Here is a 57,671-nt window from a genome sequence, read left to right as displayed (position 1 = left end):
ACTAACGGTCGCATCTATCGCCGATGTCAGAAAAATAGCTGCCGACACCGTGTCCGACATTATTCGCGCAAACCTGCAGACGCTCCTCAAAACCTGAGCGATCCTCTCACTCGGGCTCCTTTGTTGCCGCAAGATCGGAACCACTTGTCTGGTGGTCGAACGAACGCAATCGCGCGGCGAATTTTGTCAACCCCGCTCTGAGCTCGAGGTCGGCAACGTCCCAGGAAGGCAAGCTCTTCGTAAGGTTGGCCGCCGCCTCTCGTGTTGCGGCTTCGATAAAGCCCGGTGCTTCGTCGAATAGCTCAACGAGAAAACGTCCGGCGACAACACTCGGACGCCGAGCTTTGCGAGCTCGCTTGCATCGAAATCATTGAGGTTGTTTGTGATCAGTGCACAGGCTTGCACCGCGACGGCTGCACCGGCTACGTGGCGGGCTTTGGGATCCGTACTTCCGATAGCTTGGTCGGCGTCGAAATCGCAAATGATCGCATCCGGAAAGTGCTTGCGAATGAGCGGCAGGGTTCGCTGCGAAACCCGATCTCTCGTCCGATCCTCGAGATTGCGGAGCCACTCATCTTCGATGCGATCCGTCCACCGCGCCTCGAACGCGTCATTCAACGCAAGCTGAAGCAGGAGATTGCGAAGTGCGTTTGAGTATAGAACGTTTGCATCAAGGAGTCCGGTTACCGGTCTCGGCATAGTTCGCCTCGAGATCCTCGGTATCGGCAGCTATTTCAGCCGCAGCCTTCCGTCGCTGCTCCTCATGCTGCTTCAGGCGCGCGACATCTGCGACACGGATTCGTCTATGGGTGCCTACCTGCCGGAACGGCAGTTTCCCCGCATCCATGCGCTTGTACACGACGGGACGAGAGATGCCCAACATCTCGGCTGCCGTCTCTGGGGAAACCTCATGCTCCGCCTTGAAGACCAAGGTTTCGCCCGGCTGCGAGATGGCGTCGAGAAAATCGTGCACCGCTCGCAAGAGCGATGCAGGCATCTCTGTCAGGATCGGCTTCCCGGAGGGATCTGTGAAGAACAGGCCGCCAGGCGCTGCAAGCCCGCCAAGCAGGCCCGCGCCCTTCTTTGCCTCTTCCCGATCACGATCATCGATCTTGAGCTTGGTGACCACGTCAGTCATGGCCCATACCTCCGCGCAACTGTAATAAGTGTAATGATTGTCAGATGACATTTCAAGACAGGTATAATTGTCCCAGTAATAACACAGACTTAGATTATCAGAAGGCGTTGTGCATCGATCACCAAGCCTCTTTTGGTCCCCGGCGAGACTCGCGTCGATCGATCGCCGTCGGTAACGTTCCGAAAAATTTTCGCAAAGCCTTCCCGGAAAGGCCACCTGCAGCGCAACACGCATTGGAGGCCTGGTCGGCAATCAATGGACTATGAGGCGACGCATCTTTCCCTCGGCGAGGTTCGCCGCATCATCGGCCGCTTGCGCGGGCCCGACCTCGTGCGCCTGTCGTTGTTAGCCCGCGCCTGGGCAGCCGGCCTACGCTACCATGATACGGATGATCTCCTCTACGAGGCGCTCGACCGCATCTTGTCGGGGCGGCGGCTGTGGCCCAGCGAAGTCCCGCTTCCAGCATTCCTTTCACAGGTGATGCGCAGCATCGCGAGCCAGTGGCGCCAGGAAGATCGTCGCGAACCTCTGAGGGAAGACGAAACCGACCAGATGTTCGAGGACGAGACACAGGATCCGTCAACCAGATACGAAATGGACGACCTCATCTCACGAATGCGTTGCGCCCTTGCTTCGGATCCGATCGCTTTAGGCATCTTCTATGACCATACATTGCATGGATTTCAATGAGAAAACTTTCGAATAGTCAGTTTTGATACTTATACTCCAGACCATGACGAAGCTCGATACCCTCAAAAGGCACTGAAGCCCGGCCAAGCCTATCGGCGCGCGGATCTGGCGCGCTGGTCGACCTCTGTCGATCGGCATCTCAAGCAGCTGGTTGAGAGCGGTACCCTCAAGAAGCTTTCGGGCGGGCTCTAGGCGCTACGCCTATCCGAAGGAAACGGTGTTTGGGCCGGCTCCCGCTGCTGACAAAGAAGTCGTTAGCGCTTTTCTCAAGGACGATACATTTCTCCTGGCTTCGCCGAATGCCTACAACAGTCTGGGAGTGGGCACGACGTAGCTTTCCGACAAGACCGTCGTCTACAACCACAAACGCCACGGGGAGTTTCAGTTAGGCAGCCGCAAGTTTGCGTTTCGCGTGAAGCCGCGCTTTCCAAAGTCGCTTACAAAGGAATTTCTCCTTGTTGACCTCGTCAACAACGTTGATCAGCTCGCGGAAGCCAAGGACGAGGTTCTCAAGCGGGTAATGCAACGCGCCGCGTCGGCCGACCGGCGGCGCTTGCGTCGCGCCGTCCGCGAGTATGGGAACGAGCGAACAAAGAAATTCTTCGAGCGTGCGCTAAGGGCGAGCGAATTGCATGCGGGGTGATATCCTCCACAATCATCCTCAGTTTGCTGACCTGATCCGGATTGTGGCGGAAGGAAGGGCATTGATCCAGCTCTCGTCGAAAAGGACTACTGGATCATGCATTGCCGCTACGGGCTGCAGCAGTCGGCTTCACATTCCAGCTGAAGGGTGGAACTTCCCTTTCGAAAGGACATCAGATCATCAATCGGTTTTCGGAGGACATCGATATTCATCGAAACTCCGGCCGACCGGGATGTGAAGACCGGCAAGAACCACAACAAGCCGCCGCATATTCAATCCAGAAAGGACTTCTTCGACTGGCTGGCCCAAACGATCAAGATCGACGGCATCACGAAGGTGGAGCGCGATACCGCGTTTGATGATGTGCCCGATTATCGGAACGCAGGAATCCGTCTGATTTACACGAGCATCGCTGAACCGATGGAAGGACTGAGGGACGGCGCCCTGCTCGAGGCCGGCTTTGACAAGGTCGCGCCAAACACACCCGAGGATATCAGTTCCTGGCTTTATGACCGGGCCGTCGCCAGCAACGTCGACATCATCGATAACCGCGCCAACGCGGTGCCTTGCTACGATCCTAGCTACACATTCGTGGAAAAGCTGCAGACGATCTCGACCAAGTTTCGCAATCAGCAATCCGATGTCGGCGATCCGGTCGGGTTCCTGCGGCACTACTATGATGTCTACGAACTGCTCCAACGTCCGGAGGTTCAGGAATTCATCGGCACGGAAGAATACAAGCAGCACAAACAAAAGCGATTTCGTCAGGGCGACAACCAGAACATCGCTGAGAACGAAGCTTTTCTTCTGAGCGACGCCGAAACGACGGCCCTGTATGCGAACGCCTATGACCGCAGTCGCGCTCTCTATTATGATGACCCACCCAGTTTCGAAGAAATAAAGACTGAGATCCCGGAGTGGATCGATAAGCTTTAGGCGGGAAATCAATCAAAAGAGACGGTTCGGGTTGTCGCATGAACTCAACGCGTGAGACGACACGAGAGTTGATTTACGGACCAGCTTTTTCAACTGTTCAATGAGGCGATAGACCGAAGCCAGTGCAGCTAATGCTGTAGCTTCGCTACATGCTTCGCCCGAGCGCAGTGCTCTACCGGGATGAATGAGGTTCCGCGCATCCTTCGCAAGGTCCGCTTGGTGCTCGGTCCGGCGTCGATCACACCATTTGAGACCGCAAGATTGATCAAATCAGCGAGATGTAGCTGGTCCAGCGGTCGCTTCGGCGCAGTCATAAGTGACACCTGCTTCAAGGCCCATAGGTGTGCGTGAATGAAGTCGATGGTCGGCGTTGCCTCTGCTGTTTAATCAAGCGAGACTCCGAGGGGATGCGCCCTGGCCGCAGAGTGAGACAACACTCAGCCAGACGATCCGATACAGTTCGTCGCAGCTCTCGCCCACGCGCGCCTTGGTCAGCGAGCCTCGTTTCGAACACCCTTCACTCCAATGTTGGCATTGACGCGCATCTCTCCATGCGCGATCAACGCTTTGCGCTGTGCACATTTGATCATGATTTCCAAGTCTACAACCTGACGCGGCGTGAGTTTCAAGCTCTTTCTTCCGAGTGAGTGTTGCGCTGCCGTTACAGCAATCCCCGATGACGTTGCTAAGACGCGCACGGCTTGGGGGCCATCTAAAGGAAAGAAACTGGAAATGAAGAACTTGTTGCTTGTGACTTGCAGCATCGTCGCGCTTGGCGCGGCCGCACCCGCATTCGGCGCGGATCTCGCTGCGCAGCCCGTCTATAACGCGCCGCCGCCACCGCCTCAGGTCGCGGCCGCGATCTACGACTGGAGCGGTTTGTACATCGGCATCAACGGCGGTTGGGGCTTCAGCGATGCAACCGGTAGCACCGTGGGTGGCCAGATCGGCTATCGCCAGCAGATGGGCCAGGCGGTGTTTGGTATCGAAGGTCAGGGCAACTGGGCTGATTTCAGCGGCTCCAATGTCAGCACCACCTTCCCCCTCAATACTAACCGCAGCACGACCGACGCGTTCGGCCTGATCACCGGCCTGATCGGCTACACCTCCAACAACGTTCTGCTTTACGCCAAGGGCGGTGCTGCGGTGACGAGCAACACCCATCAGGTCACCTCAACCCTGACCGGCGCGCAGCTGGCGAGCACCGACAATACGCGTTTGGGCGCCGCGGTCGGCGCGGGTGTGGAAGTCGGCTTTGCGCCGAACTGGTCGGTCGGCGTCGAGTACGACCACCTGTTCATGCCGGACGCCAACGTGAGCTTCACCACGGCCGCTGGTGTGGTAGCGACCGATCGCATCCGCCAGGATTTCGATCTCCTGACCCTGCGGCTCAATTACAAGTTTAGCCCGCCGGTTCTCAAATACTGATCTCTTCGCGTCAAACGGCGGATCGAAAGCCCCGGCCCTCGGGCCGGGGCTTTTTTCGCGCTATTCATCTGCCGCGGAACGTACTTCCGCGGACATTCGACCCGAGACCTACTTCCATTCTGCGGTCCGCAACGCACTGTTCAGCTTACGCATCTCACGTTTGGAAGCGCCGGATCGGCTTTCAGCCCGCTCACACGGCTAGATTGCTAAGAGTATGGTACTGCTTGTGCTCGACGTCTGGGCATTCTGCGGCTGCCGGTTGTGCAGAACGCTTGGTTCAATTGTCATTCCCCCTTGACCTTGTGCTCAACGCGCGGATACACGGCAAGAGAAACCGGTTTGTGTCTGTTGACGATTCAGGCCCAACCCGAGCCACTGTTTGCCTACATCAACAGCCAGGTCATTTGCGTCACCCTTTTTGGTCTTCTGGACTTGGTGCTATCAGACGCTTGGGCATAGCTGCGCTTTCATCGGGCAGCTGATCGGGCACTTGGTTTCGTGTCCTGCTCCCATCCTGCTCCGCCTTTGCGATTCATGCATCGCAGACGCCCGAATGCCTGCGCCGCGTTCCTTTACATTCAAGGAACGCGCAATGCCCACTACGGTGGAAGAAGCATACTATCTGCCTAAAGAGGGCGGCGGCGTCGGGTCGGTACGCGTGGGCAATTTCGGATACTCAATCTTAGGCGGCTGCCCAGTCAGCGAATTCAGAAACGCAACAATATCGTTCTTTTCCTTATCGCTAAGCTCGATGCCGAGCTGGGTTTCACCCATCACGCCAACCGCTTGCTTAAGGCTCCAAACCTGGCCTGAATGGAAGTATGAGGCCCGCAACGCGACGTTGCGCAACGGCGCGGCGCGGAAAACGTATTCGTCGCTGGCCGCCTTGGTGACCGCGTATCGGCCCTTGTCGGAGGCCGGAAGCAGGGTTGCGCCCGGCCTTTCGATCACGCCGAACGGGAAGTAATCCTGTCCACCGACGTTGATTCCGTTGTGACAAGAGGAGCACCCGTTTGCATGAAGAGCTTCAATCCTGCCTTCTGCTGATCATTGAGAGCAGTCGTATCGCCTTCAAGGTACTGATCGAAAGGAGCACCGGGTGTAATCAGAGTCGCTTCAAAGGCCTCGATCGCCTTCGCGAAGTTGTCAAAGGTGACCGGCGACGCCTCGTTCGGGAACGCCTTCTTGAACATGACCACATAGTCACTCATCGAATTCAACGCATTGAGCACATGATCTGGGGTCGCGTTCATTTCGACACGCGCCTGCACGGGTCCCTTAGCTTGTGCCTTGAGGTCTGCGGCACGTCCATCCCAGAACTGCGCCACATTGAATACCGCGTTATAGACGGTTGGCGCCCGACGTGGACCCTGCTGCCAGCCGTGCCCGACCGAGGTCGGACCGGCATCGACTCCGCCGGTACCAAGATTATGGCAGCTATTGCAGCTGATAATCTCGCTGGCTGACAGCCGCGGATCGAAGTACAGCATCTTGCCGAGTTCGACCTTCTCGTGGGTGACCGGATTGTCCTTCACTGCAGGCATGATCGAGGGGATCGGTTTGAAAATCTGCCTAGCAGCTCTCATCAAATCATCATCGGCGCTAGTCTGTGTGAGGCCAACATCGCAACGGCCGCAACGGATAGCTTGCGTACGAGGTGAAGCTCCCATATCGCTGACTGCTTCACAATACCTCTCATCGGCACCAGGGCATCGTCCCTGTTTATGTCACGCACTGACGCTTGTCCCAGTGATGGCTGCATAGCAACCGCCGTGCCAGTGGCGCTCGCAAGAGCTAAGCTGCTGATTTAGCCTTCAAAGCAACTGCGATCCCGCGGAGAATGTTAGGTGTCTTGAACCTGACAGAAGCCGTGCGGTGTCAGAAACGCGACAGCCACGAACTAGCGGCGGCCGATTCGTGGGTGGCCGGCGCAGGCCTTTTGTGATTATATCGATGCGGCATCCAACTCGCTGCTGTTCTCAACGAGATTAGATCGTCATGCCATGGAGAATCCTGCGAGCGGACGCCACACGCTCAGGTCAGTTAGCATCCAGTCGCCAGCGCTGGTGCCGCCGAGAATTCAATGAGATTGAGGCGAATCGCCTTTACGATGGCCTGGGTGCGGTTCGTCGTACCCAGCTTGCGCATCACGTTCCTAATATGAAAATTGACTGTATTGTCGCTGACCTTCAGGATCTTCCCAATTTCCCAAGACGATTTTCCCTCTGCCACCCAGCGCAGGCAGTCTTTTTCGCGCTTAGACAGGATAAGTTTCCTGTCGCAGCTGCTATCCGAGGGCCGCGCGATCTCCGCAAACGCGATATGAAAGTGCCAGGCCAGTGTGTTGAGGTGACTCATACGATACTGAGGATCGGCGTCGTCGAACGGAGATGCAAAGGATACCACAGATACTCGGCCCAATGCCCCAAACAATGGCACGCTCATACCGTGCTTCAGACCTGCCTCTCTGGCCTCGTCCAGTACGCGCTGCTCGCCGGATTGCAGTTGATATTGCTTGGCGAGTTCGTCCCAGAGAAACGGCCCCGGAAGCATTGGTGTCCGCCGGACCACCGGGTCGATGACACGGTAGTTACGTTCAAAATAACGGTGGCACCAGTCAGGCGGGAAGTTCACGGTCACCGCGGGCGGTAGATACTCCGGTAGACGAGGCGGCTCCGCGAAGGTGAGTGCTCCGTAAGCGACTTCACTGAAGCCCTCCTCGCTCGCACAGCTCACAAGAAGATCGAACAGCGCTTTAGTAGAGCGCGTTTGCTTCGCGCATTCGATGAAGCTGAATAAGTCCATGTGGCGCCTCACGAGGGCAGCCAAGAGGCCGCTATTGCGCCGTTCGATTGAGTGTTTTAGGCGGAGTCTAGCTTTATTCCGCTCAGCGAAGCCCTTGCTCCGCTCTTCATCTAGTCTGAACGCTCGTGCGCTGCGGCAAATGCTATTCCCGAATTCGTTGACCTCTCCCAGCAGGCGCCCAGAAGGGACAGGTCAATCGAAACCGTGGGCACGCCAATCAAGCACCGCAGCTGCAGCGCCACTCTCACTTAAGCTCGAACAGCCCACCATAACCGTGGCACTGGTAGCTCCACTTCATGTCGCCAGAGGGCTCGCCAACGACGCGGTGGGTATCGCCTTCGATGCAGCCGTCGAGGGTGATCTCCACGTCGCACTTGGCCTTCGGCTCGAAGCGACGCGCGGGGCCGATTTTCACAAGCGAAAGCAGCTGCGGCGACGGCATCGTGCGCGCGCACCCCGATATGGGAACGACCGAGATCGATGTGATAGCGGTTGTAGAACAGCTTCTCTTCGAGGCACACTGAGGGCTCGACATTCATGTTTCAATCTCCGTAGTTGGCATCCACGATTAGAGAAGGCTTCAGTCTCTTGTTTGTGCATGATCTTTTTCGAAAACCGGCGGCCACTTTTCCGGATCGTGCAGCGGCACTGGGCGCGGGCGAATATTCGCCGCGCTTGGCCGCAGCGCCTTCATGTCGAACTTGGCCATAGGTAACGCGGAGGCATGCCGGCTATCCCGGAGCCGACCACGATGGCGTCGACCCTTACCTTGATCGTGACAGCCTCCTCTAGCTCGCGATCTGAACGCACGAATGCGGCCGCAGACGCGCACGAAGGCAGCATCGGCGCCGCCAGCAGCCGGTTCGCGTCACTGCCAATATGGGCGAATTCGAAGATCGGCGCGTTCTTCCCGTTGCTAATGGCGACGATCAGGTCGGTGCCCTTGACGCCGCCCCGATGCAGGATCGCGCCGGAAAGGCCGGCCGCGATATAGAGAGCTTTGGCCGCATGATCTTGCCGGTGTGACCGATCTGCCGGGCGGAGGTGACCCAGCCCTTCTGCGCCAGCGGATCCGAGCAGCCATATTTGGCGCTGAGGACAGCGGCGAGCTGGCCCAGAATTTGAAAACTTTCAGCCGATCGGAACTCAAGAGCCTCGGCGACCACGACATCGGCATACGCGAGATTGACGTTTGCGGAATCGCAGTCCGGCACGAATGGAGTCCTGCCCCGGATCCGGGGCCCCCGTCTTGGCGACGTAGGTGAGCTGCAGCAGGCCGGGCCGCTTGGCAATGCCGGGCTCGACCTTAGCGGTGTCGCCGTCGATCGTCTGCTTGCCAGTGAAGATGACATCAGCCGGGCAATACTCCCTCCCAGTCTTGCGGATTGCGGTCGCCAACGCATAGCTGCTCGCCAGTGTGCCGTCCTGGCGAATACGCAATCAATGACCGCACGATGTGGTCGACGCCGAAGGTCAGTGCCTTGCGTAGGGCTCGGCGGCCATCGATGAGCACGGTTATCTTGCCGCCGCACTCGTCGCTTAGCTCCGGCACAGCTCGCAGCGCGAACAGATCGTAGCTGTTGATAATGGTCGGCGTCGGCATCCCGATGGCGCATGGAGTTGTTGGCCACGGGGCGCACGCGGATCTGAGCGAAGTTGAAAACCTGCTTGATGCAGACGATACCGTGCATGCGGTACTCCACAAGTTCCGAGAACCTGGGATGAGAACAGCAAAGCTCGTACCAGTTGCGGCGCTCGCGAGAATCAGGCGTTAAGACAAATGCTTGAGAGAATTGGCGATCGATTGGGCACGAGAGGCGATCGACGCAATTGCGACATGGTCAGAAATCCGACATCGCCGTTTGCAGCAGCCGCGACATTAGTTGATGTAGATCAAGAAGAGCGCAGCGTAAGACGGATATGTTCTCTCCTCATCTGCGGTGAGAGCGGGGGCGCGTAACACACAAGGTGAGCGGCCACAGCGTTCACGAGGACGAAGAACCAAACCCCCTTTCGCCTTGGACAACGCTTCGCATCGCCAGGAGCAGGACGAGATTTCGGATCGTACTCGAGTTCGAGCAGAGCAAGAAGTGCTGAGCTGATGAGGTTTGCCCATTGTCGAAAGGGTGCACTTTGAATTTCCGCCACCAACGATCGAACATCTTGTGATTGTTAGGGCTTAGCCCCGGACTCCCGCGGCATCCTATTGCGACTCGCAACACGTTGCGACCCAGTCAACTACCAACGCTAGCAATTGATTGAAATGACAGAAGCATGTCACCTACGGTTGGGCTGCGGGATTGCCCGCGTGGCTTGCCTCGATCAAGGACTTGACGAAGCACGCCCCGAATGTCCGGCCGGTCGAATGCACCTGCAAGGAGTGGCATGCAAGATCAATCACAATCTTTTCTCGCCAACGGCCCTGATCGATGCGCTAACTCCTCACTTGCAGAAATGCTGCGCGTTGAGATTTGCTGCAACCGCGAGCTCTCCTTCCTCATGGAAGCTCATGATGGGCTCTCGGGCGCGATCGCCAAGCGCGCAGGCTTCAAAGGTCTGTGGGCGTCGGGCCTGTCAATTGCCTGCTCTCTCGGCTACCGCGATGCCAACGAAGCATCATGGAGCCAAATCGTCGATGTGGTCGAGCGCATAGTAGACTCGACCGAGCTGCCCGTGCTCGTTGACGGCGATGGCGGCTTCGGCAATTTCAACAATGCGCGCCTCTTAGCGCGCAAACTCCGTCAGCGTGGCGCTGCCGGGATTGCGCTGGAGGACAGCTGTTTTCCGAAGATGAACTCGTTTGTGGGCGATCGACATCCCCTAGCCGATATCGACGAATTCTCCGGCCGTCTGCGGGCAGTGAAGGATACAGTCGCGGACGACTTGGTTCTTGTAGCCCGGATCGAAGCGCTGATCGCCGGCCATGGAATGGACGAAGCAATTTTACGCGCTAGCGCGTACGCCGCCGCGGGCGCCGACGCGATCCTTATTCACTCGCGCAAGAGCACCGCGGACGAGATCCTCTCGTTTGCGAGTACCTGGCAGAACTGCCTGCCTGTCGTAATCGTTCCAACGAAATATTATCGAACACCAATCTCTGCATATCGTGATGCCGGCATCTCCACAGTGATTTGGGCCAACCACTCCATGCGAGCTGCAATAGCGGCAATGCGGCACGTCTGCGGCCGCATTATCGCCGAGGACGGCATTGCCGGCATTGAGCCTGATATCGCGACGCTCGACGAGGTCTTCGATTTGTTGAGATACGACGAATTGGCCCGTGCGGAAGCGCGCTATCTCCACGCCCCTGACCCAACGCAATAGCTTGTCATCCACACAACAACATACTCATTCGCGAAGGACTGCTGCGATGCAACCGCCTGCCCTATCGTCACGCTCCACCTGCAATCTATCGAGGAATTTTTTGCCTCGCAACTATTGGAATGTCGTCAAATGGCGTAACAGACCTTGCGCGGCCGCACTGTGTAGTCCTGCCCTTTCTTGGCTCGATCTGTTCATCTATCCCGATGACCAGGCACCGAAGAACAGCCACGAGCTCATTTCTTTCTCAGAACGACCGACGAACACCCTGATTTATGTCCTTTGAACCGTAGGCTCGCATTTCCAAGGACTGCGGCAGCCTTCACGCCACCGCAGCAACCATAAGAGACGGCCTGAAGTTGCTCTACGACTCGTCAGCGCCTGGAATGACTTGGCAGGAATCTCGCGACGATGGAAGGGAATGAAATGACTATCGATGCTCCCAAGAAAGCCGTCATTCTCGCGGCCGGCTTGGGCTCCCGCCTGCGTCCCCTAACCGATCTGCGCCCGAAGCCGCTGGTCAAAGTCACCGGAACTCCCATCCTTCACAACGCTCTGCGCAATCTGGAAGCCGTCGGCGTGGAAGAGGTGACGATCGTCGTCGGTTACCGGAAGGACGCAATTCAATATGCCTGCGGCAGCCGCTTTGGCCAGCTCGAGATCAAGTATGTCGAGTCGACCGTGTTCGACCGTACCGGCAGCGCCTATTCCCTGTGGCTGGCGCGCGACGCGCTTCTTTCCGGAGACTGCTTTCTTCTCGAGGGCGACGTCTTTTTCGAGGAGAACGTGTTGCGCTACCTGATGATCGGAGAGGCGACCGATGTGGCTGCAGTAGCTCCCTTCAATGAATGGATGGAAGGGTCGGCAGTTCTGTTGTCGGATAGCGGGTTGATCTCAGGTTTCCGCATGAAGCAAACCGCAGCAAACCTTGTTGGGGATGGTCCTAGACTATTCAAGACGATGAACCTGCTACGATTCTCGGCGCGGACTCTCAGGGCAACGATTGTTCCAGGGCTGGACGATATCATCGGCTCCGGAGCTACTCAGGCCTACACCGAGGAGCTTCTTGCATATCTGGTGGAAAGGCGCGGCCTAAAGCTCGCAGCGGCGCGTTGCGACGCTCTCAGGTGGTACGAGATCGACAGCCCCGAAGATCTGCGCATCGCAGAGCGCATTTTGGCAAGATGAATGCCTTCGGCGGGCCATCATTCTTCTTTCGCACGTATTCCTTCTCTTCCAGGGACCTGGGCTGGCCGCAGCGGCGGCCCTTTGGGCTGTCCTATTCGATCCCTCGACGGGATTGCAGCTCGCACGATGAATTTCGTTGCAATGAAAACTGCATATAGGCGCATTGACTAGGCGAACGCGTGCGTTCTTCTGCATTCGTGACAGCAACGGTCAAACCATCTCCTACTGGCGCCTAGCAGCACTGCCGCCTCAATTCTATAGCGACATGCAGTTGGCGCCCGGCCAACTACAAACGTTGGTAATTGATCTAGGTGATAGAAGCATGCCACCTATCGGTTGATGAACGCCGGGCTGGTCAACCGCACCTGCAAGGAGTTCGGCATGAGTTCTCCGAAGATGAATTCGTTTGTTGGCGATCGGCATCCCCTCGCCAAGATCGGTGAATTCTCCGGCAGACTGCGAGCAGCCGGGGTCCGACTCTCCTGCGGCATCAATCTCGAATGCGCCCGCATTCAATCGGAAGAAGGCTTTGCCGGTATTGAGAAAGGAGTCTCCGGTCTCGATGAACTCTTCGCCTCCTCGGCTGCGATGGGCTTGCCCAGGCGGAAGAGCGGTATCTGCCGAAAGCAGATCGCATACCGACGGCCACGCGGCGCGGATCACCTCCACAAAATCGACAATCAACTCAGGAGGAGCGCACATGTTGGCGCACCGGATTTCTTTGGTTTCAAGTTCGGGCACTGCCGCCGCCCGTGAGGCAGCCAAGAGAGCTTCCGCGGCCGGCCATCAGATCATCGACTTGGCGGCCGGCGAAGTCATCACGGAGCCACCATCATCCGTGCGCGAAGGAGCGATTGCCGCCATCAATGCGGGGACGAACCGATACACCGATTCCATCGGCCTAACGCCGCTTCGCACGGCAGTCGCCGAAAAGCTGTCGGCGGAAACAGGGATCCGTTGGAATACGGATGACATCGTAATCACTGCGGGTGCAAAGCAAGGACTGCTCGACGCTGCCTTGGCCGTACTCGATCCAGGTGACGAGGTCATCATTATTCGCCCCTGCTGGCCGACATTCCCGTGTCAGGCTCTTCTCGCCGGCGCAACGCCCGTGTTCGTTGATGCTGGCCCCCCGACATATATTCCCGATATCGGCGCAATCCGCGCCGCCGTCACGCCGCACACCAAAGCCATTATCATCAACTCGCCAAACAATCCTACCGGCGCAGTCTATGATCGAACGACTCTTCAAGCTATCGGCGATCTCGCAATCAACTATCAGCTCTGGATCGTTTCCGACGAATGTTACTCTAGCTTCGTATTCACCGGTTCGCGTCATGAGTCGATCGTCATGGCGCATCCGGGCGTACGTTCACGGACGATCCTGGTTAACGCCTTCTCCAAAGAGCTGGCGATCACGGGTTGGCGACTGGGTTATTTCGCGGCACCGCCGGAGATCATTTCTGCGGCCAAGAAGCTGCAGAGCCATACGACCTCGAATGCCAACGTGATCGCGCAGTACGCGATCCTGCACCACCTTGAAGTCAGCGACGGCAGCTTTGAACGGGAGATGCATCAGCGCCTGGTACGGGCTCGTAACGCTGGTCTTCTCATTCTCTCCGGTCTGCACGACGTGGCCACGCCGGAAGCGAAGGGCTCATTCTTCTTCTATCTTGATTTGAGTAGGCTTGTCTCCGCTCTGCCGGCTCGAGGCCCCATTCGATCAACCCACGACATTGCACGAGTGCTCCTGGAGGAAACCGATGTGGCATCCGTTGCCGGTAGCACCTTTGGCGACGTGAACGGCCTGCGTCTCTCCTTCGGCGCTCCACCAGACCTGCTGGAGTGCGGGCTGAGACGGGTCGTTGACACCCTGAACAGCCTGAAGACCAAGTACGCAGCGGCCTAACCAGAAGGAAATGTTGGATGCTCAATGGTACACGGGCCGTGATTCTTGCTGCAGGGATCGCCTCAAGGCTGCGCCCCTACACGGAATCCCTCCCAAAACCATTGGTGGAGCTGAACGGAAGCGCGATGCTGCACAACGCGCGGCATCAGCTCTCGGCACTCGGAATCGTGAAGCAACCATCGTCGTGGGTCATCGCAAGTAAGCCCTCGAGCAGTCCTGTGGCCACCATTTCGCGAATGTCGCCATCGAATATGTCCATAATCCCATGTTCGATATCGGACCGGCAGCGGCTATTTTCTATGGCTAGCGCGACTCCAATGCTTGCCGGCGACACCGTCTTTCTCGAAGGCGATGTGTTCTTCGAACGCGAAGTTTTCGAAAGAACGCTTCAAACCGTGTCGCCAACCATGCAGAGCGCGGCAGCTGTCGCATCTTTCAAGGCATCCATGACTGGCTCGGTCGTCGAGCTGGCTGAAGATGGCTCCGTCGCCACCTTCTTCATGCACCAGACGCCCATTGAACCGCAAGCCAGAGGTCTCTTCAAGGGGATCGATCCGACGTGCTTCTGCGGCGTTGGATTACGCGAACATCTGGCGCCGCCGCTCCAGGGGGCGGTCGAGAGTGGTCATCGGACGGCCTATGTTGATCCTGGCGTTCCTTGTGGAAAGCCGAGGACCCCAGCTTTCGACGACCGATTACAGCGATACACGCTGTTCGAATTCGACAGCGAAGATGACCTTCACCTGGCGGAAAGGATGTTCGCGCCGCCCGGCGACCTTATACTTCCCGCGGCAACTTTGATCTCGCTGGCAGCAGGAGCACGACGATGATCGGATATCTTCGTGACTATGCTAATGCCATTACCGCCCTCGCCTACCTGTCTGCGGTCATCGGGCTTTTCCTTGCCTTCAACGGCAAGATTGAGCTCGGCGTTGCAGCGATGCTCTGGACTTGGTTCCTCGACCATTGGGACGGTCACGTTGCACGCAAGACGAGCCATCTTCGTCGTCCAGGCGTGGCAGAGTTCGGAAAGAGCTTTGATGGATTTGCCGACCTCATTCATGGGGTGGTCTTTCCCGCCGCGATCATCATCCTTGTTGGTCAAGGTACGGCCCTGTCGCTCCTAGCAAGCTCGTTGCTGGTTTTGGCAGGTGCGATCAGGCTCAGCTATTTCGAGAATGTCGGATTGACCGACGACGCTTGCTTTATCGGCATTCCGGTCTCGTACGACACGCCACTACTGGCTGTCCTGCTCCTCGGTCGCCCTTTGTTACCGGATAGTATCTTTCCGACGGTCGTGGCGATCGCCTTTATGATACTGGCACCGCTTCATGTGACGACTTCGATCCGCGTTCCGGCTATTCGGGGGACCGCAGTGCCGATCGCCACCGGCTTCGCGATCGCGGCATCTATTGCTCTGGTGATGATCTCCCAACCCGGCTTCCAACCATAGGATCAGTGGCAAATCATAAGATTGTGGCTAGGAAGAACGAAATGAACGATGTGAGCGAGATTACTCAAGCGCAGCCGGTGTCACCCAAAGCGATGCCGATCGATTTTGGGCGGAATTTTCCACCTCCCAGCCCCGTGGTTCAACGCGCTCTAACGAACACATTGGCCGACCTTGGACGTACAAATATTGCCGATGCCATTCGCTTTCCGCGCTTCATGGGAACGGTGGGCGATCGAGAGGCGGGAGCAAGCTGGATTGGTCAACGGCTGGGTCAGAAGCCGGACATGGAGCGTGTCGTACTTGCAAACGGCTCACAGAGTATCCTAGCGATGTTAATGGCTCGGTTCGTCAAACCCGGCGGTGTCCTTCTAACGGAGGAGCTGACCTATCCAGCGATCAAGCCACTTTCGGCCCTGTTTGGGATCGAGCTCCGCGCTGTATCGATGGATGCTGAGGGCATTGATCCGGCAAGTCTTGATAGAACCTGCGTCGAGCTCGGCGACAATGCTCGGGCCCTCTATTGCATGCCCACACTGCATAACCCAACGTCCGCAACAATGTCTGAGGCACGGCGCGCGGACATTGCGACAGTGGCTCGCCGATACGACCTTTGGCTCTTTGAAGACGATATATACGGCGTCCTGCCGGAAGAGGCCCCTCCCCCACTTGCTCTCTATGCGCCCGAGCGCAGCTGGTACATTTTGGGACTGAGCAAATCTCTCGCTGCGCAGCTTCGGGTGGCGTATGTCGTCGGACCCAATCCGGACATCTCGCGAGATGCTTTTTGGCCTGGAGTGCGGACCACGAATTGGATGGTGGCACCGCTGGTGGCGGAGGTCGCATCGCGTTGGCTCGCAAATGGGATCGCCTCGGAAATACTGCGATCGGTGCGAGCAGAAACGTTGAGACGCCGGGCTCTTGCTGCGTCGATTCTGCCCTACATTCAGACTTCCCCAAGCGCGTTCAACTATCATCTTTGGATCGAGTTGCCGAAAGCATGGCGGCTCGACGCGTTTGTCAAGGCGGCCCTTGATGCTGGAGTGGTTGTTGGATCCGGCGATTCATTCGCCGTTAACAGTCAACAGGGCGACCGCAAGTTTCGCATCGGCTTGGGCGTACCGCCGGATCAAGATGAACTTATTCGCGGGTTGAAGACAATTGCATCTTTTCTTGATGCAGGCCGCGGATCCGGGGTTGGACCGATGAAGGGCCAGTCGCTGCGTAGTGCAGCAATAGATCAGTCCCCGCCCAGCGATACCGACTTACGCGTTTGTTTCATTTCCGAAAAAGCAGGCCTTGACCTTCGCACTTCGGAATTGGCACCCGCACCTGCGAAACCAGTTCCGGCCTATCCTTACGCCAAAGTCTTATTTCACGTTGGCGCCTACTGCGGATCGATCCTGGCGTCCGTGGCAACGTTTATCCTCGAAGATATGGAGCCGGATCAAGAAAGTCAGTCATCAGGGCGCAGTTGGCGAGTTCGTGGAATGGCAACGGCCAAAGATTTCCGCCACCTTGGTTTCGCCAGTGCCGTACTCCACCATGGTCTCCGTGAAATCCGTAGGCGTGGTGGGCTTGTGGTGTGGTGTAACGGGCGAAAAACGGCTGGCTCGTTCTATCGACATCATGGGTTCGAACAGATTGGCGACGAGCGGCATGTGCGGGGCCTTCCACCCCATTACCGCTTTAAGAGAGCTATAGGACAGCCGCATTATTCTTAGGCCATAACGCTAACATCGGCCTCGCTGCCTGCTTCGAACTCTGCTCGTTCTCAAATTTTGCTCAACAGCCAGACGGTATCCCTGCTCTCTGCCCAACACCTCATTGGCTCGGTGTGGAATCGAGGCTGCTTTGGAGAAATATCATGTCGACACAGATTTCGGCGAAAACCGTTGGATGGGAACATTATCAGACCCTTGGTGAGCACTACGACAAGGAACGACCCGGATATCCCATCAGCGTAGTTCACGAGATTGCGGGGCGGGCTTTGTCCTTGCCTCACTCCTCCCGCCGAGTGGTCGACGTAGGCTGCGGGACGGGCATCTTCACGCGAATGTTGGCCGATGCTCTTGATGGCTCGTTTGAAGTCCGTGGTCTCGAGCCAAGTTCGATGATGATTCGACAGGCAACTGAAGCAACAAAGTCGCTTCGGCCGATTCTCTTCGTCCAATCTACGGCGGAAAAACTTCCGTTCAGCGATCGGACGATAGGGGTGATAACGGCCGCTGGTGCCGCACAACTCTTTAACCGGATGCTTTTCTACGCAGAAGCGCACCGCGTCCTGGTGGATAATGGCCTCCTTGCGATATTGCAGAACAAGCGTTGCCATCAGACCGGCTTCTTCCAGTCCTTCGAGCTTTTCCTCGAGAAGTTCGTTCCAGGCTATCGAACAGGCACTTACGCGGATGCTCGGGGCGGACATTCGGTCGCCAACTTCGAGGCTGAGCTTGCCTCAGACGATCGCTTTTCGAACGTGATGGTCCAGAGATGGGACTGGACAAGAACGTTTACTATCGAGAGCTTTGAGGCGTTCGCCTTGTCAACAATCCAACTCAAAATGGCGAGAACAGCGCACGCCAAAGACATAATCATGAAAGAGCTACGGTCAATCCTGTCCGAGCACTGTGACGCTGTCGGCAGCATTAATGTGATCTACAGCACCGAACTCACAACTGCAGTGCGGACCGTGCAGTAATTAGTCCCGTAGGTGAGGCGGAAACACCATGCAGCCATCAAGAATCTGGTCGGAAATCGACTTTCAGAAGGAAGGCAAGGCCACCGGCTATCTTCGTGTGCCGATCTCCACCAATGCCTCAGCATACGGATGGATCCCAGTTCCGATTGCGAGCATCAAGAATGGATCGGGCCCTCGGGTATTGTTGATTGCGGGTAGCCACGGCGATGAGTGGGAAGGCCAGATCATGCTCATAAAGCTGATCCAGTCCGTACAGGCACAGGATGTTAACGGGCATTTGATAATCCTGCCCGGGGCAAATGCGCCAGCTGTTGAAGCTGGCCAAAGAGTCTCTCCCTTGGATGACGGAAACCTGAATCGCAGCTTTCCGGGGGATCCGAATGGGACCCCGACGATGATGATCGCGCATTTCATCGAAACGGTCCTGTTGTCGGGCTGCGATCTGGTTTGTGATTTTCATTCGGGAGGCAGTTCGCTGGAATACTTGCCTTCTGCTGTGATTATTGCTCCGAAGTCCGCTTCACAACTCCGCCAAAGTCTAGCTCTCCTTCGAATTTTCGGCTTACCTGTTGGGTTCGCGACAGATGCATCCACAGGCGGCGATCGCAGCTTGACCGGTGCTTGCGATCGGCTGGGGAGCATCCCTTGTCTTTCGACAGAACTGGGCGGTGGGGGCACCGCGTCACGCACTCTGCTGCGCGCTGCAGAGGATGGTCTTGCGCGCGTTTTGCATCATATCGGTGTCCTGAACGCTGCTCCGAAGGAGCCCAATTCTTGTTCGACCCAACTCCTCTATCGCGTTCGACCAAACGACTTCGTTTACGCCCCTGCAAAGGGCCTATTCGAGCCCTTTGTAAATCTCGGAGATACCGTCAGCGATGGTCAGGAGGCGGGGCGCATTCACTTTACCGAAGAGCCTTGGCGGAAGCCTGTCACAGTTCACTTTGGGGTGGGTGGCATTGTTTTGTGCCGGCGTTTTCTGGCGCGGGCAAACCTTGGTGATTGTCTGTTTAATACTGGGAGAACGTGGATCCCAGAGTAGCACAATTGAGCTGCCAGACAGAAATTATCATGACTTCAAGCCCTCAATTTCATTCGTTGGGCGATCAACTTGGGTCCAACGGGAAGCACCGCCGTGGCTGGATCTACGACGCGTTGGGCGTTCAACCGATCATCAATTGCGCTGGAACGAGGTCGAGCTTTGGCGGCAGCAATCCGATGCCGATGGTGGAGCAAGCCATGAAAGCTGCTGGCGAAACTTTTGTCGACATGGATGAACTCGCCGAAGGGGTCGGTAGATACATCGCTCAACTCACTGGGGCGGAATGGGGCGTCGTGACGGCCGGCAGCGTCGCGGCGCTTGCGCTGGCAACCGCCGCATGCATTGCCGGCAACGAACCGATTGCAATGACCCGGTTGCCCAAATCCGACGGTTTGAAAAACCGGGTCCTAATTCCGCGTGCGCATCGGTTCCCCTACGACTCGGTCATAGGCGCTGTCGGGGCCCAACTTATTCCGTTCGATAGTATTGAAGACCTCGCCGCGCTGGCTGAATCAGCTTGCATGACCTGTTTGCTCGGAAGGGCGGAGATGGCTGACAGCGAGATATCCTTGGAGGCGATACGTGAACGCGTTGGGCATATCCCGATTGTGGTGGATGCAGCTGGACTGTCCCCCGGCAAGCCTGACCCCTGGCTATCACGGGGCGCAACATTAGCTATCTACTCAGGGGGAAAATACCTGCGCGGCCCACAGTCAACCGGCCTGTTGATTGGGTCAGAACCACTGGCGCGGGCGGCCTGGGCGAATGGTCCACCCCACCTTTCGTTTGGCCGCGCGATGAAAGTCGGCAAAGAGGAGATTGTAGGCGCGGTCGTTGCCCTCGAGGCTTGGCTTACTCCGTCTTTACGTGCGAAAGATGAAAACCAATGGCTTCGGCTCTTAAGGACGATCGCGTCGAACCTTTCTCCCGATCTGTTCCGTGTTTCAATACAGCCATCAACTTGGTCGGTCCTCACGCCACGCCTGAGGGTTCATTGGGTTGACGAGCGTATATCCGCGGACGAAATCATTGCCCGGATGCTCCGCGATTTTCGGATTCAACTTCCGGACTTTTACTCAGGCGAGAATGTTGTCCTTATTGATCCTTTCAACATCCTCGATGATGAGCAGGCCCGCCTAGTTGCTCGATCCCTCAATACCGTACTGAGAGAGCTGCAATCTGAGATTGAGAACGCCCCTGACGTGGTTGATCCAAACGTTGACGAATTTTTCTCGGGACTCTGGAGTAGTTTTGTGAATTTCGCCGGTCGGGTGGAAGAGCATGCCATGGAGCTAACGCAAGACGGGGCTAACATTTCGGGTTCTTACCGGGGCGATGTCTTTGAAGGTTCGATAACTGGATTTGCCACAGGCAATGAGCTTCGCCTCGTTGCAAGGCACCAAGCTGACCAAATGGAAGTCTATTATTGCTTCGAAGGCCGGCTCCGCGAGGGCTGTATTGCAGGGGTTGCTAGGTTAGGGGCCGCGACACCGGAGCTACGAAGTCCTTCTCTTTGTAAGCAGTTCGGCAATGCCGCATGGACTGCAAAGCGTCGACGCTTTCTTCACCGCGATTCTGACCATGTCGCATACCTTTGATTTGTTCCACCGAGAAGAAAGTTGCGATCTGCGGAAGAGGAAAAGGAAGCTTCAGCACTGAAAATCCTGATTAGAAGACGATCAGACAGCTTTGGAATCGGCCGCAAGACCGACTAGCCACCGTCGGAGAACTCAATCCCTCCACTTCCGCTGAAGGCTTCAGATTTTGGCGGTGACGGACCTGAAGGAAGCGTGCTCTGGGAGCCGGCGGTGCCATTGGTGTGAATGGAGGGCCAGGAGGTCGATTCCATCGCTAGAGCGTTGGCCGATCAGGTTGCAAATACCCTGCGGCCACGAAGTAGTTTGTGGATTCTGCGGGCGTTTAGGTGTCGACGATGCGGCCAACGGCATCCCAGAGACCATTGACCGTACGTTCGGCGGCCTTTCGCAAATTTGCTTTGAGCTTGGCGAAGGCATTCTCGATCGGGTTGAGGTCGGGGCTGTAGGGTGGAAGATAGAGGAGCGTTGCGCCGGCGGCTTCGATCATCTCGCGTATGCGCGCCCCTTTGTGGCTGGAGAGGTTGTCCATGATGACAATCGCGTCTTGTGGAAGTTCGGGGACGAGCACCTTTTCCACATAGGTCTCGAAGGCATCACGGTTGATAGGGCCATCGAGCACCCAGGGCGCGATGATGCCGCGCGTGGTTAGAGCGGCCACGCAGGTTGTTGTTTTCCAGTGGCCGTGCGGAACGGCGGCTCGAAGACGTTCGCCGCGCTGGCAGCGGCCATGTGTTCGCGCCATGTTGGTCGACGCCCAGGTCTCATCAATGAAGACGAGCCGGTCCCGATCGAGCTTGCCTTGGCTCTCACGCCAGGCTTCCCGCCGCGTCAAGACATCCGGGCGATCCTGCTCTGTGGCATGGGCGGTCTTTTTTTGCGCGTGATGTTGTGGCGTTCGAAGAAGCGACGGATCGTCCCATAGCCGAAGGAAAGACCTTCTTTGCTAAGGCTGTCACGCAATTCCTCGATGGTGATATCAGGGGTTGCCTTAAGCAAGGCCAGGATCGTCACCTGATGGGCATCGATCCGGTGGGACTTGCGATCTCCGCCCTGAGCTCTTGGCTGGGCACTCCTTGCTCTCGCTCGCGCATCCGCCACCGGCTGACGCTCGCCGCGCTTACTCCAAACCGGTCGGCAGCCTGCCGGCCGGATACGCCGCCCGCAATGGTGGCAAGCACTCGTTCACGAAGGTCCATCGACAGCGGTTTCGCCATGCCCGCCGGCCTCCTGTCCCGGCGGGTAGCTTGAATCACCAAAACGCTAAGCAGGGCTTGCTCGCCTCGGGAGCCGCGACACCGGAACTGCGAAGGCCGTCTTTTTGTAAGCAGTTCGGAAATGCGGCGTGGACCGCAAGGAGCCGGTCGAAGCCGCAGCGCTCAGCCTGAATGGGCTGCCGGAGGGCTGCCTCGTCCATGTGCTGGGCAAACCCGGCTCGGACCTGTCGTGGGCCCCTTGCGAAACTGTCCGGCGCGGCACATCCCGTGCATGCGGCGGCGCCGGGAGAATGGTTTATCGTCGGTTATGCGCCGCTAGATCCGGGATAGTGACCACCCAAACGAAGTCACCATACGCCGTTCCTGCGTTCCTGCCGGATGCGTTTTGACGAAGCTCGTTCCATTGAATGATCAGCCACGAGAGACCTCCACTGAGTCCGCTTTTTTTGTACTCTTTTCCCGATTGTCGGCACTGCGCTGGCTCGGCGCTTCCTTGATGTCGATGATTAGATTGAAATAGCTGTCGACCTCGACGGTGCAGCCAGGGCCGATGACTGTCGTGGACTCGCGCTCTTCCACGACGGCAGGCCCCTCGAACCTGCTTCCTGGGCGCAGACGATAGCGATCAAACACATTCGTTATCACGAAGCCGACCTCGTGGAAGTAGACGTTTCTGGAGCCTTTTAGAGGTCCCCCTTCGGGGCCTTGGGATATCGAGAACCTGAGGGCCACGTCGGGGGCGGGACATATGGCCGACAGTCGCCACGTCAGCACTTCGACCGGCACCCCAGGAATGCTGCGTCCAAAGTGCCGTTCATAGGCAGCCCCGAACCGTTGCGCTAGATCCTCCCGCGCGCCCGCATCTAACGATCCATTGGGAATCCCGATTGGTATCTCGAATCCCTGCCCTAGATAGCGCATATCTACACTCCGCCGGATAATGACGGATTCAGATGAAATGCCGGCCTCTGCGAGGAATTGTCCGGCCTCTTGCTCCATCGCCTTCAGCAACTCATCGACGCGCTGCCAATCTAGGTCCGCAAGGCGCCCCCCATGGCTTCTTGCGAGATCGATTGCCGGCGCTGCTACCAGAAAGCCCAGCGCAGATATCACGCCAGCGCCAAGTGGAACGATCAGCCGTCTCACTCCGAGCAAACGAGCCAAGGAATGCGCATGCACTGGGCCGGCTCCGCCGAACGCCAGCATAGCGTATTGACGAGGATCGCGCCCTTTCTCCGCGATACACATCCGTGTTGCCGCCGCCATGTTTTCATCAACGATCCTGCGAATTCCAATCGCAGCCTCGACAACATCAACGGCCAGCGGCCTGGCGACATGCTCCTGGAGCGCGCGCTGCACCGTTGCCATGTCCAGCTTCATTTCTCCGCCAAGGAAGTAGGTGGGCGAGAGGTACCCAAGGACGAGATCCGCGTCGGTGACCGTTGGCCGGCTGCCGCCGCGTCCGTAGCACACCGGTCCCGGCTCGGACCCCGCGCTCTGAGGACCGATCTTGAGCAGGCCCATCTGATCGATACGCGCAATTGATCCACCTCCGGCTCCAATTTCGATTAAGTCAATTACCGGTATCTTCAGTGGCAGCCCGGATCCCTTCTGGAAACGGCTCACTCTGGCAGCTTCGAACTGGTTTGATCGTTCCGGTCGGCCCCCTTCTAGCAGGCACATCTTGGCAGTCGTGCCCCCCATGTCGAATGAAATTAGATGGGGCGTTTGAGTTATCCGACTATAGAACGTGGCGGCAGTTGCACCCGCCGCGGGCCCTGATTCGATGAGGTGGATAGGCTGTGATTGCGCCGCATCGACGGTTGTGAGGCCGCCTCCGGAAAGCATGAGATGCAGCGCCCCGCGAAAACCTCTCCGACGCAGCTTCTCGTCCAGATGCGTCAAGTAGCGGTTCATCATCGGTTGAACGTAAGCATTGGCGCATGCAGTATTGCATCGCTCATACTCGCGTATCTCTGGAGCGATCTCGTGTGAAAGCGTAATGGGTACTCCGGGCAGTTCGGACTTTAGAATCTCGCAGGCACGGCGTTCATGTGTCGCATTCGCGTAAGAGTGCAGAAAGCAAATGGCAACCGCTTCAACACCCTCGGCCTTGAGTTGCCGCGCGGCGGCACGAACGTCGGCTTCAGCGAGTTCTAAGAGAATCTCGCCCGCAGCGTTGATTCGCTCGCCAATCTCATGGCGAAAGCGTCGTGCGACCAGCGGTTCCGGTCGGCGCAGAAACAGATCGTGACGATCGTGGCGAATTTCCTTGCCGAGTTCCAGGGAGTCACGGAAACCTTGTGTGGTCAGAAGACCAATCTTGGCACCATTCCTTTCGATTATCGCGTTTGTGACAAGCGTCGTGCCGTGCGCGATCTCGTTTACGTCCTCTATCGCGCAGCCGGACTCCTGCAGAAGTCGCTCGACGCCTTCGAAAATCGCTCGGCTTGGGTCCGCATGCGTCGTCAGGCGTTTGCCTAAAAAGATCTTGCCGCTCGAACCATCAATGAGAACGAGATCAGTGAACGTACCGCCCACGTCGACCCCTATCCTGATGACGCGGTTTCCTGCTGCCAGTTTGCTCACTTCCCCATCCCCTACAATTGTGCTCCATAGTCGCGCTGCAACCCGGCGAGAGTTACGTAACCATCCATTAAGTCGCGAAGCATGTCCTCGCGCCTGCGCTTGGAGGGGTCTCCAAAGCCCCCGGCCCCCGCGTACCGTAGAATCAGTTTCTGTCCGGGCGAGAGCAAGCTGCGCGATTTCGGATGCGGCTTCGATCCATCACTCAAATAGATCGCGACCGGTGCTCCGGCCTTTCCTCCGATGAGGCCCTCGGGCGGGTTCTTCTGTCGATCAGCCATGAGTGAAAGTTGAACCTCTCGATCGGAAACCACCTCGACCTCAATCTCTTGGCCGAGGCCGCCTCGGAACTGTCCAGCCCCTCCGGAATCCGGAACGAGTTCCTTGCGCCAGACGATCAACGGCGCTGCCGCCTCGAACGCCTCGATGCTTCCCGAACCCGTATTGGTCGGAAAAGGTGTGCAAGAATGGCCATCAGAGGATGCGCTTGCTCCCATTCCGCCGCTCCCGAATAGTACTTGCGAGAAGCGGTTTCCATACCGATCGGTACCGCTGTAGACACTGCGCAAGGTTGGCGCCGTCCCAGACTCAGAAATGACCTTCTCCGGTACGATCTGCGCGAGGCACTTATAGATCGCTCCGGCAAGCAGATGGGCAGTGAGCTGCCGCGCATTGCAAGCTGCGGGCTGAATGGGATTGAGAATGCTTCCTTCGGGGGCCGTGACTGTAATCGATCGGTACGAGCCCTCATTGCGAGGAGTGGTTGGATCAAGCGCGCACTTCAGCGGATAAACCGAGAGCGCGTAGGTGAAATTCATCACAGAGTTCAGGCCGCGCCCGATCTGCTTCGAACTACCGGCATAGTCTACATGAAGCTTCGAACCAGAAATCGTAACGGCACAGACGATCCGCGTCTCCTCGTCATCGTAGCCGTCGGCGACCAGAACTGAGCTATATGTGCCGTCCGGGATTGCCTCTATGGCGGATCTCATCGCCTTGTCAGCGCGATCCTGCAGTGCTGCCGATACGGCAGTGAGATCTTGAAGGCCTGAGGTCTCGAGAAATTCGCCAAGCTTGCGTGCGCAAACCGCGTGCGCGGTCACTTGCGCAAAGACATCACCCAGCACCTGCTCTGGCACCCTCACATTGGCCCGGATAAGGGTGGCAAGTACTCGATTCTCTCGTCCACCTTCAAGGAACTTGGTTGGAGGGATGCGTATCCCTTCCTCAAACACCTCTCGGCAGTCGGCCGAAAACAGGGCGCCACCGATATCCGGGAGATGCGCAATGGATCCGGAGAATCCCACCAGTTGTCCACGATGGAAAATGGGGGCAAGCATCGCCAGATCCAAAAGGTGCCCAGTGGTCATCCACGGATCGTTCGTGACTATGCAATCACCCGGCTGCCATTGCTCGATCGGTATCTTGACCAAGCATTGGCTGAGGGTCCGGGGAAGGATGCCGACAAAGGACGGAGTACCAACGTTGGTGTCCGCAATACTGGCGCCGTCAGTGTCCATGAGGACCATCGTGAAATCGTTGGATTCGCGGACAACCGTGGAGAACGCAGTCCGAAGAAGCGCGACGGCCGCCTCATTCACTACAGAGACAAGTCGGTTCCAGAGAATTTCGAGGTCGATTGGATCGAAGTCGCTGTGGACTTTCATGATGAACTCCCGGTGCAATTGAGTGTGCCGAAAAAGGCTTCAAGACGTTGCACCTCGTCACGAAGCTCAATGAGGTGAGCCACGGTTGCTCTCGCACCACAGGCGCCGAGAAAGAAGAAATGCCCGCCCGGCAGATGTCTGGTCAGACGTCGCGGTGCATCGAGAACGCAGGCGCGCAACCGTACCCAGTCATGAGTAGGGAGTTGCGATGCCGCCAACTTGGGCATGACCGTGTGCAGCAGGCCCTTGACCGTGATCCCTCCCCAGACCGCCTCATCCGCTAAAGCGTGTCGATAGTCCCGCGGATCCACCGGAACGATTGCCGCGCATATCGGATAGTCGTCACCCGAAAAGACACGTGCCTCGCGAAGCGCACGAGAAAGGTCTTGCGGCTGTTCGCCCTTGAAATAAGGATCGAGCTCGGGTCCCCACAATCCCGGGGGCGCATTCGTGCGATAAAGATTCCGGAAGGCTTCAGGCTCGATGATGCTGCGCCCTTCCAGTCCTGCGATCGCGAGAAGTTCTTCCAGCCAGCGCTCATCTCTCGTGGAACCATCCCGCTTTCCAGACGAAAGATTCCAAAGCCCATTGGACAGAAGGCTCTCGGATGGCGTCAACCCGCCGTCGATCCGCGGGAAAGGCGGCGTTGCGCAGAAGGAGACGAAGCATTCAAGCGCTTGACCGCGAAGGCGCAGCGCGCGGGTCAGGGCAAAAACCAGTTTGCCGCCCATGCTCCAACCACAGGCGATAATCGGACGCTTGCCACCTTCGCCCACCGTCTCTGTCACAAGGCCTGCGAGCGCCGATGCCCATTCCTCTAGTCCGAGGTCCGGCTTAGGTGTCGCGAACACGGGATGGTCGCCGGGATAGGTTGCGGTGACCAGCCCCCACCCTCGTTTGTCGAGCCAGTAGTCGAGGAAGTCGCTCGCCTCGCCTTGTGGATGACCGTACGCAATGCGCGCCAGGATGCCGCCGCCTGTGAGGAAAAGCACGAGCGGCTTCTTGAGATCTCCCGGTCTGCAATACGCCAAGAGCGGAACGCCTTGGATCTTCAAGCAACGCTCACCTGCGAAAAGAGCGGATCGATCCTGGATAGACTGGTGCTGGGCATTCATAGAGTGCGTGCCCCAGCGGCCAAGCCGTTGCTTATCGGGTCGACATCCTCCGACGCTGCATCGAGGCATCGCTCCAGCGGAATTCCTGTATGAGTCATTGCTTGTTGCAGCGTAATTGAGGAGGGGCGGACCTATTTAAGGCTGGGTCCAGCTTCGACCGAGAGCGAAGACGCAGTTCCGATCCAGTTCGCGCGGAAATCCGGTGACATACCATGCCTTCCGCCGCTGCCGTAACTGGCTCCGCCTCTTTCCAAGGCACGGTAGGGAAAATTGATCGAGCTGACGATCTGTCCGGCACTGATCTCCCGCCGACGGGAATGCCTTCCCACCTGTGCCCGCATCCTCGCCGGATCTGTCGTGCGTAGTCAAAGATAGTGGACATAGGCGATTACCTTGCCGTTAGAGTCCAAAGCGACGTCAGTCCAGCTCTTCCACTGGTTCCCTAATCTTGGAGCGCTGGTCTTACGCATCGTATGCCCTAATGACGGCATCAAGCCCGCGCTCGAACGCCTCACGATCCGGCGCCGTGCCGGTGCCGAACCGGATAGCGTTCGGCGGCTCATCTTTGCCAAAAAAGTAGGTGTCGCTCGCGCTGATCTCCACGCCGCGGGAGCGAACCCGTGCAACGAACTCTGCACGCGGCTGGCTGGCTGGCAGCTTCAACCAGACATGTAACCCCTCCGCTATGGAATTGAATTCGCGGTGCCGCAGCCGCTCCGTTACAAGAGCCTGACGAGCCTGTGTTTCACGGCGTACAGCAGCAATTATCCTGTCGGCAGCGTCGTTCTCGATAAGCGCCGTTACAGTGGCGGCGTTGATGGGTGCGCACATCCAATACGTGGCTCGTACGCCCGGCCAAAACCGGGACTGAGCCGCCTCGGCGGACGGCGCCACCAGGTAGGCGACTTTCAATGCCGCCGCCATGCTTTTTGCTGTACCCAGGATGTACCAGGATATTTCTGGCGCGAACGCCGAAAGCGGTGGTGGGAGATCAAAGGGAAGGAGGCTATATATGTCGTCCTCGATGATTGCGACGCCGTATTTGCGGGAAATGTCCGCAATATTCCGACGGCGATCGACGCTCATGATTGCGGTCGTCGGGTTCTGCAGCGTCGGCATGGCATAGACGGCGGCAGGATTCTTGATCCTACACGCCGCCTCGTAGGCATCGGGCAGCATACCCTCCTTGTCCATTGGAATGCTGCAAAGGCCTATGCCGAACATCTCTGCGAACTGCCGCATCGTCGGGTAGCTGAGTTCTTCGATCGCCAAGGTCCCGCCCCGGCCAATGAGGCCGGCCATCAGCATGGTGATCGCACCTTGCGTGCCGTTGGTGACTATCAGCTGATCCGGATTCGGCGCGACAGGCAGACGCCTGCCGACAAAGCGTGCCCCTGCTATCCTATCACGCCGCTCCCCTCGAAACTGGTGCGCCCCGATCAAGTCATTTGGCGACTGTCTCGATAACACGGTCTGAACTGCTGCCAGATATTCGGCATCAAAGGCATGCGGAACTTTTGGCGGTAGATTGCCGCTCATGTTGAGCAGCGAAAGCTTGTTGGTATGTCTGTCAGCGGAATACGCTGCAGTTGTTGTTGCCTGTGCGGCCATGACCTATTTTCCCGTGGATGGCGTTGTCGCGGATAGCTGGACTCTAGAGCAGCCTTCGAGTCTGTTCGGCTATTTCAGCCAGTGCTCGCTTCGGCTCTGACCGTTGGGTGACGACCTTACGCATCTCATCCGCCATCCTATCTGCGATCTTCACCGTGTTGTCGGTTGGAAAAGAAAACTGATCGCCGGTGATGGGCAGCCGCTCCACGACTGAGCGGTGATGCGGATTGGCAGCGAAATACTGCTCAAGGAACTTCGGGTCATTCAGGGTGATCATGTTGATGGGCAGATATCCGGTATGCTTGGCTAGGATTGTCTGACCATCGGTCCCCGACGCGAAACTGATGAAGTCCCAGACACGATTCTGGCGCTCTGGATCTTTGGCAAACATGAAGAAGCCGTGACCTGCTCCGACAAGCCGCCCATTGGGATTCGGAACAGGTAATTGGCCCACCTGCAATTCGAATTGGCCTGACGCCGCCTTCGCCACCGAGCTGATGCCACTAGCGGTTCTGATGTGCACACCGGTAATTCCAGAATTGAACGCCTGGCGAGCTTGGTCCAGCGTCATATCGAAATTGCTGGTCTGGCCGAACTTGGACAGTATCTCGAGCGTCTGCAGTCCATCAGGCCCATCAAAAGCAATATCGGTCTGCTCGGGGTTCATCATGCGCCCGCCAAGCGTTCCAAGAATGTTCTGAAACATCCAAGCGTTTGTGGACGTATACTCAATGTATCCGCCGTTGACGTTTCCGCCGAGGGCGGCCACCTTCTTTCCAATCTCGACAATCTCGTCCCACGATTTCGGCAGTTCAGTGCCCGAAAACCCCGCCTGTTTCAGAACGTTCATATTGTAAAAGACGACTGGAATCGTCGTTCCGAACGGCAGCGAATAGTTCTTTCCGTCTACTAGAGTTGCATCGATCAAGGGGCGGGAAAGCCCCATCGTCGCAAGCTTTTCGGCGCCCCCGGAAAATTCATCGACCGGTTGCGAGATTCCGCGCCTGGCAAGTAGCTGGGCATAAGTAAGTGACTGCCACGTAGCATCCGGCAAATCGCCGACGAGCGCTCCGCGGAAGGTTTTTTGCAAAAGAGGATCCCAGTTGTCGCCATTTGCGACGAACTCGACTTGCGTCTCCGGATGCTTACCGCTGAATTTCTGGCCCAGATCGGCCAGCATCTTCGCATAGCTTGGCGCACCATGGCTGATCGTCAGCTTGATAACTTTGGCGGCGCGGCCGATTGCGGGGATTGCAAATGCCCCGATTGCGGAAGCACCGGTCAGAAGCAGTCTTCTACGTGTGGTGCGCATCGAGTGATCTCCTGAGAGTTTACTTAAATCCCACCGGCCGTCAGCGCTGGATTGGGTTGTGAGTGCTAGCCCGGCAGAGTGCTCGTATCGCCCGTGTCAGCTATCTGCCGTTCCACTTTCGACGTAGCGCGTGTTGCCTACCGCCACCCGACGAAGAACCTGTTTATAGCTGCCAAGTCGCGCCGCGAAGATTTCGTCGCGGCAGCGGATCTTTGGACGCGATGCTGGCTGTAGAAGCTCGTGAAGCACCCGTCCACCCATCGTCGGCGGGGCGTCAATGCCAAGCAGATGAAGGATCGTCGGCGTCACGTCGCAAATCCCGGACGGCAAAGAAGAGGCGGATCCAATGTTTGCAAAAGCAGATCCCGCGACGATGCCGAGCGCACCGAGTTCCTTCGGATGCAGCCCACCGTGAAGGCCGAGACCGGCCCGACGATCATTGTCGTAGAAAGTACCGCCTACGAGGTCGAAGGGGTCGATGCTATTGTCTGCGCGGAAGGAAAAGGCGATGTCCGGCGCACGGACATGATCGGCGAAGACGAGACGGTTTGAGAGGCTCCCGGGGGCGATGCCGTTGACCTCGTCCTTCGCACGCGTAAATACTGGCCCGCACCATGGCTCGGACGTAATGGTTGCGACCAACCGGGCAACCTTCGCCTCATCCGGATCGGCAAGATAGAGAGCGCCGACCTGGCCCGGCACCACCACCACGTCAACATCGGGAGCAGGCGCAACGCCTGGGCTGAAGCCGGCCGCGCGCAGGCTATCGGTCACGGCGACGCGCGTATGGCCGGTGATATGGCCGTGATCCGAGATCGCGAAAATCTGAACGCCAGCCTGCCTTCCCTCTGCTTCCCACCAGTCGAACACTCGGCCGAACTGTTGGTCGCAATGGGCAATGATGGAGCGTGTCGCCTCCGCCCCCGTGCCGTGGAAATGCGAGGTGACGTCGGGCTCGCCATAGGAAAGGATCGTTACATCGGGACGATATTTCGGCCAGACGACGTCCAGGAAAGCCGAGGTGATCCAGTCTTGGCCGATACGGTCCGGCTCCTTTTTGGGCGGGACCGGCGTCAATGCACCGATACATGTCTCAATTTCGGCGAGCACACCATCCGGCGTGCAGGCTTCGCGGAAATGGCCGGAGAGGCGCACATGGCCGAAGTCCTCGGCCTTGTGGTGGAAAAGCCGGGTGGTGCCCGGCGTATTTGTGGCGAGCACGGCGAGGCTCCGCCGGCTCGCCGCCAGGATCTCGCCGAGCGAGGGCGCCGAATAGAGGTGTCCACCGCTTTCGAGGTCGAGGCGGCGCAGAAGAATTGCGTCGGAAGTGTCGATGTAGCGTGGGGGCGTTAGGGAGCGGTCGACATATTTGTTGCCGACCATGCCGTGGCGGTTGGTCGTCGCGCCTGTGACGAGGCTCGGGAAGGCTGAGCGAGTTTCGCTAGGATAGACGGTGCGGTGGCTGGAGAGCGTCACGCCAGCAGCCTTCATGCGGCAGAGATTGGGCGTCAGCATAGGACCGACGATGTCCGGGCGCAGGCCATCGAAGCTGACGATGAGGAACCGAGATTCTTGCTCAGGCATGAACGTTCCAGAAGATCGCGGCATTTAGGATACTTCACAGGTTTGACGGCAAAGGCCGCCGCCATCCAACGAGCGCCTGTCGACTGCGTGCACGGATGTTTCCACCATCAGGACCCGGACAACAACCAAAAATTTCAGCGAACTGTGTCTGACGAGCAGGGTCATGATTGAGTTTCAGATATTGGCACGCGATTCTTGAGCTTCTTCACTTGACTGCTCCACCTGCAAGTCCGTCGACGAACCATTTTTGGGCGGTGAGGAATGCGATCACGAGGGGGAGGACGACGAGAGTTGCAGCGGCCATGAGCGGGCCGTAGTCGTTGCCGGCTTCCTCATTTTTGAAGGCCATGATACCGAGCGGGGGCGGCATGAGGGACTGGTCGCGCACTGCGATCAGCGGCCAAAACAGGTCGTTCCAGTGCGAGACGACCGAGAAGGTCGAGAAGGCGATGACGGCCGGCAGCGCCATCGGCACCATGATCTTCCAGACGATCGCGATTTCGGAGAGCCCGTCGAGCCGCGCGGCGTGGACCACGTCATCAGGAATGGTCTTGAAGAACTGCCGGAACAGGAAGATGCCGAAGGGCGAGACCACATAAGGGAAGACGAGCGCCGCATAAGTGTTGAGGATGCCAAGCTGGTAGCCAAGAATGAAGAGCGGCAGCGAGAGCACCTGATGCGGCAGGAGCAGCCCGATGAGCACCATGCCGAAGAGGAGGTCGCGGCCGGGAAACCGCAGTTTGGCGAACGCATAGGCGCAAGGGGCGCAGACGAAAATCTGCAGGCTGAGGATGAGAGCGCAGACGATCAAGCCATTACCCATGTAGCGTGGCAACGGCGCGTCAGTCAGCGCCTTGGTATAGTTCTCGAAGCCATAGAATTGCGCGGGCCAGAAGGAGAAGGAGGCACGGAAGATCTCGCCGGGCGGCTTGATCGATAGTGAGACCATCCACACGAAGGGGATCACAATGAGCGCGCCTGTGATGAGCAGCACGGCATGTCGAAGAATGGCGGCAGGCGGCGACAGGCGGTTGGCGGAGGTGGGGAGGCTCATTGATAATGCACCTTCCTGTCCATGACGCGGGTCTGGATGAGAGTGAGCGTCACGACGATAGCCAGAAAGATGACGGCCACGGCGGCACCGTATCCGGTGCGCAGATATTCGAAGCTCTCCCGGTAGAGCGTGTAGAGCAGAACTTCGGAGGCGTGGCCGGGCCCGCCTTGGGTCAGCACTTTCACGGTGTCAAAGGACTCGAACGCCCTCAGCGCTACAACGATGACAACGAACATTGAGACTGGGCCGAGCATGGGCAGAGTGACGGTGCGCAGCCGGTCAAGCCAGAGATCCGCACCATCGACATCGGCGGCATCGTAGACGTCCTGCGGGATGCTCTTGAGGCCGGCTAGGAACAGCACCATGGCATAGCCGAGGTTTTGCCAGATGCCGATGATGGCCAGTACCGGTAAGGCCGTACTCTCGTCGCGCAGCCAGTTGGCGGTCGGCAGGCCGATCGCGGCCAGCGTCTGGTTAACGAGGCCGATCGTGGGATGTAGAAGCGCCTCCCAGGCGACCGCCATAGCGGTGAGCGTCGCCATGAAGGGCAGGAAGTGGATGGCGCGGTAGAAGGAGCGACAGGATTTTCCGCTTTCGATCAGAATCGCGATCGCAAGACCAAGGACGAGAGTCCCGGGCACGACGATCAAAACGTAGACGAACGTGTTGAAAAGGGAGGTCCTGAAGCCCGCGTCTGCGAAGACCTCGCGGAAGTTGGCCAGACCGACGAAGGAAAGGGTACGCGCTCCGAACTGCCAGTCGGTGACCGCGATGACGAAGACGCCGATCACCGGCATGAGGAACAGAGCGAGCAGCAAGAAGACGGCGGGCCCTGCTAGCGTCCAGGCCGCCAGCGTTTCCGTAAAGGCACGCCTGCGGGCCGGTGAGGCAGCGGAGGATATTCGAACGCCACCGGTCGCGGACGGCTCGTCGGAGGTGCCGGAAAGGGAAAGAGGTTCACTCATCAGGCGATCTGCCGGATCGGCGTGACCGATGCCCGGCCGGATTCCACTTGCCGGTGCAAACGTCGCCCATCACGGGCGAAGAGAAGGACGCGGTCCGGCCTGACGTCGACATGCAAGGTCTGGCCGGGGACGATATGAGGCGCCCGTTCGGCCAGTAGCCTTGCGATCAACGGATGATCGATGCCCGCTAGATCGAGATGGACGAAGAGATCGGAGCCCATGTGCTCGATCATGCGCACGGAACCGGTCAGTACGCCCTGCCCGCCTTGATCGGCGAGATGAAAAGCCTCCGGGCGAATGCCGAGAGTGAGATGCGCGCCCGCGCTCGCATCGGCCTCGATCGTGAGCGTCGCTCCGGCCACATCGATCAGGCCCCGTTCTCGCACCACGCCCTCAAGCATATTGATCTTGGGCGAACCGATGAATTCGGCGACGCGCCGATCGTCTGGATCGGCATAGATGTCCTGCGGCGGGGCGACCTGCAGCAACTCGCCGTCGAGCATCACCGCCACCCGGTCCGAAAGCGTCATGGCCTCGGCCTGGTCATGCGTTACATAGACGAAAGTGACCCCGAGCCGCTGGTGCAGTTCCTTGATCTCGGCGCGCATCTGCACACGCAGCTTCGCGTCGAGGTTTGACAGCGGCTCGTCCATCAGGAAAACAGCCGGATGGCGCATCATCGCCCGGCCAACCGCCACGCGCTGACGCTGGCCGCCGGAGAGCTGGCCCGGTTTGCGCGATAACATGTGGCCGATACCAAGGGACTTGGCTGTACGAGCGACTTCCACGTCGATCTCGGCAGCGATCCGCGCCGTTCGTGGCAACAGGCGGCCGAGAAGAGGAAGCCTTTGGAAGGCGGAGAACCGGCGCATCCGAAGCGGGAGCGCCATGTTGGATGCGACCGTCATATGAGGATAGAGCGCGTAGGACTGGAACACCATGGCAATATCCCGACGCTTCGGCCTGAGGCCGTCCACTCTCCGTTCGCCGATCAAGATTGAACCTGCATCCTGCACCTCGAGCCCTGCTAAAATGCGTAATAGTGTCGACTTCCCGCACCCTGAAGGTCCTAACAGAGTCAGGAACTCGCCATCTGCTATCGACAGCGAAACCCCACGCAATACGGACGTTAGGCCATAATTCTTTGTGACGCTGTCAATCAATACGGATGCCATAGCTGTCACTTCCACATCGCATGAAGCCCTCACACCCAATGAGATCGTCTATCTCGTCGGATCGGGGCGGCCGATTTGTAAAGACTTCAACCCCCGGATTGCTAAGGGCTCATGACGCTCATCGAATAATTCGATACACAATTGCCAAAATGCGATAATTGAGTGGGCGATTTGGATGTCGGGATAAGGAAAATCGTGCTTAAAAGGCGCGATGGCAAAGACTTTCGATATCACCCAGAGCTAGGTGAGCCGCCTCGATTCTAGATCTAAGCTGATCGAGCGGCGCGGGCGCGATCGCGATTGACAATTTCGGGCGACTGTTCGCCGAAGCGGTCGCCGAACCGCTGTCCAGATGCACCGTCGCGATGACGCGCAGTCCTGCGCGTTTAGCTCACCACCTTCGCCCACACATTGCCCATCCCAAACCATCAGGCCTTCTTGCCCGAGATGGGACGTGATCGGATCGCTGTCCTTGCCCTCAACTACGGGTGACCTTCAACGTGATATAACCTGATCTGATGTTGGCTGAGCTTTCGGACGGTGGAACATCTGTGACGAAAATTGGTTTGCGTCGGCTCGCCTCAACATGCAGGCCATGGGCTCGCCGCGCCATGATCGGTCTAACTCCTGAGATCGCTTGCCGAACCGCGCTTGCTCCCGCCAAGAGCAGCGATATGGTTCTCTGCGCACTATTCAACCACGCAATGTCAGGCATCCAGCGGTCACAGCTTGCATCGGGAACCCTCACGTCGACCTGACCGCCAGAGCCCTCTCGCAGTGCGGCCAAAGACGCATAGCGAAGCCGTGCGACGTTGCCACCCATTAACTAACTCCTTCGTTGCGTGATCAGCCGACGACCTCCGACGCGGCTGACCGTTTGATCACGGTCGTTTGCCTAACCTCGAACAGCCTGTCAGCGACGCTATTCCTCACCTCCTCGTCATGGAAGATACCGACAATCCCGGCACCGCGCGCCTTGGCCTCGTTGATGAGAGCGATAACGATGTTGCGGTTGGAGGCGTCAAGCGACGCGGTAGGCTCGTCGAGAAGGAGCACAGGGTAGTCGACCATGAAGCCACGGGCGATGTTGACGCGCTGCTGCTCGCCGCCGGAGAAAGTGGCGGGCGCCAGCGACCAGACGCGCTTGGGGATCTTAAGGCGACACAGCAGCGCTTTCGCCCTTGAATGCGCTTCCTCCGCCGGAACACCGATGGCGATCGCCGGTTCTGCGACGACCTGGATGGTGGCGACGCGCGGTATGACGCGCAGGAACTGGCCGACATAGCCGATGGTGAGGCGGCGCACCTCCATCACTTCCCAAGGCTCGGCGCTGACGAGGTCGATCGATTCGCCGTCGTGTTGCACGACGATGTGGCCCGTGTCAGGCTTGTAGTTGGCGTACAGCGAACGCAGCAACGTCGACTTGCCGGACCCGGATGGGGCCGTGCAGACAGACGCACTTGCCCGATCGCACATCCAGTGAGACGTCGTTGAAAACGTCGATTTCTGCGCCGCCCTGAGTATGGAGCCTGAAACTTTTAGAAAGGCCGCGAACGCCAACGAGGATAGTCATAGTCAGTGCCTCCTTCTTCAGACCTGCAGCACTGAGGAGACCAGCAGTTGCGTATAGGAGTGGTGAGGATCGTCGAGCACTTGGTCCGTAAGCCCCTCCTCGATCACCCACCCGCCCTGCATCACCATCAGACGGTCGGCAAGAAGACGCGCCACTCCGATATCATGTGTGACGACCACAACGGCGATACCAAGTTCGTGGACGAGCCTGCGCAGGAGATCGAGGAGCTTCGCCTGGACCGAGACGTCAAGCCCGCTAGTCGGCTCGTCCATCAGCACGAGGCGGGGATGGGTGGCGAGTCCTCGCGCAATCTGCAGCCGCTGCTGCATGCCACCGGAAAAGACCTCGGGTAGGTCATCAATGCGCTGCCCGTCGATATTGACCTTCTTGAGCCATTGCAACGCGGTCGCGCGCAAGGAGCCGTAGTGGCGGCAGCCGGCGGCCATCAGAGGTTCGGCGATATTGCCGCCGGCGCTGACGCCGAGGCGCAATCCGTCGCGCGGGTTCTGGTGGATGAGCGAGAGCATCGTCGGCAGGAATTGCTCGCGCGAGGCTTCGTCCATCGCCCAGAGATCGACGAGATGGTCATCGGAGGCGATCCAAACCGTGCCAGCATCCGGCTGGAGGAGGCCGCCAAGGCAGCGGAGCAGCGACGACTTGCCCGAGCCGCTTTCTCCGACGATGCCGAGAACTTCGCCCTCCCGCAATGAGAACGAGATCGCGCTGCAGGCTGATACGCGTCCGAAGACCTTCGAGAGGCGCTCGGCCCGCAGTATTTCCCTCGCTCTCGGTTTCATGCCTCGGTCCCTTCGTTCTGCCGCTCGGCGCAATAGTTGGTATCCGAGCAGACAAAGGCCCGGGCACCGCAATCATCAAGGAGGATCTCGTCGAGATAGCTGTCCTGCGCGCCGCATAGCGAGCAGCACGCGTCGAAGCGCTGCACCGTGAAAGGATAGTCCGCAAAATCGAGGCTCTTGACATCAGTGAAAGGCGGGATGGCGTGGATGCGCCGCTCCCGGCCCGCGCCGAATAGCGCGAGCGCGCGGCTGCGGTGAAGCTTCGGATTGTCGAATTTTGGGATTGGCGATGGCGAGGCGAGGTAGCGCCCGTTGACGATGACCGGATAATCATTCGACACGGCGACGTGGCCGAGCCGAGCAATATCCTCATAGAGGCGGACGTGCATAACGCCGTAGCGGGCAAAGGCGTGGATTTTCCGCGCGACCGCCTCATGCGGGATGAACCGGCGCAACGCTTCGGGCTGCGGCACCTGGAAGACGATGATCTGGTCATCGGAGAGCGACCGCTCCGGAATGCGGTGGCGCGTTTGAATCACCGTTGCCTCTCCAGTGCGCTCAGTCGTGACGACATCGGCGACCTTGGCAAAGAAGCGACGGATCGAGACGGCATTGGTGGTGTCATCGGCACCCTGGTCGATCACCTTTAACACGTCATCCCGGCCGAGGATGCTCGCAATAACCTGTAGCGCGCCCGTGCCCCAGCCAGGGGGAAGCGGCATCTCGCGGCTGCCGAATGGCACCTGGTAGCCGGGCACGGCCACCGCCTTCAGGATCGCTCGCCGGATCATCCGCTTCGTCATCTCGTCGAGATAAGCGAAGCTGTAGACACCATCGTCGTCGAATGCGAGGTCAGTCTCCACTGAGAGCCTCCGTGATCGTATCCGGCTCGGGGGCGGTTTTGAGTCCGGAGTGCCGTTCCGCATAGTCCGCGCGCATCTGGCCGAGCAGCTGCATCTCGGCCTGGAAATCGACATAGTGGGGCAGCTTCAGGTGCTGCACCAAGCCGGATGCCGCGACGCTGTCGGAATGAGAGAGGACAAACTCGTCGTCCTGTGCCGGGTAAGCGACCGTCTCGCCCAGTTCAGCCGACCGCAGCGATCTGTCGAGGATGGCCATCGAGAGCGCCTTGCGTTCGCCATGGCCGAAGACGAGGCCATAACCCCGCGTGTAGCGTGGCGGCAGCGAGCCATCACCAGTGGTCAGATGCACGGTCTGGCATTCGGTGAGGCGGATCCTGCCGATACCGACCGGCATGCCGAGTTCGGGGATGGTCAGGACAACCGTAGCGTCACCGTAGCGCAGTTCGGCGACGAAAGGATGGTTACGCCCGTAGCCGCGCATGGTCGAATAACAGAGCCCCATCAGGAAACCTTCGTCACCGCGGGCCAAACTCTGCAGCCGCTGGTCCCGTCCGGACGGAAACACCACCGGGTCGCGGGTGATGTCGGCAACCTTCCCCTCCCGGTTCGGCCGGGCATGCTCGACGAGGTCGGTTCGCGCCAGCACGCCGCAATCTCTCGTCAAGGCGTGAGCCGCCGCATCGGGCCACGGCTCTCCAGTGTCGCCCTCGTTTTTTCCTTCGTCCTCGCTCTCGCTGGCGATATCGGAGAGGTCGTCACTCCCCGCCTCTCCCATCAGCCCGACATCGAGCATCCGGTGGGTGTAGTCATAAGTCGGCCCAAGGAGCTGGCCGCCCGGCACGTCCTTGTGGGTCGTTGCAATCCGCCGGCGCACAATCATCGCTGCCGTGTCTACCGGTTCGGCGTGGCCGAAGCGGGTGAGAGTGGTCCGGAAAGCACGCAAAAGATAGATCGCCTCGGTCAGGTCGCCCTCGGCCTGCTTAATTGCGAGCGCCGCCAGCTCCGGATCATAAAGCGAGCCCTCGCTCATCACTCTGTCGACGGCGAGCGATAATTGCTCGCGGATTTGATCGACGCCGAGATCGGCGATCCTTCGGTTGCCGCGCCGGCGCTTGGCGAGGAGACGGTGTGAGGCGGCGATGGCGGCTTCGCCGCCCTTAATGGAGGTGATCATGGTCCCTCCACCTTGGTGGAGCGCGGGAGTCCGATGACAGAGAGGTCGTCGGTGATGAAGATGTCGACGCCGAGGGGATAGCGTGCGGCATTCTCGCGGCAGAAGGGCCAGAACCAGTCCGGCAAACCCCGGGGCGCCAGGCTTGCGGTGGTCTCGATCCCTGGCCCGGAGAGGCGGACCGCGGGCCCACCGGTCAGCGCGGGTATCTGGAGGACAAGCGTCGTCGACCGATCGGGATAAGCGGCCTCGCCCGGATGGAAGCCGCGGAGCCCGGCTAGCCGGCCGGCATCACCGATCAGGGCGATCGTCGCGGCCTTCGGATCAATAACTTGCGGCGCATTTGTGTGGAAATGTAGGTAACGCCGGACCGGCTCCGTCGACAATGTTGCGTCGAGCCAGATCGGGCAATCGGCGTCGGCGAGCATCAGAGCGATGGCAGCGAGCGGCCCCGCCATTGGCGCCGGCGGCTCGTCCGGCCCGGGAAGCGACACTGGCGTACCGGGCCGCGACAGCGCCTTTAGAAGTCGGCGGAACGCGGTCTGCACTTCATGAACCGGATCGCGGAAGCCCGACGGGATCAGATCAGCCGTCATTCGCCATTGGCCTCCCGCCCCAGCATGAAGAAATCGACCTTGCTCAGTTGCGTCTCGCGTCGGACCGCCCGCTCCGTTTCGCGCACGCAACGATCAATCGCGGCAATGATTGGGGCAATCGTGCCGGCCCCGGTAGCTTGGTCGCGCTGCATTAGCCCGTCGAATAGGGCGGCGAGCGCAGCGTGGCGCTTGTTGCGGCCGAGCACATAGGCGATGCCGATCTCGCCGGTCTCGATCTGGAGCGTACAGCGCGTCACCGTCGCCTCGCCGAGATTGAACACCGCGCCGGTGCGACCGACTGCCCCCCGCAACATCGCTGCGCCATACTCCGGTCGGCGGATCCACTGGAATTTCGGGCGGGCGATCGCCGCCCAGTGCCGGTCCAGTTCGGCAAGCCGGGCCTTGGCAAGCACCGTCATCCAGTGTTGACGGGTGCATTGATCGCCAAAAGCGGTTTGCGTGGCTGACACATTCATCTCCCGCTCTCGACCACCTCAGAGCACCTGTGTTCCGCTCGTCCAGACCGCTCGGACGACAGGACCGGCTCGGTCGGCTATGCGGATGAGGTCGGCGCGCTTGCCCACCTCAATCTCGCCGCGGTCGAAAAGCCCGAAGGTTTCCGCCGGCCGCCGGCTTCCGAGTGCGACGGCCTCCGGCAGACTTAGGTCGGATTGGCTCGCCAAGTACCAAATGCCGCGCAGAATGCTTGCAGAGATGTAGTCTGAACAGATGATGTCAATGAGGCCGTCCTGCGCGAGCTCCCGCACCGAGACGTTGCCAATATGTGAGCGCCCTGCGACGAGGTTGGGTCCCCCAACGATGATCGTCATGCCGGCGGCGCGGGCGGCTTTCGCCGCCTCCACGGTGATTGGAAATTCGGAAATGGAGAGACCGTATCCGACGGCTTCTGCGATATGGGCAACGGTAGTGTCGTCGTGGCTAGCGAAGGGCACGCCGCGCGCGCGACAGTGCGCGATGAGGCGTCGCCGATTGTCTTCGGTGCAGTCCTCTTTGGTTGCCACGGCGGCGATTGCCGCCTCGATTTCCGCCTCAGGCGTATTCTTGCGACGCTCGAGATGCCGGAACCGCTTCGGGTCCCGCCGTGGCCCGTCATCCATCATGGTCACGAATCGAAGTTGAGGCTGGTCGGCATAAGCAAGGAAAAGATCAATTAGGTCGCGCTCACGGGCATCGCAGCGCAGGTGAAGCAGGTGGTCAGCCCTGAGCAGGCCGTGCCGGCGCACCTCGCCAAGCCCCTTCAGCATCAGCGGCAGCAGGCGGCGCCGCTCCGGATTGCCCACCGCCCCGACGATCAGCGAATCGAACACTGTCGTGGTGCCCGCCGCGCAAATCTGAATGTCGTGGGCAATCGCAGCTCCCAACGGATCCCAGGTCATGCCAGCGCGCGGGAGGATCTGCTTTTCGAGGTGATCGGTATGGACATCGATCAATCCGGGCAGCAGGTGGTCGCCTTCAAAATCGAGCGCCCCTGGCGCGGTGGTACTACCGGTCGAGATGTCGGCGATCAGTCCGTTGACAATCTGAATCGTTCCGTTGAAACACGCCGATCGGGTCACGATCTTCGCGTTCGTCAAGAGAACTTCGCCGCGTTGAAAGATACTTTGTCGTATTTGGGTTACAGAATTCGCCGATCGACCCATCGGAAGGCGCCTCTTTCCTAGCTTTAGGACCTGCTTGGGTTCTATCAGCTGTGAAAGGAGCGGCGAGCGACAGCGCGATGACAAATTGTGTCACCTTGACGGACTTGTACCAGTGTCTTCAAGTCGAGAGGCCATGCCTGTCCTAACGTTGCCGGACCACGAAGCGGAGTGCGAAGCCGACATGCCAGATCCTATCCCCGCCCCGAAAGGCGAGACGCGAAAAGCTAGGCTGCAAGAGCGGCGCGGCGCCACCTCGCTCTGGCGACTCGTCGAACGGGCGCTCGAACAAGAGATCCGGGCCGGGACATGGGCGCCCGGCAACCGGCTGCCGACGGAGTTCGAACTCGCCGCCCGTTTCGACGTTCACCGCAACACCGTCCGCCATGCGCTCTCGTCGTTACGCAAGCGGAATCTCTTGAGGATCGAGCAGGGGCGCGGCGCCTTCGTCAAGGAGCGGGTGGTGCGGCATCACATCGGGCCGACGTCGCGCCTCAGTGCTGCAATACGCGACATCTACCGGGCCGGGGAACGGCGCATCCTCGGTTTCAGCCGGGTGCGAGCCGAAGAGGACCTCGGCCGCGACCTCCGGCTCGACAGCAGCCATTTCGCCCGCAAGGTGGATACGATCACAGTGGTGGACGGGCTCGCCGTCGCCGTCGCGTCCAGCTATTTCCCGTTGCCACGTTTCGAGGGCATCGAGCAGGTCATCGTGGAAACCGGCAGCTTCACCGAAGCCTGGCGCAGATACGGTGTGAACACCTACAAGCGTTACGAAACCCGGATTTCGGCGATCGCGCTCTCCAAAGCAGATGCGGAATGGCTCGGCCTGCCGCCCCGACAGCCAATTCTCCTGGTGACCAACATCAATGTCGACGTCAGCGGCACCCCGATTGTGGTTTCGAGAATGCGTGTTGCCCCCCGGCACATGGAACTGGTGGTCACGTTCGAGTAGTGGCCGGTTCAGCTGTTCCGCCAGTCGGGCCAAGGAAGTCGAGGCACCGGGAGTTTCTCTCCGAACGGTACAAGTGGGGACGTTGTACCAATCCTGTCAGTGCGGCTTCATCCGCCCCGCTTAATCGGAGCCAATCTGGCTCAATGCCGGTCCGGGCGCCCGACCGACGGAAGCGCCTCAAGAAAGGTTTGCGACGATGAAAATGACGCTTTCGCTGATATCGGCCGTCGCCGCGATGCTCATTGGGGTGATCGGTGCCTGTGCCGACGCGGTCACGCTGAGGGTGAGCTATGCCTTTCCGGCGCGCGACGGCCTCTTCCGCCAGCCGCTCGCCGAGCGCTTCATGCAGCAGAACCCCGACGTCCAGATCGTCGCGCAGGCCAATGCGGCCGACTGTCCGACTTTGCTGCAGCAACTGCTGAGGGCGGCGGTCACCCAGGATCTGCCCGACGTCGTCGCATCGCTCTGCTATCCCGATATACCAGTGCTTGCCGAGCGCGGACTGCTTGCGTCCCTCGACGGCTTCGTTGCCGCCGACCCATCATGGGCCGCGGTCGGCGTTGAACCGGGGGCGCTCGCCACGACGCGATGGAAAGGCAAGATGGTCGCGGTCCCGGAATCGGTCTCGACGAGTATCGTCTACTACAACATGAGCCTCATTCGGAAAGCGCACCCGGATCTGTCGAACTTCGATCTTTCCTGGGGCGAGATCCTGTCGCTTGCCGCCGACATCCGTAAAACCGACCCTACGGTTGTGCCGATCTTCTTTGAATATCATTCCGACAGCTACAACTGGTCGTTTCACGGGCTCGTCTACAGTCACGGCGGCGACGTGTTCACGCATGACGGCAAGATCGCCTTCGATAGCGCGGCAGGCCAGGCGGCGCTGCAACTGATGCGCCGCTTCGGCGAGACCGGCATGATCGACATGACCACCGAACAAGCCCGCCAGGCCTTCGCCTCGGGCAAGATCGGCATCTATGTCGCTTCCAACTCGCGTCTGGAACAATTGACTGCCAACGCCGGACCCAGGCTCGACATCCGCACCGGCCCCTTCCCGCAATCGGCTGCCGACGGCCGCATGCAGTCGGGAGGCGGCGGATTGGCGATCATGACCCCCGATCCAGCGAAGCAGCAGGCCGCGTGGAAATACCTCAAATTCGCCGTCGGCCCGGACGCGCAGACGCTGATGGTGCTGAAGACAGGGCTGACGCCGGTCAACACGATTGCAGTCAATGACCCGAAGTACCTCGGCGAGTATTATAAAGCCAAGCCGAACGCCCTTGCCGCCGTCGCCGCGCTTGCCCGAATAAAGAGCATGAACCCCTATCCCGGCCAAAACGGCCCGCGCATCACCACCGTGATTCGGGACCACCTACAAAGCGTGGTGACGCTAAAGCGGATACCGGAGGAAGTGCTCCCCGATATGGTCCGCGATGTCGAAAAACTCCTGCCGAAGCCTTGATTTCCGCGAGGCCCTCCTTCGACGCCACCTTGCCGGCGCGGAGGACGATTAATCCCCCTTCCGAGAGGCCGCCGCCGTGATCCCTCATCCCTCCTCGAAGCGAGAAGTCCTCCAGGCCGTCGACGGCGACGACGGACGTTATTTTGTCGCCGAGCTGCCGACTGGCTACCTAACACTCAGTCGTCGGCGCCAGTATTTCCGCGGCTATTGTTTCTTTTCCTGCAAGGTGGTGGCGCGCGAGTTGCACGACCTGCCAGTCGATCTCCGCACACAGCACCTGCTTGAGATGACGGTGATCACCGAGGCTGTGCAACGCGCTTTCCATCCAAGGAAGATGAACGTCGCCTATTTCGGCAATGCGCTAGCTCAGATATACTGGAACATCATTCCCCGCTACGGCACTGATCCGCTGCCCAAGGACGCGATCTGAAGCCTTGACCGGGCGCTGATCGAATCCGTCGAACTCGACGACGAAGACCTCGTCGAAGTGCGGCTGGTCCTGCGGGACTCGCTCCTGGCGCTCGCGGAGTACTACGCTATCCCGGTCTCGTTCGACTGGGCCGGCTGACTGAAGAAGAAGCGAGGGCTATCTTTGCGTACTTACTTCAGTGCCAAAAACTCGGCTCAGTAGTTTTCGGTGGCTCACGCCGAGTCTCTGGCAGAACGCGCGTCTGAACGAAGAGTTCAGCGCCAACGTAAAATTCGATCGATTCATTCAAAAATGCGATGACTTTGTTGGCCAGCCCGGCTGAGAGCAAATAGAAGTAGTCGAAAATCACCCATCGAACTTCTCAAGGTTCTATCTTGTTTCTCGTTGCAGAACGGCTCAACGTCGTCCGCCCCTCTGAGACCAAGGCGATGACGGCTCGTGCCGCCGAGTTGCGCGATCAGGGCGTTGATGTGATCACGCTCAGTCAGGGCGAACCGGACTTCGCCACGCCATCCGCTATCTGCGAAGCCGGCATCCGGGCTATCCGCGACGGGCGGACGAAATACACGGCGGTCGCCGGGATCAAGCCGCTTCGCGAGGCGATCCGCGACAGCCTCGGCCGCGAACATGGGCTCGACTACGGTGTCGACCAGATCACGGTGGGCTGCGGCGCCAAGCAGGTCGTCTTCAATGCGCTCTTCGCCACGCTCGACCCGGGCGATGAGGTGGTGATCCCGACGCCGTGCTGGGTCTCCTATCCCGATATGGTGGCGCTCGCCGGCGGCAAACCGACTCTCGTCGCCTGCGATGAATTCAATGGCTTCAAGCTCCGCCCTGAGGCGTTGGAGGCGGCGACCACGCCGCGCACCAAGTGGCTAATGCTGAACTCGCCGTGCAATCCGACCGGTGCCGTCTACAGCCGAGGTGAGTTGCTCGCGCTGGCCGTGGTGCTGCGCCGCCATGCCAATGTCCATGTGCTGTCCGATGACATCTATGAAAAGCTCACCTATACCGGTGACTTCGCTACCATGGCAGCAGTCGCGCCGGACCTCTACCAGCGCACGCTGACAGTCAACGGCATGTCCAAGGCCGACGCAATGACCGGCTGGCGCGTCGGTTATGGCGCGGGGCCTCTGGCGCTGATCAAGGCCATGAACCTCATCCAAGGCCAAACCTCCTCGCACACCAGCTCGATTTCACAATATGCCGCCATCGAAGCGCTGTCTGGCGGACGGGACCACATCGAGGAATTCGCGAGCGCCTTTCTGCAGCGCCGCGACATTGTCCTTGCGAAGCTGAACCAAGCCGAGGGGCTTTCGTGCCGCGTGCCGGAAGGTGCCTTCTACGTTTTCCCCTCCTGCGCGGGTGTTATCGGCAAACGCACGCCGGAGGGCAAGGTGATCGAAACCGACACCGATTTCGCCATGTATCTGCTCGAGGATTTCGCCGTGGCCGTTGTGCCCGGCAGCGGCTTCATGGCCTCGCCCTATATCCGCATTTCCTATGCCTCCTCGCTCGAGGACCTCACCCGCGCCTGCGACCGCATCATAGCCGCCTGCGCGGCCTTGTCCTGAAAGATCTCGATGTCCCCTGCCAAACGCCTCCGCGCCCGCATGGCGAAGACCAGCCTTATCCACATCATGGCCGCCCATAGCCCGCTTTCGGCGATCCTCGCAGAAGAAGCCGGATTCGACGGCCTGTGGGCCTCCGGCTTCGAGCTGTCGGCGCTTTACGGCCTGCCGGACATGAGCCTGATCTCGATGACACAGCATCTCGACATGCTGCGGGCGATCGCCGGACGCACGAGGTTGCCGATCGTCGCCGACATCGATACAGGTTATGGCAATGCGATCAATGTCATCCATGCCATCAGCGAATACGAGCGGGCCGGCGCCAGCGCCGTTGTGATCGAGGACAAGATCTTCCCGAAAGTGACGAGCCTTGTGGCCGGGGGGCGCCAGGAACTGCTGCGCATTGAGGAGTTTCAGGGTAAGATCAAGGCCGCCATTGCGACAAGACAGGACCCGGATTTTCTGGTCATCGCCCGCACGGAAGCCCTCATCGCAGACCTCGGCCAAGTGGAGGCCCTGCATCGCGCGCAAGCCTACGTGGAGGCTGGCGCCGACATGATCCTGATCCATTCGAAAAAGAAAGATCCCTCGGAAATCGAAAGCTTTTCGCGCGCCTGGACCGGATTTGCGCCGCTGGTGATCGTGCCGAACGCCTACCCTGACCTCAACGCCGAGCGCGTCAAGACGCTCGGCAATATCCGCATGATGATCTACGGCAACTCCGGGATCCGCGCTGCTGCAACTGCCATGCAGGAGACCTTCCGCCGGATCCTCGCTGACGGCGGCGTCCAAAACGTCCACAAGGACATTCTGCCGGTGGAGGAGATCTTCAGACTCCAGAAGATGAGCGAGATCAAAGCAGCTGAGGCTCGCTTCCTTTGCTGAGGGCTCGTTCTGGCCGTGCAGTGACTATTGAGATTTCAACACGATAGATAGCGCCTGGGCTCCGCTCAGGCGCTATGCCTGGCCCGCCATCGATCAGAAATTAGCGGCTTTCTCCTCCGGAAAATTGCGGTGTGTCGATTGCGATAAGACGATCGAGCGATCGCGGCGTCCAATCCTACGGCGCGCTTGAGATGCGCCTATGGGGAACGCGAGGGAAATCAGCTCAACTATCAAGGCCATCGACCGATCTTTTCGGCTTAGGCCGGAAGCAGTTTTTGAGCGCGATATACCGTCGAGAAAGCAGTAATCCGGCGGTAAACATCGACTAATGTGATGGAATATCCATTCTTGGCAATGGCCCTTCCAGTGGCAGGTCCCAGAACCTATCGGAATAGAAGATGGCTATCGAAGATGATGCAGTGCCCCTCAACGCGATCCGGGTGTTCGTGGCGATCGCGCGAGAAGGAAGCGTAACGCGTGCGGCTACCGCTTTGGGAGCGACACAGAGCTCCATCAGCCGCTACCTGGCCGTGCTGCAAGAATATCTGGGTACAGACCTCATCGAACGACGCGGTAAACGGAGCGAATTGACGGAATTCGGAAGGCTTTTTGCGAACACAGTCGCCGAACCGCTAGATACAGTGTGCTTCACCGCTAAGAGAATGCGCCGGCGGACTCGCCCGGACGCCAATCGGCTTGTGGTCCGCACCTCGCTTTCGACTTTCGCCTACTCGTTTCTCATTCCGAATCTCCAAGCATTCTCCGCTGAGATGGGCGGCGTAATTGTGGATGTGATCAGTTCGCTCTCCATGCCGACATCCTCCGACGATTTCGACATCTTGATTACACGCGACCTTTCCGTCATCGAACCGGCCGACGATTGGGAAATCTACAACGAGCAACTCGTTTGTGTGGGCTCTCCAAATCACGTAGATGGCAAAAGCTTATCAGTCCTTCGCTCAATGCCAATTCTGAACATTACATCCCGGCCCGACATACTGCCCACATGGCTGAGAGCGATGAACCTGAACTCAAAAGACATAAAGTCGGGGGCGAGATATGATCACAATTACCTTGCTCTGCCGGCAGTCATGACGGGAAAATGCCTTCTGGTGGCACCCGAAATCATTGTCGGCGATCTCGTGCGCGAGGGCGTTCTGCATGTGATACCAGGATCACGTACTCCCAGCGGCATGCAATATCGGGCTTACGCAGTCGACCGCAGCGACAGTCCCGAAATCGCTCGTGCTTTTTGCCGGTGGCTAGTCCGCCTTTGTAAAAAGGCCGCCCTTCCGGAAGCCGCTTAGTATCGCTAAGGCGATCGACGCACCTCTAAACGGCATCGCACGATGCTGGTCTTTTTGAAACAGAGGTCTGACAGATCGACGCCAAACGAACACCGCTCTTCCGTAACCGGCACGAGGCCCCCACCTCGCGGTCGTGAGCTTGGTCTGCGATACAGCCTGGCATGAGCTGATCGTTGGGAGTGAATCGATGGCAGATGCCATGCTTGATGCCAGGCAGGAAGGCGGTTCGTATCGTCGTATCGAGTTGATCACCGGGGAGCGGCGCCGGCGGCGGTGGACGGCGGAAGAGAAGGCACGGATCGTAGCGGAGAGCTTCGAGGAAGGGGCCAATATTTCCGAGGTTGCTCGGCGCAATGGCGTTGTCCGTGGGCTACTCACGGTATGGCGGCACAAGTTCACGACGGCAGCAGGCGTTCAGGCGCCAGGCTTTGTGCCAGTTCGAATCGCCTGCGAGGGCGGTCCTGCGACGACGGGCGAGCCGGGCCGCCTGGCGCCGGCGCATACGGTGCTGCCGCAGATGGCATCGCCCCCAGGCAAGCTTGGCGGGGTGGTCGAGATCGAGATGAGCGGGGCGCGCATTCGGGTTGAGCCGGGAGTGGAGCTGGCGACGCTTTCGACGGTGCTGTCGGCGCTTCGGGGCATCCGGTGATTGCACTACGGTCTGATCTCAAGGTGGTGCTGGCGGCACAGCCGGTCGACTTTCGCAAATCGTTGCACACGTTGTCGGCGCTGGTGAGCGAAGCGCTGCGTGCGAACCCATGGACGCGTGTTTCACCCAAGCCTGTGAAGCAGCCGGCCGTTGTCGGCTGAGAGGTGAGGATTTCGCTGGAGCCTGTAGTGCGTGCATGTATCTTTTGATCATCATGGCGATTCGCCCCGACGCTCTCCCGACTGATCTGGCGGCTCTGACCGAGATGGTGCTCGCGCTTGACGCCGAGAACGAGAAGTTACGTGTGGCGATGCAGACGCTCAAGGAGATGATGTTCGGGAAGCGCTCGGAGCGGCTGGCGGCGCTCGTCGCAGAGCAGCTCGCGCTCGAGCTGGACGATCTGGAGACCGGCGTCACACCACCTGCGCCAGCCAACGATGATTTGCCTGCGACCAAGCCGGCCGGTAAGCCACGCAAGAAGGCGAGGCGCAACATCGGCGCGCTGCCCAAGCACTTGCCGCGCTGCGAGCAGGTGCTGGAGCCGGACGCGACGGCGTGCCCATGTTGCGAGGGCCGTCTGCACAAGATCGGCGAGGATGTCAGCGAAGTGCTGGACGTGATCCCGGCGATCCTGCGGGTGCTGCGCACGATCCGTCCCAAATATGCCTGCCGCGGCTGCACCGATGGCGTGGTGCAGGCGAAGGTGCTGCCGCGACTAATCGAGGGCGGCATGGTCTCGACGGCGCTTGTGACCCACGTGGTGGTGTCGAAGTCTGCCTGGTATCTGCCGCTGTATCGGCAGGTGCAGATTCTGGCCAGCCAGGGCATTCATCTCGACCGCGCGACGCTGGCCGGCTGGGTGAAGCGTGCCGCATGGCGGCTCAAGAGCCTCTATGAACTCCAGCTGCGAACGATCCAAGCAGCGCCGCGGCTGTTCTGCGACGAGACGCCGATGCCGGTGCTCGACCCCGGGCGACGTCGCACCCGCATCTGCCAGTTCTGGGCGCATGCCGTGGATGATCGCCCATGGGGCGGCCCCTCACCGCCGACGGTCGCCTATGTGTTCGCCGACGGCCGCGGCACCGAGGAGATCGCCGGACAATTGACGGGCTTTTCCGGCATTCTGCAGGTCGACGGCTATGCCGCCTACAAGGCGCTCGCCCGCGAGCATGGCGGCGCGATCCAGCTCGCTTTTTGTCTCGCGCATGCCCGACGCAAATTCGTCGAGGTGTACAAGGCGGACCAGTCACCGTTCGCTCGCGAAGTTATCGAACGCCTGCAGGCGGTCTATGTCATCGAGGCTGAGATCCGCGGCAGCAGCGCCGAACAGCGGCTTGCCGCCCGCCGCACCAGGACCGCACCACTGATGGAGACGCTCAGGGCGCGGCTGACGGCAATGGTCGGCCAGCTCTTCTCCCAGTCGAAGTTGGCGGAGGCCATCAACTATGCGCTCAATCACTGGGATGGGCTGACGCTGTTCCTCAGCGACGGGCGGGTCGAGGTCGACTCCAATACGGTGGAGCGTTCGATGCGCCCGATCGCAATGGGCCGCCGGAACTCATCGTTCAGCGGCAGCGAGGGTGGCGCCGAGAGTTGGGCGATCCTGGCATCGCTCGTTAACACCGCAAAGCTCCACGATCTCGATCCGCAGGCCTACCTGGCCGAGGTGCTCGAGCGCATCGTCTCCGGGCGAACCAAGAGCCATCAGTTGCACGAGCTGCTGGCCTGGAACTGGAAGACTGCCCACGCGCGCACCGCGCAGGTGGCCGCATGAGCCGGCGTCGCGATAAGGCATCGTCGTCGATGGCGGCTGCCGCCATGTCGCTCGTGCAGCTTGAGCGATGGCTGCAGGACCGCGTCGGGCGGCGTCCCGTCGCCACCAGCCTGCCGGTGCTGGACGGCTACATTGCTGCGATCGTGGCCGGGCCGGTGTCGATCAGTCCGCTCGACTGGATCTGTCCGCTGCTCGCAATCGACGCCGACGCCTTCAACCACGGCCGCACGCCGGAGTTCGCCGCGATCTCCGCCGCCGCGCAGCACCACAACGCTATCGGCAAAACCCTCTCCACCAACCCGGATCGGTTCGAACCGATCCATCAGCGCAAGCCGAACGGCGACGTCGATGCGCGTGCCTGGTGTCTGGGATTCCACGCCGCCATGCGACCTAGAATATCGGCTTGGGCGCCTCTGCTCGACACCCGCAACGTCAATCACGGACTGCTCCTGCCCATCCTGATTCACTGTGAAGACGATCAGGGCCGTCCGCTGCTCGGACCGACAAGCAAGGCCCGCCAGACCGAGCAATTCCTGCGCAACGGCCCTGGAGGCCATGCGTCAGTACTGGATGCCGATCCGCTACCCCCGCGCCGGTTGACTACTGCCTATGTGGATGCTCATGCCGGTTACAAACGAACACCGCTCTTCCCAGGGCACACAGTTGATTGCAATAGCCGCATCAAGCTGCTTACCGAATATCAGCTTGCTGCAGATATTGTTGCAAAAGTCGAAAGTTGCAGGCTCAAGATTTTTCGCGAAAACACTAAGTAGCGAACGATCGCTGATTCGTATGACCTCAATCGCGTTACCGAAGTCGCCTGCGAATTTTGCGTTATGCCGTGAGGTCCCTCACATCTTGTACGCGAAAGTCGCGGCCACGGCCCGCAGAATTTTGGCCATCGGCGAAAATCGACTTTTGCAACAATATCTAAGGAGCGGACGTTTCGTCTCATCCCTCTTCTGGACGACACTGAGCTCTTGTTGCTTCTCGGCAGGCCTTCTCCAGACCTGTCATTGACCATCCCTTCCTTATTATTATTAACGACGCCCTCTTGTAAGAAGGCGTTTCTGTTGTGCGCGCAGCCAGCGATGCTCAAGCACGCTTGTGGCTAGAAGCGAACGAGCACCATGCTTTGAATACGGTTGGCTGTTCCGCCGACAACCCCGTTCCCGTCGGGAACCAACAGCGCGCGCGATCCATGTAGATACTCAATACCGAGGTCAATCGATGGCACGGGGCTGTAGATCAGATTGAAACTTGTGGCCCATAAGCTCCTGTTGATCGCACTGGAAGTTGTCATGAATTGGTTGACATAATTGGGGTACTTGAGCTTGCCGGCTGCAACAAGGGCATTGCTCTGGAGATTTGGAAGGAACTTGTACTGCAGGCCAACGACGCCAGCCGTCGCCGTTACCGCATCGATTGTAGCTGTTTGGGCGGTTACACCGGGCAAGCCAAAGTTGGTTACGGCACCAAATCCTGGACTGACCATGCTGAGATAACGACCGATACCGGGTCCATAGTTTGCCGTCCCAAACAGTGCCAGACGACCGTCCAAAAGGTAGAGCGACCCGCTCGCACCAATGCCATAGCCTAAAGTCGACGCGTCATATCGTTGGGCAGGAATACCAGCCCCATTGTTGATTTCGATATTCCGCATCATGCCCCTCAGAGCGAAAGACGCGCTTTCGCCACGCCAGAGGACTCTCGCTGTAAGATCTGGCATCCCACTTGGAGTAAAACCCGCACCACCATTCGAATCGGGATAGCTCGTTCCAACGGTGCTTGTGACGTCGCTATATGTGTTCTCCAAGCCCACACTAAACGTCGTCGATCCAACGCTCTTGTTGTATTGAATCGCTCCTTGGCGCACGATAGTGGTTGCTGGCGTCGACCAATCCGAGACGCTACGAAGCGGGTTAAGTGTGGCATCGTCGTACAGCGACCAGGTTTGCCCTGCAATTATGGACCCCCAACCATCAGTCTTGCCAAATTCTGCAAACGCTAGCCTAAGTCTTGTACTGTAGCTCGATGCAATTGCCTGTGTCGTAGAATCAGACAACTGCCCCGCAAAATCGACCTCGAGGACGTTACGAACAGTTCCAAAGCTTTCGCTAATCGGCGTCCTCACATCAAGACCCAATCGAGAATACCGACCGCTAACAGCAACATCTCCTGGCGTCCGAGCGCCCAGCGCTCCACGTGATAGCGGAATAGACGGAACCGTAATTGTATCAGATCTGTTGCGCGGCCCGAGATCTCCGTAAACATTGAGCTTTGCATAGCCGTACAGCTTAAAGGACGTATCAGTTCCCGGAATTCGCATGCTGCCAGGGAAGCTTCCTTGCAGCGGATCTGCTCCCTTCTGCGCTGCTTGCGCCTTCGCACGAGCAGCTTCAGCCTGAACTCGCGCCTCCTGCGCGCGTGCCCTCGCCTCTTCTGCTTCCTTTTGCGCCAGTCTCGCCGCCTTAGCCGCTGCGCGATCGGCGCGCGAGCCAATTTGCTCGTTCGCTTCAAGTGAATGAACTCGAGCCCGAAGATGTTTCAGCTCTTGCCTTAGATCGTCCAATGACTCGGCATGACCGATGGAGGGTGAATACGAAGATGCACAACCAACCAAGGCGCTAGTTGCGATCCATCGCCATGCCATCGATCTGTCGGATGGCAGTGGCCGCGCAAAGTTAGATTCATCTCGGCTAGATATTGGTCCTACCGATTTTTTTTGCACTGAAACCCCCACATAAGTACGCAAACATAGACCCCTATGTTTTTCACGTCGGACGAGAGAAGAAGTCGTAGATGCCTGTGTTACGCCGTAACGCGTCGTGCCCAGCTAACGAGGGAGAGACGCGTTCCGCTCAAGCCAGTACCGGGATCGACCTGACGGACGTTGCTGGCTATCGTGGCAATCTGATTGGTCTCGAACACACGCACGTGTTCAGGCCTGATGCCGACGTGCGGCGTCCGGGCATCAACGAGGCGAGCGCGTGAAATTACCGTCCGCTTTCTGCACCGTCGGCTCGCACGAGGATCAATCAGTGTGGTCGCAGTTCTGCGAGAACGAATAACGTTAGCAGTCAATTGAGTCTGCACGAAACCGCAACGATATAAGCCAACGCACTTAGTTCTAAATGCCATCACCTTGTCCTTAGGCCGGAACTTATTGTGCCGACGCAGTATCGTTGGGAAGCAATAGGCCGGTGACAGACATCAACTAATGCGATGGGCCGCTTTGATTTGGTGATGGATTTGTTCGAACGGCTCTGCCGGTCTTTGAGTGCCACGTAGTGGCTGATCAAGACGCGCGAAATCTTAGCGCCCGATACAATATCGGTTGTTCGCCAGTTCGCGAGCGTGGGAGGAATGTTGTTGTTGTTGCCATCCTTGACGGGGTCTAGAGTGACGTATCGCCCAGCAGAGTCAGTGCCATCGAACCGTCCGAGTCTGAAGCCAAAGGAACAGGTCTGTACGTAACGTACAGAATGCGTGTTAAATGCCGTAGCTGCATTCGTGCCGCCTCACTTTTGTCGAAGCATACCAACGATTTAATCTGCTTCCTCCGGAGGCAATGTTCCTTTTTTGGTTTGCGCTAAGGGGAAACAACCAAGTATGGAAACCCTGACATACGAAGCCGCCGGATTTGCCCTGTCTGGCAGGAGGGTTCGGCAGTAGCTCTGCTGAGAGTGAGGCAACCGAGTTCGCTAGCGGTAGGACCACTGGAGGGAAAGTGTCTGGCCGCGGAAAGGCAGTGGGCGTGAGCACCACCGTCATGACGATCCGCACCACGAGCACGAGCGGCATCATCACGATCACGATGAACATCCCCACCATCGGCCGAATCCCGAGTCACCGCCGAAGCCTCCGGGCCACAGAAACTCCGAAGCCGCCGCCGCGTCGTGAGTTTTTAGTTAGCTCACCCCTCCTTGGAGAAGAGATCTGGGAGCTCGGCGACTTTCGCCAAGCTGCCTCGACGTCGCGAGGCTCTGCCGCTCGGATCAGGTGTGTTCTTGGCGAAGATCTCTTCGATCGGGGCGTGTGGATGATTAGGACAACAAACCGCGTCGCAAGGCCTCGGCGACGCATTGGGCAATAGATGCTGCACCGAGTTTGCGGCGCGCGTTCTCAAGATGAAAAATTACAGTGCGCGGCGCAATCTGGACCAGCACCGCGATATCCGCGACAGTTTTGCCGTGCGCGGTCCATGCGACGCATTGGCGCTCGCGCTGAGTGAGTTCACTTGCGGCGAGTTTACTGGCAGAGAGTACGTCAAGTCTGGCGGCGACATAACAATGAAAGTGCAACCCGACGAGGTGTACCAAATCCTTCCCGTCGGCCACGAGCCGCTCGGGGTGAAGATCGCGGTCGCCCGTCGCCAGCGTAAATGCAGCCATGCGCCCAAATCCACCCCTGATTGGCACAGTGATGCCTGATCTAATCCCGAAGGTCGTCGCTTCATCGAAGAAGCGGCGCTGCTCGCGATTTCCGGCCAGCGCTGACGCCTCGCCTCCCCAGCTGAATAGCGCGTGTTCGGCACGCGCGCGGCGCACCACAGGATCGAGCTGCTGATATCCAAGTTGGAAGTACCGGCTGGTCCAGGATTTGGGATAGGACGAGATCAACATCGGCTTCTCGCCCGTCAGGCGCAGATAGGCAAATCGCTGGAAGCCAAGCCTCTGTGTTAGCCGCGTTGCGACGCGCTCGAATTCATCCGCGTTGGTTGCGGTTTGGATGGCATCACTAAATTCCTGGAAGATGCTTTCGACCGAGCTCATTCCGGCTCTACCATTTGAACATGATCGACGTGCTTTGCAATGCCCTCACCCTCGCTTTTTTGGCGAAGAAGCCGTCCGGGCCTCGTAGGTCGCGCGAGCTCCCGCCAGAACAGCCATGCCCACCAGCCCGCGCAGCCGAGCTGGAGCAGCTCCGAAAGACCCTGCCCGTCCGCCATCGCACTTAGGTGGAGATGCCATGCCCCTATCTTAGGCGGAACTCGTTTGTGCCGCCCCAGTATGTTCCGCCCCGAGTGTCGTTGGGAAGTAATAGGCCGGTGACAAACATCAATTAATCTGATGGACCGTTCTTATTTGGCGATGGATTTGTTCGCACGGCTCTGCGGGTCGTTTGAGTGCCACGTGGTGACCCCTACCTGATCAAAGCGCGAAATGTTAGCGCCCCGGTTCGATATCGGCCGAGCCTGAAGTGAAAAGGAATAGGTCCGTTCGCAACGTGCAGAACTCGTCTTTACTTCATCGCTGTATTCGTGACGCTTCACTTTTGTCCGAAGCGTACCAACGATTCTGATCTGCTTCCTCCGGCGGCATTGTCCCCATTTTTAATTTGCGCTAAGGGAAAACAAGCCAAGCATGGGAAACCCTGAAACACGATGCCGTCGGATTTGCCCAATCTAGCAAGAGCCGTCGGCACTAGCTCTGCTGAGGGTCAGGAGGTGGTCCGGCGGTTCATGTGGGAGATCAGATCCATCAATGTGTACCTCGAGGAACTGCGCCAATTCCGGGCCAATGCACTTGGCATCACTGGGCCACAGTGGATGATCTTGATGGCGTTGGCAGACTTGGACAGAGAAAACGGTGTTCCGGTCAATGTGGTGTCAAAATTGATGCACGTCGACTCGTCATTCGTCACGACCCAATCGAAGCTGCTAGAGAAGAAAGGCCTCCTGCGGCGCAAGCCCTCCGCGAGCGATGCTCGGATCGTACAGCTGTCGCTGACGGACAAGACTTACAAGCATCTCGCGAGCCTTGCTGCACAACAGGAAGCACTCGATGAATTTGTTTTTGGTGAATTCGGTACTCGCGAACTGACCGAGTTCGCTAGCAGGCTCACTGCACTTAGGCATCGCCTAGAGAAAGCTCGCTTGAAAGTCGCTCTGGATTTCTGAGGACCAGAACGCAGAACGGCGCACTGTTTAGGTCGGTTAACTCCGAATCGAGATAAGATACAGCGGAGGTGAAAGTAAAGGATGCGCGTGTCCTCCTAGAAGCCTCGCTGTAAGCCTTCCGCTGGCGGCTGCTGGTTTTGCGGGCATTGCCGTGTGGGTTCTGAGAAAAAGTTGATGGGCCGCCTCGATGTGATGGCCCCCCGCAAGCGAGGTCTTTTCGGAGCCCAGACAACCGTGCCTATCGTCTCTCTTGTGGCTCGGTTCTGCGTCGCTTCGAGGCGAGAATAAGCCGAGGGTCGATAGAGATCCTTTGGTAACGCCGAATTCTGGCCAGTCTCTTGAATCCAGAGCTCCGGAGGGACCGCTTACGAGCCGGCCTTTCTCGAAGCGTCACGTAGCTCTAAGGTTGGGGCGGAAGCGAGCGCCGCGCACGAGCCTCTTGATCAGCTTGGATCGCTCGAGCAGAAAGTCGCGAACGATACGGCGCGCTAAGCAGCAACACAAAAAGCGCTCTGTTGGCCTCATATCTGGCAGCGGATCGGCTGCTTCCTAAACCCGTCATTACCAGCGTGCCTTCGGTCGTGCAGACCGACCACAACCATCTTCGCCTGCGCTGTTTTAAGAAAACCTCGAATACTGGAAATCGATCAGACATGGCATCAGCCCCTGAGGCCATAACCTCTACCCGTAGTCTGCATTCCTGCATCATAGCCCAACTAGGCGGGTGCCGGTCTATCTGTTGCGCATGCTGGTTCTACGCGTACTGCCGTGTGGGCTCTAAGAAAGCCTTGATGGACCGCCTCGATCTGCGGCTCCCCTTGCGTATTCCGACGATCGCGACCACCCGCTACGACGGATTGTGACCACCCATTCCGATCGATCGCGACCAGTGTGATGGTGCCGTCAGGTGCATTTTCTGATCTCAGTGTTTTGGCTCGACGTCAAG

At 58.9% G+C, this 57,671-nt stretch carries 48 protein-coding genes and 6 pseudogenes (1 of these 54 running past the window's edge); 26 read left to right on the top strand and 28 right to left on the bottom strand.

Annotated features, from left to right (window positions below):
- Window positions 1–5, top strand: the 3' portion of a protein-coding gene (locus C7G61_RS46350) for a TatD family hydrolase (RefSeq protein WP_244608618.1). It extends 334 nt beyond the left edge of the window; the window shows 5 of its 339 coding nt (coding positions 335–339); its start codon lies off the left edge, out of view; it ends in the stop codon at window positions 3–5.
- A gap of 181 nt (window positions 6–186) precedes the next feature.
- Here the strand turns inward: C7G61_RS46350 and C7G61_RS47610 are convergent, their stop codons facing one another.
- Together C7G61_RS47610 and C7G61_RS35790 are read right to left on the bottom strand one after the other, a co-directional pair.
- Window positions 187–699 carry a PIN domain-containing protein gene (locus tag C7G61_RS47610; RefSeq protein ID WP_108522404.1) on the bottom strand — a complete coding sequence of 171 codons (513 nt, stop codon included), beginning with the start codon at window positions 697–699 and terminating at the stop codon, window positions 187–189.
- Window positions 671–1,138 (bottom strand): helix-turn-helix domain-containing protein, encoded by a 468-nt coding sequence (locus C7G61_RS35790; RefSeq protein ID WP_190242124.1) that lies wholly within the window; start codon window positions 1,136–1,138, stop codon window positions 671–673. The genes C7G61_RS47610 and C7G61_RS35790 overlap by 29 nt, the downstream gene beginning before the upstream one ends.
- Before the next feature lie 255 nt (window positions 1,139–1,393).
- Between C7G61_RS35790 and C7G61_RS35785 the strand changes: the two genes are divergently transcribed.
- The 3 genes and pseudogenes from C7G61_RS35785 (at window position 1,394) to C7G61_RS35770 (ending at window position 3,407) form a co-directional block, all read left to right on the top strand.
- Entirely contained in the window at window positions 1,394–1,828 is a 435-nt protein-coding gene (locus tag C7G61_RS35785) for an RNA polymerase sigma factor (protein WP_108522402.1), read from the top strand.
- Between the two features lie 744 nt (window positions 1,829–2,572).
- Window positions 2,573–2,650: pseudogene (locus tag C7G61_RS46340) on the top strand (hypothetical protein); the annotation flags it as partial.
- A gap of 55 nt (window positions 2,651–2,705) precedes the next feature.
- Window positions 2,706–3,407, top strand: coding sequence for a nucleotidyl transferase AbiEii/AbiGii toxin family protein (locus tag C7G61_RS35770; RefSeq protein ID WP_108522400.1), 702 nt, complete (start codon window positions 2,706–2,708; stop codon window positions 3,405–3,407).
- 491 nt (window positions 3,408–3,898) lie between these two features.
- Here C7G61_RS35770 and C7G61_RS45095 read toward each other — a convergent pair whose 3' ends face one another.
- The gene (locus tag C7G61_RS45095) at window positions 3,899–4,036 is read right to left on the bottom strand and encodes a hypothetical protein (protein ID WP_190242123.1); all 138 of its coding nucleotides are present in this window, start codon (window positions 4,034–4,036) and stop codon (window positions 3,899–3,901) included.
- A 103-nt stretch (window positions 4,037–4,139) separates the two neighbouring features.
- Here C7G61_RS45095 and C7G61_RS35765 point away from each other — a divergent pair, with 103 nt between their 5' ends.
- The gene (locus C7G61_RS35765; protein ID WP_108522399.1) at window positions 4,140–4,835 is read left to right on the top strand and encodes an outer membrane protein; all 696 of its coding nucleotides are present in this window, start codon (window positions 4,140–4,142) and stop codon (window positions 4,833–4,835) included.
- Between the two features lie 618 nt (window positions 4,836–5,453).
- On the opposite strand, the pseudogene C7G61_RS35760 reads toward C7G61_RS35765, so the two are convergent.
- The 6 genes and pseudogenes from C7G61_RS35760 to C7G61_RS47605 all read right to left on the bottom strand — a co-directional run bounded on the left by C7G61_RS35760 (window position 5,454) and on the right by C7G61_RS47605 (window position 9,243).
- Window positions 5,454–6,459: pseudogene (locus C7G61_RS35760) on the bottom strand (cytochrome-c peroxidase).
- Between the two features lie 419 nt (window positions 6,460–6,878).
- A complete protein-coding gene (locus C7G61_RS35755) occupies window positions 6,879–7,640 on the bottom strand; it encodes a helix-turn-helix transcriptional regulator (RefSeq protein ID WP_108522398.1) in 762 nt (253 codons plus the stop codon).
- A gap of 244 nt (window positions 7,641–7,884) precedes the next feature.
- On the bottom strand, window positions 7,885–8,082 hold the full coding sequence (locus C7G61_RS35750; RefSeq protein WP_420836821.1) for a hypothetical protein: 198 nt from the start codon (window positions 8,080–8,082) through the stop codon (window positions 7,885–7,887).
- A gap of 138 nt (window positions 8,083–8,220) precedes the next feature.
- Window positions 8,221–8,349 carry a hypothetical protein gene (locus C7G61_RS47110; protein ID WP_274542302.1) on the bottom strand — a complete coding sequence of 43 codons (129 nt, stop codon included), beginning with the start codon at window positions 8,347–8,349 and terminating at the stop codon, window positions 8,221–8,223.
- A gap of 79 nt (window positions 8,350–8,428) precedes the next feature.
- Window positions 8,429–8,857 (bottom strand): annotated as a pseudogene (locus tag C7G61_RS35745) (FAD-binding protein); the annotation flags it as partial.
- Window positions 8,858–8,991: 134 nt separating this feature from the next.
- Window positions 8,992–9,243 carry a hypothetical protein gene (locus C7G61_RS47605; protein ID WP_108522397.1) on the bottom strand — a complete coding sequence of 84 codons (252 nt, stop codon included), beginning with the start codon at window positions 9,241–9,243 and terminating at the stop codon, window positions 8,992–8,994.
- A gap of 851 nt (window positions 9,244–10,094) precedes the next feature.
- Between C7G61_RS47605 and aepX the strand changes: the two genes are divergently transcribed.
- From aepX to C7G61_RS35690, 10 genes and pseudogenes are all read left to right on the top strand, one after another.
- On the top strand, window positions 10,095–10,964 hold the full coding sequence (gene aepX / locus C7G61_RS35735) for a phosphoenolpyruvate mutase (RefSeq protein ID WP_108522396.1): 870 nt from the start codon (window positions 10,095–10,097) through the stop codon (window positions 10,962–10,964).
- 423 nt (window positions 10,965–11,387) lie between these two features.
- Window positions 11,388–12,149, top strand: a complete 762-nt coding sequence (locus C7G61_RS35730; protein ID WP_108522413.1) for a phosphocholine cytidylyltransferase family protein — start codon at window positions 11,388–11,390, stop codon at window positions 12,147–12,149.
- Window positions 12,150–12,539: 390 nt separating this feature from the next.
- Window positions 12,540–13,054 (top strand): annotated as a pseudogene (locus C7G61_RS45090) (hypothetical protein); the annotation flags it as partial.
- Window positions 12,949–14,058 carry a pyridoxal phosphate-dependent aminotransferase gene (locus C7G61_RS35720; RefSeq protein ID WP_420836820.1) on the top strand — a complete coding sequence of 370 codons (1,110 nt, stop codon included), beginning with the start codon at window positions 12,949–12,951 and terminating at the stop codon, window positions 14,056–14,058. The pseudogene C7G61_RS45090 and the gene C7G61_RS35720, both read left to right, overlap by 106 nt.
- Window positions 14,059–14,075: 17 nt before the next feature.
- Window positions 14,076–14,888: an NTP transferase domain-containing protein gene (locus tag C7G61_RS35715; RefSeq protein ID WP_108522393.1), complete on the top strand. Its 813-nt coding sequence runs from the start codon at window positions 14,076–14,078 to the stop codon at window positions 14,886–14,888.
- Complete coding sequence (locus C7G61_RS35710; RefSeq protein ID WP_108522392.1) at window positions 14,885–15,511, top strand: CDP-alcohol phosphatidyltransferase family protein; 627 nt, start codon at window positions 14,885–14,887, stop codon at window positions 15,509–15,511. The genes C7G61_RS35715 and C7G61_RS35710 overlap by 4 nt, the downstream gene beginning before the upstream one ends.
- A 41-nt stretch (window positions 15,512–15,552) precedes the next feature.
- Complete coding sequence (locus tag C7G61_RS35705; RefSeq protein ID WP_108522391.1) at window positions 15,553–17,232, top strand: aminotransferase class I/II-fold pyridoxal phosphate-dependent enzyme; 1,680 nt, start codon at window positions 15,553–15,555, stop codon at window positions 17,230–17,232.
- 143 nt (window positions 17,233–17,375) lie between these two features.
- Complete coding sequence (locus C7G61_RS35700) at window positions 17,376–18,206, top strand: class I SAM-dependent methyltransferase (protein ID WP_108522390.1); 831 nt, start codon at window positions 17,376–17,378, stop codon at window positions 18,204–18,206.
- 28 nt (window positions 18,207–18,234) lie between these two features.
- Window positions 18,235–19,248 carry a succinylglutamate desuccinylase/aspartoacylase family protein gene (locus tag C7G61_RS35695; protein ID WP_108522389.1) on the top strand — a complete coding sequence of 338 codons (1,014 nt, stop codon included), beginning with the start codon at window positions 18,235–18,237 and terminating at the stop codon, window positions 19,246–19,248.
- Between the two features lie 29 nt (window positions 19,249–19,277).
- Window positions 19,278–20,846 carry a hypothetical protein gene (locus C7G61_RS35690; RefSeq protein ID WP_145963744.1) on the top strand — a complete coding sequence of 523 codons (1,569 nt, stop codon included), beginning with the start codon at window positions 19,278–19,280 and terminating at the stop codon, window positions 20,844–20,846.
- A gap of 322 nt (window positions 20,847–21,168) precedes the next feature.
- Here C7G61_RS35690 and C7G61_RS35685 read toward each other — a convergent pair.
- From C7G61_RS35685 to C7G61_RS35605, 17 genes and pseudogenes are all read right to left on the bottom strand, one after another.
- Window positions 21,169–22,060 (bottom strand): annotated as a pseudogene (locus C7G61_RS35685) (IS630 family transposase).
- 411 nt (window positions 22,061–22,471) lie between these two features.
- Window positions 22,472–24,649, bottom strand: coding sequence for a hydantoinase/oxoprolinase family protein (locus C7G61_RS35680; protein WP_244608617.1), 2,178 nt, complete (start codon window positions 24,647–24,649; stop codon window positions 22,472–22,474).
- Between the two features lie 11 nt (window positions 24,650–24,660).
- Window positions 24,661–26,313, bottom strand: a complete 1,653-nt coding sequence (locus C7G61_RS35675) for a hydantoinase B/oxoprolinase family protein (RefSeq protein ID WP_108522387.1) — start codon at window positions 26,311–26,313, stop codon at window positions 24,661–24,663.
- On the bottom strand, window positions 26,310–27,368 hold the full coding sequence (locus tag C7G61_RS35670) for a hypothetical protein (protein WP_190242121.1): 1,059 nt from the start codon (window positions 27,366–27,368) through the stop codon (window positions 26,310–26,312). The genes C7G61_RS35675 and C7G61_RS35670 overlap by 4 nt, the downstream gene beginning before the upstream one ends.
- A 522-nt stretch (window positions 27,369–27,890) precedes the next feature.
- On the bottom strand, window positions 27,891–29,039 hold the full coding sequence (locus tag C7G61_RS35665; RefSeq protein WP_108522385.1) for an aminotransferase-like domain-containing protein: 1,149 nt from the start codon (window positions 29,037–29,039) through the stop codon (window positions 27,891–27,893).
- Between the two features lie 43 nt (window positions 29,040–29,082).
- Window positions 29,083–30,351, bottom strand: coding sequence for an extracellular solute-binding protein (locus tag C7G61_RS35660; protein WP_108522384.1), 1,269 nt, complete (start codon window positions 30,349–30,351; stop codon window positions 29,083–29,085).
- A 96-nt stretch (window positions 30,352–30,447) separates the two neighbouring features.
- Window positions 30,448–31,959, bottom strand: coding sequence for an alkaline phosphatase family protein (locus tag C7G61_RS35655; RefSeq protein WP_244608616.1), 1,512 nt, complete (start codon window positions 31,957–31,959; stop codon window positions 30,448–30,450).
- Window positions 31,960–32,140: 181 nt separating this feature from the next.
- On the bottom strand, window positions 32,141–32,989 hold the full coding sequence (locus C7G61_RS35650; RefSeq protein WP_108522382.1) for a carbohydrate ABC transporter permease: 849 nt from the start codon (window positions 32,987–32,989) through the stop codon (window positions 32,141–32,143).
- Complete coding sequence (locus C7G61_RS35645; RefSeq protein ID WP_420836822.1) at window positions 32,986–33,786, bottom strand: carbohydrate ABC transporter permease; 801 nt, start codon at window positions 33,784–33,786, stop codon at window positions 32,986–32,988. The genes C7G61_RS35650 and C7G61_RS35645 overlap by 4 nt, the downstream gene beginning before the upstream one ends.
- Window positions 33,787–33,953: 167 nt before the next feature.
- A complete protein-coding gene (locus C7G61_RS35640; RefSeq protein ID WP_108522380.1) occupies window positions 33,954–35,129 on the bottom strand; it encodes an ABC transporter ATP-binding protein in 1,176 nt (391 codons plus the stop codon).
- A gap of 846 nt (window positions 35,130–35,975) precedes the next feature.
- Window positions 35,976–36,702, bottom strand: a pseudogene (gene phnL, locus C7G61_RS35635) (phosphonate C-P lyase system protein PhnL).
- Between the two features lie 17 nt (window positions 36,703–36,719).
- Window positions 36,720–37,499, bottom strand: a complete 780-nt coding sequence (phnK, locus tag C7G61_RS35630) for a phosphonate C-P lyase system protein PhnK (RefSeq protein WP_108522379.1) — start codon at window positions 37,497–37,499, stop codon at window positions 36,720–36,722.
- Window positions 37,496–38,362 carry an alpha-D-ribose 1-methylphosphonate 5-phosphate C-P-lyase PhnJ gene (locus tag C7G61_RS35625; protein WP_274542301.1) on the bottom strand — a complete coding sequence of 289 codons (867 nt, stop codon included), beginning with the start codon at window positions 38,360–38,362 and terminating at the stop codon, window positions 37,496–37,498. Before C7G61_RS35625 ends, phnK begins: the two co-directional genes overlap by 4 nt.
- Window positions 38,352–39,536, bottom strand: a complete 1,185-nt coding sequence (locus C7G61_RS35620; RefSeq protein ID WP_108522377.1) for a carbon-phosphorus lyase complex subunit — start codon at window positions 39,534–39,536, stop codon at window positions 38,352–38,354. The genes C7G61_RS35625 and C7G61_RS35620 overlap by 11 nt, the downstream gene beginning before the upstream one ends.
- Window positions 39,533–40,129 (bottom strand): phosphonate C-P lyase system protein PhnH, encoded by a 597-nt coding sequence (gene phnH / locus C7G61_RS35615; RefSeq protein WP_244608614.1) that lies wholly within the window; start codon window positions 40,127–40,129, stop codon window positions 39,533–39,535. Before phnH ends, C7G61_RS35620 begins: the two co-directional genes overlap by 4 nt.
- Window positions 40,126–40,599 (bottom strand): phosphonate C-P lyase system protein PhnG, encoded by a 474-nt coding sequence (gene phnG, locus C7G61_RS35610; RefSeq protein ID WP_190242120.1) that lies wholly within the window; start codon window positions 40,597–40,599, stop codon window positions 40,126–40,128. The genes phnH and phnG overlap by 4 nt, the downstream gene beginning before the upstream one ends.
- A 24-nt stretch (window positions 40,600–40,623) precedes the next feature.
- Complete coding sequence (locus C7G61_RS35605) at window positions 40,624–41,724, bottom strand: alpha-D-ribose 1-methylphosphonate 5-triphosphate diphosphatase (protein WP_190242119.1); 1,101 nt, start codon at window positions 41,722–41,724, stop codon at window positions 40,624–40,626.
- 214 nt (window positions 41,725–41,938) lie between these two features.
- Here C7G61_RS35605 and phnF point away from each other — a divergent pair, with 214 nt between their 5' ends.
- The 10 genes from phnF (at window position 41,939) to C7G61_RS35560 (ending at window position 51,596) form a co-directional block, all read left to right on the top strand.
- The gene (gene phnF / locus C7G61_RS35600; protein WP_190242118.1) at window positions 41,939–42,742 is read left to right on the top strand and encodes a phosphonate metabolism transcriptional regulator PhnF; all 804 of its coding nucleotides are present in this window, start codon (window positions 41,939–41,941) and stop codon (window positions 42,740–42,742) included.
- Between the two features lie 196 nt (window positions 42,743–42,938).
- On the top strand, window positions 42,939–44,207 hold the full coding sequence (locus tag C7G61_RS35595; RefSeq protein ID WP_108522373.1) for an extracellular solute-binding protein: 1,269 nt from the start codon (window positions 42,939–42,941) through the stop codon (window positions 44,205–44,207).
- Between the two features lie 76 nt (window positions 44,208–44,283).
- Window positions 44,284–44,637 carry an HIT family protein gene (locus C7G61_RS35590; RefSeq protein WP_108522372.1) on the top strand — a complete coding sequence of 118 codons (354 nt, stop codon included), beginning with the start codon at window positions 44,284–44,286 and terminating at the stop codon, window positions 44,635–44,637.
- A gap of 428 nt (window positions 44,638–45,065) precedes the next feature.
- Complete coding sequence (locus tag C7G61_RS35585; RefSeq protein WP_108522410.1) at window positions 45,066–46,211, top strand: pyridoxal phosphate-dependent aminotransferase; 1,146 nt, start codon at window positions 45,066–45,068, stop codon at window positions 46,209–46,211.
- Between the two features lie 9 nt (window positions 46,212–46,220).
- Entirely contained in the window at window positions 46,221–47,093 is an 873-nt protein-coding gene (locus tag C7G61_RS35580) for an isocitrate lyase/phosphoenolpyruvate mutase family protein (RefSeq protein ID WP_108522371.1), read from the top strand.
- A 398-nt stretch (window positions 47,094–47,491) separates the two neighbouring features.
- Window positions 47,492–48,400, top strand: coding sequence for a LysR family transcriptional regulator (locus tag C7G61_RS35575; RefSeq protein WP_108522370.1), 909 nt, complete (start codon window positions 47,492–47,494; stop codon window positions 48,398–48,400).
- A 187-nt stretch (window positions 48,401–48,587) separates the two neighbouring features.
- Window positions 48,588–49,049: an IS66-like element accessory protein TnpA gene (gene tnpA, locus C7G61_RS47105; RefSeq protein ID WP_108522369.1), complete on the top strand. Its 462-nt coding sequence runs from the start codon at window positions 48,588–48,590 to the stop codon at window positions 49,047–49,049.
- Complete coding sequence (locus C7G61_RS44165) at window positions 49,046–49,210, top strand: transposase (RefSeq protein WP_145963743.1); 165 nt, start codon at window positions 49,046–49,048, stop codon at window positions 49,208–49,210. Before tnpA ends, C7G61_RS44165 begins: the two co-directional genes overlap by 4 nt.
- 53 nt (window positions 49,211–49,263) lie before the next feature.
- Window positions 49,264–50,823, top strand: a complete 1,560-nt coding sequence (gene tnpC, locus C7G61_RS35565) for an IS66 family transposase (protein ID WP_108522409.1) — start codon at window positions 49,264–49,266, stop codon at window positions 50,821–50,823.
- On the top strand, window positions 50,820–51,596 hold the full coding sequence (locus C7G61_RS35560; protein WP_244608613.1) for a UPF0149 family protein: 777 nt from the start codon (window positions 50,820–50,822) through the stop codon (window positions 51,594–51,596). Before tnpC ends, C7G61_RS35560 begins: the two co-directional genes overlap by 4 nt.
- Window positions 51,597–51,934: 338 nt before the next feature.
- Here the strand turns inward: C7G61_RS35560 and C7G61_RS35555 are convergent, their stop codons facing one another.
- Window positions 51,935–53,476 carry a porin gene (locus tag C7G61_RS35555; RefSeq protein ID WP_108522368.1) on the bottom strand — a complete coding sequence of 514 codons (1,542 nt, stop codon included), beginning with the start codon at window positions 53,474–53,476 and terminating at the stop codon, window positions 51,935–51,937.
- A 1,393-nt stretch (window positions 53,477–54,869) separates the two neighbouring features.
- Complete coding sequence (locus tag C7G61_RS35550) at window positions 54,870–55,598, bottom strand: helix-turn-helix transcriptional regulator (protein ID WP_108522367.1); 729 nt, start codon at window positions 55,596–55,598, stop codon at window positions 54,870–54,872.
- 611 nt (window positions 55,599–56,209) lie between these two features.
- Here C7G61_RS35550 and C7G61_RS35540 point away from each other — a divergent pair.
- On the top strand, window positions 56,210–56,725 hold the full coding sequence (locus tag C7G61_RS35540) for a MarR family winged helix-turn-helix transcriptional regulator (RefSeq protein ID WP_108522365.1): 516 nt from the start codon (window positions 56,210–56,212) through the stop codon (window positions 56,723–56,725).
- The last annotated feature ends 946 nt before the right edge of the window (window positions 56,726–57,671 follow it).

The sequence above is a fragment of the Bradyrhizobium algeriense genome (genome assembly GCF_003062295.1).
GTDB classification, from domain to species: Bacteria; Pseudomonadota; Alphaproteobacteria; order Rhizobiales; family Xanthobacteraceae; genus Bradyrhizobium; species Bradyrhizobium algeriense.
This window is presented reverse-complemented; position numbering and strand designations above follow the sequence as displayed.

Bases quoted from the DNA above. Each gene is read 5' to 3' on its own strand.
- C7G61_RS35585 (WP_108522410.1), top strand. From the start codon at position 45,066: ATGACGGCTCGTGCCGCCGAGTTGCGCGATCAGGGCGTTGATGTGATC.
- aepX (WP_108522396.1), top strand. From the start codon at position 10,095: ATGCTGCGCGTTGAGATTTGCTGCAACCGCGAGCTCTCCTTCCTCATG.
- C7G61_RS35555 (WP_108522368.1), bottom strand. From the start codon at position 53,476: ATGGCATGGCGATGGATCGCAACTAGCGCCTTGGTTGGTTGTGCATCT.
- tnpA (WP_108522369.1), top strand. From the start codon at position 48,588: ATGGCAGATGCCATGCTTGATGCCAGGCAGGAAGGCGGTTCGTATCGT.
- C7G61_RS35710 (WP_108522392.1), top strand. From the start codon at position 14,885: ATGATCGGATATCTTCGTGACTATGCTAATGCCATTACCGCCCTCGCC.
- C7G61_RS35540 (WP_108522365.1), top strand. From the start codon at position 56,210: ATGCCGTCGGATTTGCCCAATCTAGCAAGAGCCGTCGGCACTAGCTCT.
- C7G61_RS35645 (WP_420836822.1), bottom strand. From the start codon at position 33,786: ATGCCGGTGATCGGCGTCTTCGTCATCGCGGTCACCGACTGGCAGTTC.
- C7G61_RS47110 (WP_274542302.1), bottom strand. From the start codon at position 8,349: ATGGCCAAGTTCGACATGAAGGCGCTGCGGCCAAGCGCGGCGAATATT.
- C7G61_RS35785 (WP_108522402.1), top strand. From the start codon at position 1,394: ATGGACTATGAGGCGACGCATCTTTCCCTCGGCGAGGTTCGCCGCATC.
- C7G61_RS35550 (WP_108522367.1), bottom strand. From the start codon at position 55,598: ATGAGCTCGGTCGAAAGCATCTTCCAGGAATTTAGTGATGCCATCCAA.
- C7G61_RS35755 (WP_108522398.1), bottom strand. From the start codon at position 7,640: ATGGACTTATTCAGCTTCATCGAATGCGCGAAGCAAACGCGCTCTACT.
- C7G61_RS47610 (WP_108522404.1), bottom strand. From the start codon at position 699: ATGCCGAGACCGGTAACCGGACTCCTTGATGCAAACGTTCTATACTCA.
- C7G61_RS35790 (WP_190242124.1), bottom strand. From the start codon at position 1,138: ATGACTGACGTGGTCACCAAGCTCAAGATCGATGATCGTGATCGGGAA.
- C7G61_RS35580 (WP_108522371.1), top strand. From the start codon at position 46,221: ATGTCCCCTGCCAAACGCCTCCGCGCCCGCATGGCGAAGACCAGCCTT.
- C7G61_RS35665 (WP_108522385.1), bottom strand. From the start codon at position 29,039: ATGGCCGCACAGGCAACAACAACTGCAGCGTATTCCGCTGACAGACAT.
- C7G61_RS35730 (WP_108522413.1), top strand. From the start codon at position 11,388: ATGACTATCGATGCTCCCAAGAAAGCCGTCATTCTCGCGGCCGGCTTG.
- C7G61_RS35650 (WP_108522382.1), bottom strand. From the start codon at position 32,989: ATGAGCCTCCCCACCTCCGCCAACCGCCTGTCGCCGCCTGCCGCCATT.
- C7G61_RS35660 (WP_108522384.1), bottom strand. From the start codon at position 30,351: ATGCGCACCACACGTAGAAGACTGCTTCTGACCGGTGCTTCCGCAATC.
- phnH (WP_244608614.1), bottom strand. From the start codon at position 40,129: ATGACGGCTGATCTGATCCCGTCGGGCTTCCGCGATCCGGTTCATGAA.
- C7G61_RS35675 (WP_108522387.1), bottom strand. From the start codon at position 26,313: ATGAAAGTCCACAGCGACTTCGATCCAATCGACCTCGAAATTCTCTGG.
- C7G61_RS35690 (WP_145963744.1), top strand. From the start codon at position 19,278: ATGACTTCAAGCCCTCAATTTCATTCGTTGGGCGATCAACTTGGGTCC.
- C7G61_RS35620 (WP_108522377.1), bottom strand. From the start codon at position 39,536: ATGATCACCTCCATTAAGGGCGGCGAAGCCGCCATCGCCGCCTCACAC.
- phnK (WP_108522379.1), bottom strand. From the start codon at position 37,499: ATGAAACCGAGAGCGAGGGAAATACTGCGGGCCGAGCGCCTCTCGAAG.
- C7G61_RS35700 (WP_108522390.1), top strand. From the start codon at position 17,376: ATGTCGACACAGATTTCGGCGAAAACCGTTGGATGGGAACATTATCAG.
- tnpC (WP_108522409.1), top strand. From the start codon at position 49,264: ATGGCGATTCGCCCCGACGCTCTCCCGACTGATCTGGCGGCTCTGACC.
- C7G61_RS35705 (WP_108522391.1), top strand. From the start codon at position 15,553: ATGAACGATGTGAGCGAGATTACTCAAGCGCAGCCGGTGTCACCCAAA.
- C7G61_RS35715 (WP_108522393.1), top strand. From the start codon at position 14,076: ATGCTCAATGGTACACGGGCCGTGATTCTTGCTGCAGGGATCGCCTCA.
- C7G61_RS35695 (WP_108522389.1), top strand. From the start codon at position 18,235: ATGCAGCCATCAAGAATCTGGTCGGAAATCGACTTTCAGAAGGAAGGC.
- C7G61_RS35765 (WP_108522399.1), top strand. From the start codon at position 4,140: ATGAAGAACTTGTTGCTTGTGACTTGCAGCATCGTCGCGCTTGGCGCG.
- C7G61_RS47605 (WP_108522397.1), bottom strand. From the start codon at position 9,243: ATGCCGACGCCGACCATTATCAACAGCTACGATCTGTTCGCGCTGCGA.
- C7G61_RS35750 (WP_420836821.1), bottom strand. From the start codon at position 8,082: ATGCCGTCGCCGCAGCTGCTTTCGCTTGTGAAAATCGGCCCCGCGCGT.
- C7G61_RS35560 (WP_244608613.1), top strand. From the start codon at position 50,820: ATGAGCCGGCGTCGCGATAAGGCATCGTCGTCGATGGCGGCTGCCGCC.
- C7G61_RS35655 (WP_244608616.1), bottom strand. From the start codon at position 31,959: ATGCCGCGATCTTCTGGAACGTTCATGCCTGAGCAAGAATCTCGGTTC.
- C7G61_RS35595 (WP_108522373.1), top strand. From the start codon at position 42,939: ATGAAAATGACGCTTTCGCTGATATCGGCCGTCGCCGCGATGCTCATT.
- C7G61_RS35640 (WP_108522380.1), bottom strand. From the start codon at position 35,129: ATGGCATCCGTATTGATTGACAGCGTCACAAAGAATTATGGCCTAACG.
- C7G61_RS35575 (WP_108522370.1), top strand. From the start codon at position 47,492: ATGGCTATCGAAGATGATGCAGTGCCCCTCAACGCGATCCGGGTGTTC.